The sequence below is a fragment of the Enterovibrio gelatinilyticus genome (assembly GCF_028683095.1).
Taxonomy (GTDB): domain Bacteria; phylum Pseudomonadota; class Gammaproteobacteria; order Enterobacterales; family Vibrionaceae; genus Enterovibrio; species Enterovibrio gelatinilyticus.
On record NZ_JAJUBC010000002.1, the window covers coordinates 115343 to 173013 of the forward strand.

Annotated in this window: 55 protein-coding genes and 6 tRNA genes (2 of these 61 running past the window's edge); 33 read left to right on the forward strand and 28 right to left on the reverse strand. The window is 48.0% G+C overall.

From position 1 onward, the window contains the following. Window positions 1-1502, reverse strand: partial view of a transketolase gene (gene tkt / locus LRP50_RS02050; protein ID WP_274162843.1) — the 5' portion only. 496 nt of this gene lie to the left of the window's left edge; the window shows 1502 of its 1998 coding nt (coding positions 1-1502); its start codon is at window positions 1500-1502; the stop codon falls past the left edge of the window. A 349-nt stretch (window positions 1503-1851) separates the two neighbouring features. On the opposite strand from tkt, the gene metK reads away from it, so the two are divergent. The 7 genes from metK (at window position 1852) to ruvX (ending at window position 7477) form a co-directional block, all read left to right on the forward strand. Then, complete coding sequence (gene metK, locus LRP50_RS02055; RefSeq protein WP_274162844.1) at window positions 1852-3006, forward strand: methionine adenosyltransferase; 1155 nt, start codon at window positions 1852-1854, stop codon at window positions 3004-3006. Between the two features lie 105 nt (window positions 3007-3111). Next, window positions 3112-3603, forward strand: a complete 492-nt coding sequence (locus tag LRP50_RS02060; protein WP_274163008.1) for a SprT family zinc-dependent metalloprotease — start codon at window positions 3112-3114, stop codon at window positions 3601-3603. 128 nt (window positions 3604-3731) lie between these two features. After that, the gene (locus LRP50_RS02065; protein ID WP_274163009.1) at window positions 3732-4442 is read left to right on the forward strand and encodes an endonuclease; all 711 of its coding nucleotides are present in this window, start codon (window positions 3732-3734) and stop codon (window positions 4440-4442) included. Between the two features lie 107 nt (window positions 4443-4549). After that, entirely contained in the window at window positions 4550-5281 is a 732-nt protein-coding gene (gene rsmE, locus LRP50_RS02070) for a 16S rRNA (uracil(1498)-N(3))-methyltransferase (RefSeq protein WP_274162845.1), read from the forward strand. Between the two features lie 47 nt (window positions 5282-5328). After that, on the forward strand, window positions 5329-6276 hold the full coding sequence (gene gshB / locus LRP50_RS02075; protein ID WP_274162846.1) for a glutathione synthase: 948 nt from the start codon (window positions 5329-5331) through the stop codon (window positions 6274-6276). A gap of 198 nt (window positions 6277-6474) precedes the next feature. Continuing rightward, window positions 6475-7038, forward strand: a complete 564-nt coding sequence (locus LRP50_RS02080; RefSeq protein WP_274162847.1) for a YqgE/AlgH family protein — start codon at window positions 6475-6477, stop codon at window positions 7036-7038. Window positions 7039-7048: 10 nt separating this feature from the next. Next, the gene (gene ruvX, locus LRP50_RS02085; protein WP_274162848.1) at window positions 7049-7477 is read left to right on the forward strand and encodes a Holliday junction resolvase RuvX; all 429 of its coding nucleotides are present in this window, start codon (window positions 7049-7051) and stop codon (window positions 7475-7477) included. Between the two features lie 32 nt (window positions 7478-7509). Here ruvX and LRP50_RS02090 read toward each other — a convergent pair whose 3' ends face one another. Next, a complete protein-coding gene (locus LRP50_RS02090; RefSeq protein ID WP_274162849.1) occupies window positions 7510-8625 on the reverse strand; it encodes a PilT/PilU family type 4a pilus ATPase in 1116 nt (371 codons plus the stop codon). A gap of 2 nt (window positions 8626-8627) precedes the next feature. Beyond that, window positions 8628-9665, reverse strand: coding sequence for a type IV pilus twitching motility protein PilT (locus tag LRP50_RS02095; RefSeq protein WP_274162850.1), 1038 nt, complete (start codon window positions 9663-9665; stop codon window positions 8628-8630). A 26-nt stretch (window positions 9666-9691) separates the two neighbouring features. On the opposite strand from LRP50_RS02095, the gene LRP50_RS02100 reads away from it, so the two are divergent. From LRP50_RS02100 to LRP50_RS02135, 8 genes are all read left to right on the forward strand, one after another. After that, window positions 9692-10402, forward strand: a complete 711-nt coding sequence (locus LRP50_RS02100) for a YggS family pyridoxal phosphate-dependent enzyme (RefSeq protein ID WP_274162851.1) — start codon at window positions 9692-9694, stop codon at window positions 10400-10402. A gap of 62 nt (window positions 10403-10464) precedes the next feature. Further along, window positions 10465-11283, forward strand: a complete 819-nt coding sequence (gene proC, locus LRP50_RS02105) for a pyrroline-5-carboxylate reductase (protein WP_274162852.1) — start codon at window positions 10465-10467, stop codon at window positions 11281-11283. 9 nt (window positions 11284-11292) lie between these two features. Beyond that, window positions 11293-11862, forward strand: a complete 570-nt coding sequence (locus tag LRP50_RS02110; RefSeq protein WP_274162853.1) for a YggT family protein — start codon at window positions 11293-11295, stop codon at window positions 11860-11862. Between the two features lie 3 nt (window positions 11863-11865). After that, a complete protein-coding gene (gene yggU, locus LRP50_RS02115; RefSeq protein ID WP_274162854.1) occupies window positions 11866-12180 on the forward strand; it encodes a DUF167 family protein YggU in 315 nt (104 codons plus the stop codon). 53 nt (window positions 12181-12233) lie between these two features. Then, on the forward strand, window positions 12234-12671 hold the full coding sequence (locus tag LRP50_RS02120; protein WP_274162855.1) for a DUF4426 domain-containing protein: 438 nt from the start codon (window positions 12234-12236) through the stop codon (window positions 12669-12671). Window positions 12672-12819: 148 nt separating this feature from the next. Beyond that, entirely contained in the window at window positions 12820-13419 is a 600-nt protein-coding gene (rdgB, locus tag LRP50_RS02125; protein ID WP_274162856.1) for an RdgB/HAM1 family non-canonical purine NTP pyrophosphatase, read from the forward strand. 5 nt (window positions 13420-13424) lie between these two features. After that, window positions 13425-14576, forward strand: coding sequence for a radical SAM family heme chaperone HemW (hemW, locus tag LRP50_RS02130; protein ID WP_274162857.1), 1152 nt, complete (start codon window positions 13425-13427; stop codon window positions 14574-14576). A gap of 68 nt (window positions 14577-14644) precedes the next feature. Beyond that, window positions 14645-16618 (forward strand): DUF3857 domain-containing transglutaminase family protein, encoded by a 1974-nt coding sequence (locus LRP50_RS02135; RefSeq protein WP_274162858.1) that lies wholly within the window; start codon window positions 14645-14647, stop codon window positions 16616-16618. 118 nt (window positions 16619-16736) lie between these two features. On the opposite strand, the gene LRP50_RS02140 is transcribed toward LRP50_RS02135, so the two are convergent. From LRP50_RS02140 to trmB, 3 genes are all read right to left on the reverse strand, one after another. After that, window positions 16737-17498: a DUF2884 family protein gene (locus tag LRP50_RS02140; RefSeq protein ID WP_274162859.1), complete on the reverse strand. Its 762-nt coding sequence runs from the start codon at window positions 17496-17498 to the stop codon at window positions 16737-16739. Window positions 17499-17554: 56 nt separating this feature from the next. Then, entirely contained in the window at window positions 17555-18475 is a 921-nt protein-coding gene (glsB, locus tag LRP50_RS02145; RefSeq protein WP_274162860.1) for a glutaminase B, read from the reverse strand. 104 nt (window positions 18476-18579) lie between these two features. Beyond that, window positions 18580-19296, reverse strand: coding sequence for a tRNA (guanosine(46)-N7)-methyltransferase TrmB (gene trmB / locus LRP50_RS02150; RefSeq protein WP_017012210.1), 717 nt, complete (start codon window positions 19294-19296; stop codon window positions 18580-18582). Window positions 19297-19617: 321 nt separating this feature from the next. On the opposite strand from trmB, the gene mutY reads away from it, so the two are divergent. The 7 genes from mutY to LRP50_RS02185 all read left to right on the forward strand — a co-directional run bounded on the left by mutY (window position 19618) and on the right by LRP50_RS02185 (window position 22808). After that, entirely contained in the window at window positions 19618-20709 is a 1092-nt protein-coding gene (gene mutY, locus LRP50_RS02155; protein ID WP_274162861.1) for an A/G-specific adenine glycosylase, read from the forward strand. Between the two features lie 16 nt (window positions 20710-20725). After that, window positions 20726-20998 (forward strand): oxidative damage protection protein, encoded by a 273-nt coding sequence (locus LRP50_RS02160; RefSeq protein WP_028023027.1) that lies wholly within the window; start codon window positions 20726-20728, stop codon window positions 20996-20998. Window positions 20999-21089: 91 nt separating this feature from the next. Then, window positions 21090-22232 (forward strand): membrane-bound lytic murein transglycosylase MltC, encoded by a 1143-nt coding sequence (gene mltC / locus LRP50_RS02165; protein WP_274163010.1) that lies wholly within the window; start codon window positions 21090-21092, stop codon window positions 22230-22232. A 136-nt stretch (window positions 22233-22368) separates the two neighbouring features. Further along, window positions 22369-22444, forward strand: a tRNA-Phe gene (locus LRP50_RS02170). A gap of 47 nt (window positions 22445-22491) precedes the next feature. Next, a tRNA-Thr gene (locus tag LRP50_RS02175) sits at window positions 22492-22567 on the forward strand. Between the two features lie 36 nt (window positions 22568-22603). Then, window positions 22604-22679 (forward strand) — tRNA-Phe (locus LRP50_RS02180). A 53-nt stretch (window positions 22680-22732) separates the two neighbouring features. Continuing rightward, window positions 22733-22808, forward strand: a tRNA-Asn gene (locus LRP50_RS02185). Window positions 22809-23078: 270 nt separating this feature from the next. Here LRP50_RS02185 and LRP50_RS02190 read toward each other — a convergent pair. From LRP50_RS02190 to LRP50_RS02245, 12 genes are read right to left on the reverse strand one after another with little or no spacing between them, the layout of a single operon-like run. Then, window positions 23079-24776 carry a SpoIIE family protein phosphatase gene (locus LRP50_RS02190; protein WP_274162862.1) on the reverse strand — a complete coding sequence of 566 codons (1698 nt, stop codon included), beginning with the start codon at window positions 24774-24776 and terminating at the stop codon, window positions 23079-23081. Between the two features lie 44 nt (window positions 24777-24820). Next, a complete protein-coding gene (locus LRP50_RS02195; protein WP_274162863.1) occupies window positions 24821-25120 on the reverse strand; it encodes an STAS domain-containing protein in 300 nt (99 codons plus the stop codon). Between the two features lie 8 nt (window positions 25121-25128). Continuing rightward, a complete protein-coding gene (locus LRP50_RS02200; protein WP_274162864.1) occupies window positions 25129-26295 on the reverse strand; it encodes a methyl-accepting chemotaxis protein in 1167 nt (388 codons plus the stop codon). Beyond that, window positions 26288-27331 (reverse strand): protein-glutamate methylesterase/protein-glutamine glutaminase, encoded by a 1044-nt coding sequence (locus LRP50_RS02205; protein WP_274162865.1) that lies wholly within the window; start codon window positions 27329-27331, stop codon window positions 26288-26290. The genes LRP50_RS02200 and LRP50_RS02205 overlap by 8 nt, the downstream gene beginning before the upstream one ends. Further along, complete coding sequence (locus tag LRP50_RS02210) at window positions 27331-27972, reverse strand: chemotaxis protein CheD (protein WP_274162866.1); 642 nt, start codon at window positions 27970-27972, stop codon at window positions 27331-27333. The genes LRP50_RS02205 and LRP50_RS02210 overlap by 1 nt, the downstream gene beginning before the upstream one ends. Window positions 27973-28016: 44 nt before the next feature. Further along, window positions 28017-28868, reverse strand: coding sequence for a CheR family methyltransferase (locus LRP50_RS02215; protein WP_274162867.1), 852 nt, complete (start codon window positions 28866-28868; stop codon window positions 28017-28019). Between the two features lie 2 nt (window positions 28869-28870). After that, the gene (gene aer2 / locus LRP50_RS02220; RefSeq protein ID WP_274162868.1) at window positions 28871-31261 is read right to left on the reverse strand and encodes an aerotaxis transducer Aer2; all 2391 of its coding nucleotides are present in this window, start codon (window positions 31259-31261) and stop codon (window positions 28871-28873) included. A 5-nt stretch (window positions 31262-31266) separates the two neighbouring features. Continuing rightward, window positions 31267-31740, reverse strand: a complete 474-nt coding sequence (locus tag LRP50_RS02225) for a chemotaxis protein CheW (RefSeq protein ID WP_274162869.1) — start codon at window positions 31738-31740, stop codon at window positions 31267-31269. A 9-nt stretch (window positions 31741-31749) separates the two neighbouring features. Then, window positions 31750-32250, reverse strand: a complete 501-nt coding sequence (locus tag LRP50_RS02230) for a chemotaxis protein CheW (RefSeq protein ID WP_274162870.1) — start codon at window positions 32248-32250, stop codon at window positions 31750-31752. A gap of 9 nt (window positions 32251-32259) precedes the next feature. Then, on the reverse strand, window positions 32260-34332 hold the full coding sequence (locus LRP50_RS02235) for a chemotaxis protein CheA (RefSeq protein WP_274162871.1): 2073 nt from the start codon (window positions 34330-34332) through the stop codon (window positions 32260-32262). Between the two features lie 20 nt (window positions 34333-34352). Then, complete coding sequence (locus LRP50_RS02240; protein ID WP_016959640.1) at window positions 34353-34712, reverse strand: response regulator; 360 nt, start codon at window positions 34710-34712, stop codon at window positions 34353-34355. A 29-nt stretch (window positions 34713-34741) separates the two neighbouring features. Then, entirely contained in the window at window positions 34742-35020 is a 279-nt protein-coding gene (locus tag LRP50_RS02245; protein WP_274162872.1) for an STAS domain-containing protein, read from the reverse strand. 369 nt (window positions 35021-35389) lie between these two features. Here LRP50_RS02245 and LRP50_RS02250 point away from each other — a divergent pair. After that, window positions 35390-35465 (forward strand) — tRNA-Phe (locus LRP50_RS02250). Between the two features lie 73 nt (window positions 35466-35538). Beyond that, window positions 35539-35614, forward strand: a tRNA-Thr gene (locus LRP50_RS02255). Window positions 35615-35747: 133 nt separating this feature from the next. Here LRP50_RS02255 and mrcB read toward each other — a convergent pair. Then, window positions 35748-38090, reverse strand: a complete 2343-nt coding sequence (gene mrcB / locus LRP50_RS02260) for a penicillin-binding protein 1B (RefSeq protein ID WP_274162873.1) — start codon at window positions 38088-38090, stop codon at window positions 35748-35750. A gap of 10 nt (window positions 38091-38100) precedes the next feature. Then, entirely contained in the window at window positions 38101-40560 is a 2460-nt protein-coding gene (hrpB, locus tag LRP50_RS02265; RefSeq protein ID WP_274162874.1) for an ATP-dependent helicase HrpB, read from the reverse strand. A 180-nt stretch (window positions 40561-40740) separates the two neighbouring features. Here hrpB and sfsA point away from each other — a divergent pair, with 180 nt between their 5' ends. From sfsA to panC, 7 genes are all read left to right on the forward strand, one after another. Beyond that, window positions 40741-41451: a DNA/RNA nuclease SfsA gene (gene sfsA, locus LRP50_RS02270; protein WP_274162875.1), complete on the forward strand. Its 711-nt coding sequence runs from the start codon at window positions 40741-40743 to the stop codon at window positions 41449-41451. A gap of 131 nt (window positions 41452-41582) precedes the next feature. Continuing rightward, on the forward strand, window positions 41583-42032 hold the full coding sequence (gene dksA / locus LRP50_RS02275; RefSeq protein ID WP_028023044.1) for an RNA polymerase-binding protein DksA: 450 nt from the start codon (window positions 41583-41585) through the stop codon (window positions 42030-42032). A gap of 79 nt (window positions 42033-42111) precedes the next feature. Beyond that, window positions 42112-42984: a tRNA glutamyl-Q(34) synthetase GluQRS gene (gluQRS, locus tag LRP50_RS02280; RefSeq protein WP_274162876.1), complete on the forward strand. Its 873-nt coding sequence runs from the start codon at window positions 42112-42114 to the stop codon at window positions 42982-42984. 68 nt (window positions 42985-43052) lie between these two features. Then, window positions 43053-44447 carry a polynucleotide adenylyltransferase PcnB gene (gene pcnB / locus LRP50_RS02285; protein ID WP_274163011.1) on the forward strand — a complete coding sequence of 465 codons (1395 nt, stop codon included), beginning with the start codon at window positions 43053-43055 and terminating at the stop codon, window positions 44445-44447. After that, window positions 44444-44926: a 2-amino-4-hydroxy-6-hydroxymethyldihydropteridine diphosphokinase gene (folK, locus tag LRP50_RS02290; protein ID WP_274162877.1), complete on the forward strand. Its 483-nt coding sequence runs from the start codon at window positions 44444-44446 to the stop codon at window positions 44924-44926. Before pcnB ends, folK begins: the two co-directional genes overlap by 4 nt. A gap of 53 nt (window positions 44927-44979) precedes the next feature. Continuing rightward, window positions 44980-45774, forward strand: a complete 795-nt coding sequence (gene panB, locus LRP50_RS02295; RefSeq protein WP_274162878.1) for a 3-methyl-2-oxobutanoate hydroxymethyltransferase — start codon at window positions 44980-44982, stop codon at window positions 45772-45774. 14 nt (window positions 45775-45788) lie between these two features. Further along, window positions 45789-46670 carry a pantoate--beta-alanine ligase gene (gene panC, locus LRP50_RS02300; protein WP_274162879.1) on the forward strand — a complete coding sequence of 294 codons (882 nt, stop codon included), beginning with the start codon at window positions 45789-45791 and terminating at the stop codon, window positions 46668-46670. A 121-nt stretch (window positions 46671-46791) separates the two neighbouring features. Here panC and LRP50_RS02305 read toward each other — a convergent pair whose 3' ends face one another. Genes LRP50_RS02305 through LRP50_RS02315 form a run of 3 tightly spaced genes read right to left on the reverse strand, consistent with a single transcriptional unit; the run spans window position 46792 to window position 50152 of the window. Continuing rightward, complete coding sequence (locus tag LRP50_RS02305; protein WP_274162880.1) at window positions 46792-47562, reverse strand: ABC transporter permease; 771 nt, start codon at window positions 47560-47562, stop codon at window positions 46792-46794. Then, the gene (locus tag LRP50_RS02310) at window positions 47559-48482 is read right to left on the reverse strand and encodes an ABC transporter ATP-binding protein (RefSeq protein WP_274162881.1); all 924 of its coding nucleotides are present in this window, start codon (window positions 48480-48482) and stop codon (window positions 47559-47561) included. Before LRP50_RS02310 ends, LRP50_RS02305 begins: the two co-directional genes overlap by 4 nt. A 17-nt stretch (window positions 48483-48499) precedes the next feature. After that, complete coding sequence (locus tag LRP50_RS02315) at window positions 48500-50152, reverse strand: SulP family inorganic anion transporter (protein WP_274162882.1); 1653 nt, start codon at window positions 50150-50152, stop codon at window positions 48500-48502. Window positions 50153-50359: 207 nt separating this feature from the next. Here LRP50_RS02315 and can point away from each other — a divergent pair, with 207 nt between their 5' ends. Next, the gene (can, locus tag LRP50_RS02320) at window positions 50360-51001 is read left to right on the forward strand and encodes a carbonate dehydratase (protein ID WP_274162883.1); all 642 of its coding nucleotides are present in this window, start codon (window positions 50360-50362) and stop codon (window positions 50999-51001) included. A 185-nt stretch (window positions 51002-51186) separates the two neighbouring features. Here can and hpt read toward each other — a convergent pair whose 3' ends face one another. Continuing rightward, entirely contained in the window at window positions 51187-51720 is a 534-nt protein-coding gene (hpt, locus tag LRP50_RS02325) for a hypoxanthine phosphoribosyltransferase (RefSeq protein WP_028023054.1), read from the reverse strand. 246 nt (window positions 51721-51966) lie between these two features. Here hpt and LRP50_RS02330 point away from each other — a divergent pair, with 246 nt between their 5' ends. Further along, a complete protein-coding gene (locus LRP50_RS02330; protein WP_274162884.1) occupies window positions 51967-52563 on the forward strand; it encodes a TetR/AcrR family transcriptional regulator in 597 nt (198 codons plus the stop codon). Window positions 52564-52641: 78 nt separating this feature from the next. On the opposite strand, the gene LRP50_RS02335 is transcribed toward LRP50_RS02330, so the two are convergent. The 4 genes from LRP50_RS02335 to LRP50_RS02350 form a co-directional block, all read right to left on the reverse strand. Beyond that, the gene (locus LRP50_RS02335) at window positions 52642-53670 is read right to left on the reverse strand and encodes an ABC transporter ATP-binding protein (RefSeq protein ID WP_274162885.1); all 1029 of its coding nucleotides are present in this window, start codon (window positions 53668-53670) and stop codon (window positions 52642-52644) included. Then, window positions 53667-55298 carry an ABC transporter permease gene (locus tag LRP50_RS02340; RefSeq protein ID WP_274162886.1) on the reverse strand — a complete coding sequence of 544 codons (1632 nt, stop codon included), beginning with the start codon at window positions 55296-55298 and terminating at the stop codon, window positions 53667-53669. The genes LRP50_RS02335 and LRP50_RS02340 overlap by 4 nt, the downstream gene beginning before the upstream one ends. Window positions 55299-55371: 73 nt before the next feature. Beyond that, window positions 55372-56391, reverse strand: coding sequence for a Fe(3+) ABC transporter substrate-binding protein (locus LRP50_RS02345; RefSeq protein ID WP_274162887.1), 1020 nt, complete (start codon window positions 56389-56391; stop codon window positions 55372-55374). Window positions 56392-56575: 184 nt separating this feature from the next. Then, a protein-coding gene (locus LRP50_RS02350; RefSeq protein WP_274162888.1) for an ammonium transporter crosses the window boundary here: on the reverse strand, window positions 56576-57671 show its 3' portion. The gene runs 134 nt beyond the window's last position; 1096 of the gene's 1230 nt are visible here — the last part of the coding sequence; its start codon lies off the right edge, out of view; its stop codon occupies window positions 56576-56578.

Below are 57671 nucleotides of genomic sequence, written 5' to 3' on the forward strand. Positions count from 1 at the left end.
GCAGATTCCACTTGGTCACACGGACGCCATGTGCTCATGTTCGGCGTTAGGCGTAGAGATGCGATTTGCTCAACCGGTTGGTGTGTTGGGCCATCTTCACCCAAACCGATAGAATCATGGGTGTACACTTGGATGTTCTGAATTTTCATCAGTGCAGCCATGCGCATTGCGTTACGTGCGTATTCCATAAACATCAGGAATGTTGCACCGTAAGGCACGAAACCGCCGTGCAGTGCGATACCGTTGATGATCGCCGTCATACCGAACTCACGCACACCGTAGTGGATGTAGTTGCCTGATGCGTCGTCAGCCGTCACGGCTTTCGAACCCGACCACATGGTCAGGTTTGAAGGCGCAAGATCAGCAGAGCCGCCCATGAATTCAGGGAGCATCGCACCAAACGCTTCTAGCGCGTTTTGAGATGCTTTACGTGATGCAATGTTCGCAGGGTTCGCTTGCAGATCAGCAATGATTGCGTTTGCCTTTGCTTCCCATTCTGCTGGCAAGTCACCGTTTACGCGGCGCTTGAATTCAGCAGCTAGTTCAGGATAAGCCGCTTCATACGCAGCAAACTTTTCATTCCAAGACGCTTCTTTTGCCGCACCCGCTTCTTTAGCATCCCATGCGCCATAAACGTCAGAAGGGATGTCAAACGGGCCGTGTTCCCAGCCAAGTTGTTGACGGGTCGCTGCGATTTCATCCGCGCCTAATGGTGCGCCGTGACAATCGTGGGTGCCCGCTTTGTTTGGTGAACCGAAACCGATCACGGTTTTGGTACAAATCAGGGTAGGACGACCTGTTTCTGCTTTTGCCGCTTCAATAGCGGCATTGATTGCGTCAGCATCGTGACCATCAACAGCAGGAATAACATGCCAGCCGTAAGCTTCAAAACGCTGAGGTGTATTGTCAGTGAACCAGCCTTCAACATGACCATCGATAGAAATACCGTTGTCATCCCAGAATGCAACCAGCTTGCCTAAACCTAGCGTACCCGCCAGTGAACAGGCTTCATGAGAAATACCTTCCATTAGACAACCGTCGCCTAAGAACACGAAAGTGTTGTGGTCAACGACGTCGTGGCCTTCACGGTTAAATTGCGCCGCCAGAGATTTCTCTGCCATTGCCATACCAACAGCGTTGGTAATGCCTTGGCCTAGCGGGCCAGTGGTGGTTTCAATGCCTGGTGCATAACCGTATTCAGGGTGACCTGGCGTCTTAGAATGCAGTTGGCGGAAGTTTTTCAGATCGTCAATCGACAGATCGTAACCAGTGAGGTGAAGCAGAGAGTAAATCAGCATTGAACCGTGGCCGTTAGACAAGATGAAACGGTCGCGGTCAGCCCATTCAGGGTTTTGCGGGTTGTGGTTCATGTGGTCTCGCCACAGTACTTCGGCGATATCAGCCATGCCCATAGGGGCGCCCGGGTGACCAGAGTTGGCTTGTTGTACACCGTCCATGCTTAGTGCACGAATCGCATTTGCTAAAACCTTGCGGGAAGACATGTCTGCTCCTGAGATCAATAGACGTTTTGTTTTATATGCAAACAGGCGCAATACTCAATATTGAGAGAGGCCTGATCGCAGAACTTGGCGGGGTCGTATTGTCGCAAGACTGCCGTTCGTCTGCAAACGATTTACATGGCTGATATATCGGCTTTCTTAGGATTTGAACGCGAAAGAAACGTTTAGATTCGACATCTTGCGACACGGAACGCAATCGTTTTCTATTTACACAGACAAATTGCATGGTTGATTTCTTATCACTCCAGCGTAGAATAGACGTCCAGATGGTAAAACATCTAACCATTTAAACGTATATAAACATATCTTCATATTTTTTAAGGAACGCGACATGGCCAAACACCTGTTTACTTCAGAATCGGTTTCGGAAGGTCACCCAGACAAAATTGCTGACCAGATTTCAGATGCCGTACTTGATGCGATTTTGGAGCAGGACCCGAAAGCCCGCGTTGCTTGTGAAACATACGTAAAAACCGGCATGGTGATGGTAGGCGGTGAAATCACCACCTCTGCATGGGTTGATATCGAAGAACTGACGCGTCAAACCGTGCGTGAAATCGGCTATGTGCATTCAGACATGGGTTTCGATGCCGATTCTTGTGCCGTACTGAACACCATCGGTAAGCAATCCCCAGACATCAACCAAGGTGTTGACCGTGCAGACCCGAAAGAACAGGGTGCAGGCGACCAAGGCATCATGTTTGGCTACGCATGTAATGAAACAGACGTATTGATGCCAGCACCGATCACTTACTCTCACCTTCTTGTTAAGAAACAAGCAGAAGTGCGTAAGAGCGGCAAGCTAGATTTCCTTCGTCCAGACGCGAAATCACAGGTCACTTTCCAATACGACCAAGGCAAAATTGTTGGTATCGATGCGGTTGTTCTTTCTACCCAACACTGTGATTCAGTGACCACTGAACACCTACGTGAAGCGGTAATGGAAGAAATCATCAAGCCAGTACTGCCTTCAGAGTGGCTGAACAAAGAAACCAAATTCTTCATCAACCCGACAGGCCGTTTCGTTATCGGTGGCCCAATGGGTGACTGTGGTTTGACAGGTCGTAAGATCATCGTTGATACCTACGGCGGCGCGGCGCGTCACGGCGGTGGTGCGTTCTCTGGTAAAGATCCATCAAAAGTTGACCGTTCAGCAGCATATGCAGCACGCTATGTAGCAAAGAACATCGTTGCAGCAGGACTTGCAGATCGCTGTGAAATCCAATTGTCTTACGCGATTGGAGTTGCCGATCCAACGTCTATCATGGTTGAAACGTTCGGTACTCAGAAAGTATCAGAAGACATCATCATCGAAGCGGTTCGTCAGCACTTTGACCTTCGCCCATACGGCCTACAAGAAATGCTGGATCTACTGCAACCTATCTACAAGAAGACAGCGGCGTACGGTCACTTCGGTCGTGAAGAATTCCCTTGGGAAAAAACTGACAAAGTGGCAGCCCTGCGCGATTTCGCTAACATCAAGTAATCGCAACAACGCAGCACAACAGAATAAGAAAAGGGAAGCGTCGGCTTCCCTTTTTTCATGCCTCTCATTACCCTAGCCACTGTGACCATCCACTCAGCCAAGGCGATGAACGAACTCCACTACCGTATTACTCGACGCGTAAGCGAATGCATCTCTCATGCGAATTTGACCCTCAATACAGATTTTGCAGTACCTGCGATCCGCTTTGATATTCGGGGTAAAACCGCGGGAATGGCGCTGCTTCAACGCTGGCAACTGCGTTTTAACCCCGTATTGCTCGCAGAGAACCCAGACGCTTTTCTAGAAGAAGTCGTCCCTCATGAAGTCAGCCACCTGATTGTCTTTGCTCGTTTCGGACGCGCTCGTCCACACGGCAAAGAATGGCAAGCCGTTATGTCTCAGGTCTTTGATGTTCAACCTAAAACCACACACAGCTTTGACGTTAAATCGGTAGAAGGCAAAACCTTTTCCTACCATTGCCAATGCGACGTTATCCCGTTGTCCGTGCGCCGCCACAACAAGGTGCAACGCCAGCAAGTGCAGTACATGTGCCGCCGCTGTAAACAGCCTCTGGTGTGGAAACCTTCTACACCCTAACGCGAATGCGTTACATGCAACGCCGCTCTTAATAACAAGTTGTTCAATTAACACTATTTTAGTGAGATTTAACTCGCATACATCTGCAATAATCAAAGTACTTAATTCCAAAAAGACTTTGTTTCATGATGAAAAAGTATCTCTTGCTGCTTTCTTCCTTGTTGATATCGCCACTGGCGATGTCTGCTCCTGAGCATCCACAATCCTTTTCGAAAGCCAAACGCATCGCGCAAAAAATCTATCAGGACTACCCCACCTCTTTTTACTGTGGCTGTGACATTGAGTGGAAAGGGAAGAAGGGCGTACCGCAGTTAGATGAATGTGGTTACCAAGTGCGTAAGCAATTAAAACGCGCTAGCCGCATTGAATGGGAACATGTCGTTCCCGCTTGGCAGTTCGGCCACCAGCGCCAATGCTGGCAAGACGGCGGACGCAAGAATTGCGGCAGAACCGACCCGGCCTTCCGCTTAATGGAAGCGGATTTGCACAATCTAGTCCCAGCTATTGGCGAAGTGAACGGCGACCGCTCTAACTATCGTTTTTCACAATGGAACGGAGACAAAGGCGCATTTTATGGACAATGCGACATGAAGGTCGATTTCAAACAGCGTGCAGTCGATCCACCCGCGCAAAGCCGTGGCGCAATTGCACGTATCTACCAGTACATGAATCAACAGTATGATTTTCGTTTAGCGTCAGCGCAGAAAAAACTCATGAACGCGTGGGACAAAACCTACCCAGTGACGGATTGGGAATGCGAGCGTGACCGTCGTATTGCCCTCAACCAAGGGAATCACAACCCTTTCGTGAAAGCAGCATGCGAAAAAGCAGGTCTATAAAGGCAACCTAGCTGAACGGAAAGACAAACCAAAACCTCACCAATACTACAGCCAATGAGCAGTAGCATGCTAAACTGCTGCTCATTATTTCCAAGACCAAAACCACCATGCGTATCCCAAGAATTTTCCATCCTGAATTGCTGCCTAACAGCGGCCGTGTCGCACTCGATGATGATGCGGCGAATCATGTTGGCCGTGTATTGCGTATGCAAGTTGGACAAGACGTTCTGCTCTTTGATGGCAGTGGCGCTGAATTTCCGGCCGTGATTTGTGACGTATCGAAAAAGAACGTCAATGTCGAAATCACTGAACGTGTCGAGCGCAGCATTGAATCGCCATTAGACCTGCACCTTGGTCAAGTTATCAGTCGCGGCGACAAAATGGAGTTCACCATTCAAAAGTCCGTCGAGCTTGGTGTGAATGTGATTACACCACTGATTTCCGAACGATGTGGTGTCAAACTCAACGCCGAGCGCTTCGACAAAAAATTACAGCAATGGCAGAAGATTGCGATTGCTGCTTGCGAGCAATCTGGCCGAAACATCGTCCCAGAAATCCGCCCTGTGATGGCGCTGGATGCCTGGAGTCAGGAAGCGTTTGATGGGTTAAAGCTAAACCTTCACCCTCGCGCCAAATATTCCATCAATACCCTGCCACAGCCCGTCAATCGCGTGCGCTTGTTGATTGGCCCTGAAGGCGGTTTATCGGCTGAAGAAATTGAAAAGACCCGCGAGCACGGGTTTGAAGAAACACTTTTGGGACCGCGAGTACTGCGCACTGAAACCGCAGCATTAACCGCAATTACGGCATTGCAGGTTCGCTTTGGTGACCTTGGTTAAACACACCTTGGATAACGGCGACGAACTTGCCAGATAAGGAAGACAGAATGATCAAACTGGGTATCGTGATGGACCCAATTGAGTCCATCAACATCAAGAAAGATTCTTCTTTTGCCATGATGCTAGAAGCACAAGCGCGTGGCTGGGAAATTCACTACATGCAGATGAATGACTTGTCGCTGGAGCAAGGCAAAGCCCTTGCTCGCACTAAGATCATCAGCGTAGAACAAAACCCTGAGAAGTGGTTTGACGTAAAAAGCGAACAAGAGATCGCATTGGCTGAGCTTGATGCCGTGTTGATGCGTAAAGATCCACCGTTCGACACAGAATACATCTACGCGACCTACATTCTGGAGCGCGCAGAAGTGGAAGGCTGTTTGATCGTTAACAAACCGCAAAGTCTGCGCGATTGTAACGAAAAACTGTTCACCGCTTGGTTCCCAGAGCACACGCCAATCACCTTAGTGACACGTCGCGACGACCAAATTAAAGCGTTCCATGAAAAACACGGTGATGTGATTTTGAAGCCACTTGATGGCATGGGCGGTTCATCCATCTTCCGGGTGAAGAAGGGCGACCCTAACCTGTCAGTGATCATCGAAACCCTAACCAGCCTTGGCACGAACTACTGCATGGCGCAGACGTTCGTTCCAGACATCAGCAATGGCGACAAACGCATTTTGGTGGTCGATGGCGAGCCAATGCCATACTGCTTGGCGCGTATTCCCGCCAAAGGCGAAACACGCGGTAACCTTGCCGCTGGTGGTCGCGGTGAAGCGCGCCCATTGAGTGAGACTGACTGGGCCATCGCCCGTGCGGTTGCACCAACGCTGAAAGAGAAAGGCCTGATCTTCGTAGGGCTGGATATCATAGGCGACAAACTGACAGAAATTAATGTCACGAGTCCAACCTGTATCCGTGAAATTGAAGCCGCTTTCGACATCAACATCAGTGGTAAATTGATGGATGCGATTGAAGCGCGTCTGCAAAAGTAACCGTACACCGCCTTGTGCAGTTTCCTCTGCACGAGGCTGACTTTCTTTCGCTTACCGCTCATACTGAACGTAGGCACTCTGCAAAGTTAGCACCTGCCGTTCATTACGCACTTTAAAACAAGCAGCTTTTTTGAAGCAAGCACCTTTTTTTGAAACAAGCACCTTTGCGCCAACGCAACTTAGTAGTGGAAGGGCATCATGAATTTTAAAAACCATTTTCTTGTCGCGATGCCTAGCATGGCAGACGACCGTTTTAAGCACAGTGTCATCTATATGTGCGAGCACAATGAAGACGGCGCGATGGGGCTTGTGATAAACCAGCCTATTAATATTTCTGTTGCAAACATGCTGGAGCAAATAGAAGTCGCTCGTGATCATCATGTCACTCAACCATTGAGCCTCGATCAACCCGTGTTGTTTGGTGGCCCCGTGTCGGAAGACCGTGGTTTTGTGCTTCACAAAAACAGGCAGACGTTTGGATCCAGCATCCAGCTATCAGACGCACTGACCGTGACGACATCAAAAGATATTCTGAGCATCTTAGGCACGAATGACGAACCAGAGCAGTTCATTGTTGCTCTCGGTTATTCCGGCTGGGATGCGGGTCAATTAGAAAAAGAATTGGCCGAAAACAGTTGGCTCACCATTGAAGCCGACCCTTCCGTGATTTTTGATACACCAATCAATGAACGTTGGGAAACCGCGTTGAAGCATTTGGGCATCAGTGCGCTCAATCTATCGTCCGATATTGGACACGCATAAGAGACATCCCATGAGTAACATTCAAACCGTGCTGGGTTTTGACTACGGCACAAAAAGTATTGGCACCGCTATCGGGCAAGCCATCACAGGTACGGCAACGCCGCTTAAAGCGCTCAAAGCCAAAGACGGTATCCCGAGCTGGGATGCTATCGAAGCTATTTTGAAAGAATGGAAACCAGACGTGGTGGTGGTTGGGTTACCCCTAGACTTACAAGGCGGCGAACTGGAAACCATCACCCCGCGCGCGCGTAAGTTTGCGAATCGTCTTAAAGGGCGATTTGGTGTTAACGTCGAACTGCACGATGAGCGACTCACCACCACAGAGGCGCGTTCATCACTGTTTGAACAAGGCGGTTATCGTGCACTAGGAAAAGGCAATATTGACTGCCAATCCGCCGTCATCATTGTCGAAAGTTGGTTTGAACATCAATACAGCTAAAAAAAGCGCCAATGGCGCTTTTTTTTATTTCGTTATCGTCCTTCGATACTGACATCTGCCAGCGATAAAGAACCGTCAGATTGCTCTGCCATTTTCATCATCAGCTTCAATTCATTGCGTGAATCAGCATGATGCAGCGCTTCTTCTTGAGACACCTTACCGGCCTGATACAGCGCAAACAGTGATTGGTCAAAGGTACACATACCCGCGTTTTCACCTCGGCTAATGCTGGCCTTCAATTCATGCAACTCTCCGCGACGAATAAGATCCGATACATGCGATGTGTTCAGCAGCAATTCATAAGCGCCATGACGCCCGACTCCACTAATATCTGGCACCAATTGTTGGGCAAGTACACCACGAAGGTTCAGCGACAAATCAAACAAGAACTGCTCACGGCGCTCTTTCGGCACCAAATGCAACACACGCTCTAGCGCTTGGTTCGCGTTGTTAGCGTGAAGGGTTGCGATACACAGATGCCCTGTTTCAGCAAACTGCATCGCGTACTCCATGGTTTCTCGGGTACGAATTTCACCAATCATGATCATGTCTGGTGCCTGACGCAGCGAGTTTTTCAGCGCCACGTCATAGCTTTCGGTATCAATACCGATCTCACGTTGGGTCACAATGCACTTATTGTGTGGGTGAATAAACTCAATAGGGTCCTCAACCGTCAGAATGTGCCCACTGCGGTGGGTATTTCGAAAACCCACCATCGCTGCCATCGACGTCGATTTCCCCGACCCCGTTGCCCCAACAATCAACACCAAACCACGTTTGGCGATCGACAAATCCTGAATAACATCCGGTAAACCCAATGAGTGGATATCAGGAATATTTGTTTCGATACGACGCATGACCATGCCCGGTAAATCTCGTTGCCAGAAAGCACTGACACGAAAACGGCCCGTCTCTGTCACCAACGCAAAATTGGCTTCCCGCTCTGTGATGAACTTCTGGTAAGTGTCTGCGTCCATGGCTTGTTTAATCAGCCCATTAACGCCAGCCTCATCCAATTTATCGCCCACTGGCTTCAAACTGCCATCAACACGAAGCATGCAAGATGCCCCAACCGTGATGTAACAATCCGACGCACGTCGCGTGAGCATTTCATCGAGCAATTCAAAGAGCGGTGCTTTTGCTGTCATCCTTAAAATCCTGTCCCTGCACTATCCAGTGCCTTGTTAGCTTCTTGACTGTCTATCACGCCTTGCATCATTAGATTGCGCAGTGCTTGCTCCATGGTTTGCATGCCCATGCCCGAGCCTGTTTGAATCATCGAATACATCTGTGCCACTTTATCTTCACGGATCAAGTTGCGAATCGCAGGCGTGGCGATCATCACCTCGTGTGCTGCCACACGGCCGCCCGTCACCTGCTTCAACAGTTTCTGTGATACCACCGCCCTTAAAGATTCTGACAACATCGAACGCACCATAGGTTTGTCTGCACCTGGGAACACATCAATGATCCGGTCTACTGTCTTCGCTGCACTGGAGGTGTGTAGCGTGCCAAACACCAGATGTCCTGTTTCAGCCGCGGTCAACGCCAAGCTAATGGTTTCTTGATCTCGCAGCTCACCCACCAAAATGACATCAGGGTCTTCACGGAGTGCGGAACGAAGTGCATTCTTAAATGAATGTGTATCGCGATGAACCTCTCGTTGGTTGATCAACGAGCTTTTTTGCTCATGAACAAACTCAATAGGATCTTCAATCGTGAGCACATGTCGATGCTGTTCACGATTAATTTTGTCTATCATTGCAGCTAGCGTCGTGGACTTCCCTGAACCTGTTGGCCCCGTCACTAACACCAAGCCTTTTTGGTAGTTCACAAATTGCTCGAAAACTGACGGCGCATTAATCGCGTCTAACGTCGGGATTTTAGATGGGATATTTCGAAAAACTGCCGCACAGCCACGGGATTGATGGAAGGCATTCACGCGAAAGCGGCCCACTGACGCAAGCTCAAACGAGAAATCAACTTCGAGGTTTTGTTCAAACTCTCGCTGCTGTGCGTCATTCATCACATCAAAGATAAGGCGATTCACATCATTGTGCTCAAGTGCAGGTAAGCTCAGCTTACGGACATCACCATCAACGCGGACCATTGGCGGCACACCCGCAGAAAGATGTAGATCTGAGGCATTATGCTTTACACTAAAGTCCAATAATTCAGTAATATCCATTAATACGTTTCCTCGCAGAATTAGCCATGTGTAGTATCAGACAAAACCTAGAGCAGGTCACCAGCCAAATAGACAATGCCGCACAAAAATGCGGGAGAGACGCCTCTGGCGTGCAATTGTTGGCGGTAAGTAAAACCAAGCCTATCGAGGCGATCGCCGAAGCTATCGAAGCAGGCCATCGTCAGTTTGGCGAAAACTATGTGCAAGAAGGGGTGGATAAGATTATTCATTTCCGCCCTCTTCAGCCCGATCTGGAGTGGCATTTCATCGGCCCAATCCAGTCTAATAAAACGCGTCCTATCGCTGAACACTTCGATTGGGTGCACTCGATTGATCGCAGTAAAGTGGCGCGTAGACTTAGCGAACAGCGCCCAAGTAACATGTTACCGCTGCAAGTGCTTATCCAAATCAATACCAGCGGCGAAGCGTCTAAATCTGGCACTGGTTTTGATGACGTTAGAGCATTGGCTGAAGAAATCGAAAGTATGCCGCATCTAACGCTTAGGGGATTAATGTGCATTCCCCAGCCAGAAGACAATTACGACGCGCAAATAGCCGCGTTTGCGCCACTGTCAGCCCTATTTGAAGAAATGAAAGCCAGTTATTCTCAGTTCGATACGCTATCGATGGGTATGAGTGGTGATATGGATGCCGCCATTGCGTCACAAAGTACCATGGTTCGAATTGGTACTGCGCTGTTTGGGGCAAGAGATTACAGCCAACGCGGTGAGAAATAACCGAGACGATACATTTCAGGTAAAGCCTTTCATGGCTTACCCGACAACGAGGAATTTATTTGATGGAACAACGTACCATTGCCTTTATTGGCGCAGGCAACATGGCTCGCTCAATCATTGCTGGCCTCATTCAGTCTGGATACCCCGCGTCTTTACTCACGGCAGTTAACCGTACCCCCGAAAAAAGCGCCGCCTTTCGTGATAGCTTTGGCATCAATGCCAATGAAGATGTGATTGAAAGCGCCAAGCAAGCTGATGTCGTCGTGTTAGGCGTTAAACCGCAAGGCATGGAAGAATTGCTCGCCAGTCTGAGCGACGTTGACTGGAGCAAAAAGCTCGCCATTTCAATCGCCGCAGGGATTTCCGTTGCACGCCTGTCTGACATGGCTGGCGCACCACTTAACCTTGTTCGTGTGATGCCTAACACACCTTCACTGGTTGGTGAGGGTATGTGCGGGCTTTATGCTCCAGAATCAGTATCAGAAGACGATCGCCTGTTTGCTGGTGATCTAATGCAAGCCGTCGGTAAAACTTGTTGGGTCAGCGACGAATCAGGTATCAATGGTATTATTGCTGCTGCAGGCAGTGCGCCAGCCTACTTCTTCCGATTTATGGAGGCCATGCAAGCGGAAGCAGAGCGACAAGGCTTTGATAAAAACACCGCACGTATTCTTGTGCAGCAGTCTGCACTTGGCGCAGCTAAAATGGTAGTTGCCAACCCAGACATTGAACTGGCAACCTTAAGAGAACAAGTGACCTCCAAAGGCGGGACAACGGCTGAGGCACTGAACGTATTTAATAACAACCAACTGTCAGAGACGGTAGCAGAAGCCATGCAGGCCGCTGTACGCCGCGCTGAAGAAATGGAATCGCTATTTTAGGGCTAATTTATGAACTCAATGAACTTCCTCGTTTCAACACTGTTCGACCTTTACATTATGGTAGTGTTGCTTCGAGTTTGGCTGCAGTGGGCACGTGCAGATTTTTATAACCCATTCAGTCAGTTTGTCGTTAAAGCGACCCAACCGGTCGTTGCGCCGCTGCGCCGCGTTATACCCTCAATAGGTACCTTTGACTTAGCGACGGTTCTGTTTGCTTATGTACTGTGTGTTGCCAAGTTCTTTGTCCTGCAGATGGTCGGTTCTGGCGGTATGCCGCCGTTTGATGCAACATACTTACTGATCGGCCTTATTGCTATGGTGAAAGCCGCAGGTGGCTTATTGTTCTGGGTATTGATTCTGCGCGCTATCTTGAGCTGGGTAAGCCAAGGTCGTAGCCCAATTGAATTTGTGATGGTCCAATTGACTGAGCCTTTGGTCGCACCAATCCGTCGTGTTCTGCCATCAATGGGCGGCCTAGATTTAAGCGTGCTTGTCCTGTTCATCGTCTTGCAGTTCTTGAACTTCTTTATCGGTGACCTATTGAGCCCTTACTTCGGCAACTTGTGGTTCGTACTGTAATTGATGAGCACACCACGCACTGCATGGCTGGATAACGAGGATTTAATCCTTAGATTGTATATCCAGCCTAAAGCAAGCCGTGACCAGTGGATGGGCATACATGGCGAGGAAATCAAACTCGCCATTACCGCCCCGCCTGTTGATGGTAAAGCCAACGCCCACCTCACCAAGTACCTGTCGAAACAATTCAAAGTCGCAAAAGGACTTATCGCGATAGAAAAAGGCGAGCTAGGCAGGCACAAGCAAGTCAGGGTAAAAAGCCCCGCCGTCTACCCTGATGCCATCAGTGATCTGATCCCCACACTATCCAGTAAGTAAATATTGAACGCACACCTGGTGGTGCGTTTATTCCATCAGACAAGGAACCTGTCATGAAGTCGCGCATTTTATTCCTTATCAGCACCGTGTTGATGCTGATGTCGCCGCTCTCCCACGCGGAACAGTTAAAAAATATTGGCTCGTTAGAGGTGCACTACTCAGCACTCAATGCCACCTTCATTCCGCCTGCCGTTGCTAAGAGCTATGGCATAAAACGCAGCAGTGCCAATGCACTGATCAACATTGCCATCCTCGATAAAAACCAAGCAGGCAAACCGGCTCTCACTGCGAACATCACAGGTAAGGCACGCAATCTACTTGGCACAACCAAACCCCTCACTTTTCGCGAAGTCCGTGAAGGCAAAGCTATCTACTATTTGGCAGAATTTCGCTTCGCTAACGAAGAAAAGCTTATCTTCGACATCGAGGTTCAAGCGCAAGGCAATCGCTCCGGCAAACTCTCCTTCCAACAGCAGTTCTATAGCGAATAGCGTGGTAGATGACACCACATCACATTCAGGTATGATGGCGCTCACATGAAGCGCCATTTTTATGGGTGGCGACCAGACGACAAATTGCGTTTGCTTCAGTGTCCCTTATAAAGGAATCAGCACGGGCAACGGCTTCAGGAGTACAATGATGAGCAAAGTGGTTCTCGCGACAGGCAATGCAGGAAAGGTCAAAGAAATGGCTGACCTTCTGCAAGATTTCGGCTTCAATGTGCTTGCACAGAGTGAATTCGGCATCAGTGACGCTGATGAAACTGGAACCACCTTCATTGAAAATGCCATCATCAAAGCACGTCACGCAGCCAAAGAAACTGGCTTACCTGCGATTGCTGATGATTCAGGCCTAGAAGTCGACTTCCTTAACGGCGCACCCGGCGTTTACAGTGCGCGCTATGCAGGCGAAGGCAAAGGCGACCAAGCCAATATCGACAAACTTCTGGAGTGCATGGCTAACGCGCCCGATGGCCAACGCGGTGCGCGTTTTCATTGCGTATTAGTTTACATGCGCCACGCTAATGATCCGACGCCACTGGTGTGCCATGGCGTGTTTGAAGGTGAAATCACGCGTGAAGCGTCAGGCTCACATGGTTTTGGCTACGATCCAGTTTTCTACACCAAAGAACATGGCTGCACCTTGGCAAACCTTGAACCTGTAATCAAAAAACAAATATCACACCGTGGCCAAGCACTGACGAAACTGTTTGCAGCCATGCGTGACGAGAAGAAATAATCATCATGGCCGCTCAAATCCCATTAAGTCTTTATGTTCACATCCCTTGGTGCGTGCAAAAGTGCCCCTATTGCGATTTCAATTCGCACACACTGAAAGGGGAAATCCCAGAGCAAGATTACATTTCGGCATTGCTGGATGACTTGAAGCAAGATCTCGCCCGTTTTGAGGGACTGAGCGGACGTCACCTGCATTCCATCTTCATTGGTGGCGGTACGCCAAGCCTAATGTCGCCAGCAGAGATATCTCGCCTATTGGTCGGCATTGATGCACAAATTCCGTTTAAAAACGGCATTGAAATCACTATGGAGGCGAACCCCGGCACAGTGGAAGCTGACAAATTCATCGCTTATCGCAGTGTGGGTGTGAACCGTATCTCTATTGGAGTGCAAAGCTTTGACGACGCAAAACTCAAGCGTCTGGGACGAATTCATGGCTCAGGAGAAGCCAAGCGCGCGGCAACCTTGGCACATGAAGCGGGGTTAAACAGCTTTAACCTTGATTTGATGCACGGTCTGCCCGACCAAACCTTACAAAGTGCGTTGAGCGATCTCAAACAAGCCATTGAGCTCAATCCACCGCACCTCTCGTGGTATCAACTCACTATTGAGCCCAACACGCAATATTACTCAAAACCGCCTACGCTGCCTGATGACGACGATCTCTGGGATATTTTCGAGCAAGGCCACCAACTCCTGACTGACGCAGGTTATGTACAGTACGAGACGTCCGGTTACAGCAAGCCCAGCTATCAATGCCAACACAACCTGAACTACTGGCGTTTTGGGGATTATTTGGGCATTGGTTGTGGGGCGCATGGCAAGATCACAACACCCTCGGGAACCGTACAGCGCACAGTAAAAGTGAAACACCCGCGCGGTTATCTCGATCCTGAGAAAGAATACCTCAGCGAATTGCATATAGTGGAAGCAGATGAAATGCCGTTTGAGTTTTTCATGAACAGATTCCGCTTAGTGGAAGCTTGCCCGAAAGCAGATTTTTCTGCACGAACAGGCTTAACGCTGGATGTGATTGCCGAGCCGATTGCGAACGCTGTTGCCCAAGGGCTACTAAGCGAAACCGATACCCACTGGCAAGTTACCGCCAAAGGCCGTCTGTTCTTGAACGATCTTCTTTCCGCCTTCATCAACGAATGAAGGCAGCACGGTCGCTGTCTGATCCCTGATTGATTCGCCGTCAGGCAAAGCAAAGGACAGCGCTGTAGATGAAGACGTATCTGTTTGCCCTTACTATCGCTCTATGGTTACCACACACCGCTTTCGGATCACCGCACACTGCTCAAACACAACATGAGCAGTTTGCGCCTCTCCCTGATTGGGTGACTCCCATCGTGACACTCCCAACGTCCGATCCATCCGGTTATCATTACGATCAAGAGTTCTTATTGGTCGATAGACAACTGAACTTAGTCCCGAACACACCCGTTGAATACAAACGTTACACGACCAAAATCGTGTCTATAGAAGGGCTTGAGTCAGGCTCTCAAATCTCTATCGACTTTGATCCCAGCTATCAGAGAGTGGCGATTCATCGCTTAGAGATCGTGCGTAATGGTCAGATTATTGATCATAAAAATCATGCCAAAATATCGCAGTTCAAACGCGAAACTGACTTAGATTCCTTACTTTATAACGGTGATGAAACCTTGCACCTAGTACTTAGTGATGTGCAAGTGGGTGATATTCTCGATTACAGCTATACCATCACAGGTTTCAACCCCGTGTTTGGAAGTAATCGCGAGTGGTACATCAAGACAGGATGGGCAACCAGCGTAGCATTGGTTACTGCGAGAATTATGGTGCCAGAATCGAGCCCCATTTCTGTGACCAATTTGAATAATAAAGGGAAAGGCACGCTCAAAGAAACCACCCGCGGTAAAATGCGCGAATACAGTTACGAGGAAAACAATAGCTTGTATGACTTTGACGAGTCAGAGCAACCACCTTGGTTTAACCCCTACCCTTATTTGCATGTCTCAAGCTACAACTCATGGAAAGATGTGGTGGACTGGGCACTACCGCTGTATCAAGCATCACCAAGCGACAGCGATGTACAAGCACTGGCGCAAAAGATCGTGCAAACCTACCCAGATGATCTCGAACAACAAATGGTTGCCGCCATCCATTACGTGCAAAACAACATTCGTTATTTGGGCATAGAGAATGGCATTGGCTCTCATAAGCCTCGTCCACCGCAACAAACCCTGTCCCAAGGCTATGGGGATTGTAAAGACAAAGCCCTGCTGCTGGTCTCTGTGCTTGGCGCATTAGGTGTGACCGCCTATCCCGCATTAGTCGATACGTTCTGGCGCGATCAATTACCGCAACAGCCTACAGCGCCATACAGTTTTAACCATGTGATTGTACAGATAGAACACCAAGACAAACCGCTCTGGATTGATGCGACACGTACTCATCAAGGCAATCGTCTTGATACGTTGGCACAAGCCAATCTAGGTTATGCATTAGTGCTCGCCCCTCAGACTCAAGAACTTGAAGCCATGCCATCATCAAATGTGCCCGTGACGCAGGATGTTGAACAGCGCTATGTGGTTAATCATGCCAATCAACAGAGCTACCTCACGGTAACGACGACCTATCGTGGCCTTGAAGCAGAGCAATGGCGTCGTTATCTCGAATCCAAGCCATTGAAAGAACTGGGGGAAGAGTACGCCAATTACTATGCCGGAGACTTTGGTGGACTAGACTTTCTCCGCCCTTTGAGCGTGAAAGACGATCGCGATGCGAATGAAGTGATCATCAACGAAGCCTACGTCATCAATGAACTCTGGTCGAAATACGAAGATACCTATTCCTTCGTGATCTCTGGTGACATTGTTGATGACTACCTGATCAAGCCCGATCTTGTTCGACGAAAAACCCCATTCAGATATGGCTCGGAAGGCGCTATTCATCAGAAAATCACGCTCAGCCTGCCGGAATCATGGGATATCGATCAATCTGATCATGCTGTTAGCAGTCCCTATTTTGAGTTCAAAAGCTCGCTAAAAACCGTGTCCGGCCCGGGTGAGGCCTTACTGGATAAAACCTACGTGGAAGCAGATTATTACTACCGCGCTAAAAAGCGCCATGTCGACGCAAAAAATCTACGCCAATACATACGCCACGTAGACGATGCGTGGGACAACGTTGATTACGAGTTCAGCTACCGGCAGTAATCACCACGCTGTGTAACCACCGCGTTTGATGCATTCACGATCGCAACACATAAAAAACGCGAAGGACATGCCTTCGCGTTTCTTTATGTGTGAATTCCGCCGAAGTGCAGACGTCAAACTAGCGAATCGTCACCGTTTTCCAGTCAGACAATGCAGGGATCAATGAGGCAATTTCCGCCTCTTGCATTTGCCATTGCTCAAAACGGTCGCAGACTGCTTGCCGCGCGATTAACGTGCGATTGCGTTGCAGCTTCACTTCATCCGCGAGCTTATCTTGTAAGGTCGCCATTTTTTGAGAAATAAACTGCATCTTGTTGCTTTTTCCCTCGCTCAACAAGGCAATGTCCATCAAGCCTTGGCTGGCTACAGTCGCAATCAACTGTGGGATACTGGCTTCCACTTCGCGCACGACTAACGTCAATGCTTGGTGGTTGAGAACCGGCAAACTTTCAGGAGAATACAGCGATGTATTGACGCGGTCTTGTAGATACTGATGAAATTTTCCAATCTCCCCGCGCAACACGCTCTTTTCACCTAACTCAGCACTGATCACTCCATCCAACGCTAGCCAAGACGTGTGCAGCTCTTCCGTCAACGTGCGCCCAATGAACGGCAAATCGTTACGGATAATCTGGTTGTACTCAGTCAGAGAAGCTCTTTGGACATCACTCAATGAGATACGATGAATATCGTAGAAAAGGTTACCGGTGGCATCAATGCGGAACATGTCGTTATTTTTTTCAAACACGACGTTATCTGCATCGATAGCAAGGTTGCCATGAAGTTCTGGTTGGCAGGTTTCCGCTGAAGCAAAAAATGGCAACGTGGCCAAAATAAAACAAAAAACGCGTGATGCGTAAGTGTGGTTGTGACTACCCATATCCGCTCTCCATCTCGCCGGATGAATGAGTAACAAGGCAGCCACTCATTCAAGCGTTAGAAAATTGAACGTCCGATGCGCTCAGCCAGCATTTCTAATGCTGCTGTGCCTGCCAGCGAGTTGCCAGAGGGATCAAGCTCAGGTGACCATACCGCAATCGACATTTCACCCGGTACTATCGCCACAATCCCGCCACCGACACCCGACTTCCCGGGCATACCAACTCGGTAAGCAAACTCGCCTGCACCATCGTACAAACCACAGGTCGCCAATAGCGCATTAACCTGCTTACTCTGAGTCTGGCTGACAATTGTTTTTTCTGCGCCTAAAGGAAGTCCTTTGTTTGCCAGATAGTTAAATGTCTTTGCCAGATCGACACAGCTCATTCGAAGTGCGCAGTAATGAAAATAATTGGCCAGAACTGGCATTACATCGTTATCGAAATTACCAAATGCACGCATCAAATAGGCTATCGACGCGTTGCGATCACTGTGATCCATTTCCGAGTTCGCCACGATCTTGTCGTAACAAATATGAGGGTTGCCAGAGAGACGACGAACAAACTCCAGCATACGCTGACGCGGCGCAGATAAACGGCTATAGAGCATATCGCACACCACCAAAGCGCCCGCATTGATAAATGGGTTACGGGGAATTCCCTTCTCCATCTCTAACTGGATCATCGAATTAAACGCCTGACCAGACGGCTCTTTTCCCACGCGTTGCCACAGCTCTTCTTGGCTATAGTTTTGAAGCGCTAACGTGAGGCTTAACACCTTAGAGATAGATTGAATAGAGAACGCTTCTTGCGCATCCCCCGCAGTGATGATTTCGCCGTCGTTATAACAAACGGCAATGCCTAATTTATCCGCTGAGACACTCTCAAGTGCAGGGATATAATTGGCAACACGACCTTGTCCAATTAATGGGCGAACTTCTTCTAGGATCTCGCTCAACAGCTCTGGGCTTGGTTTCATCACTATCTCCAGTGGTCAAAAAAGCCAACGCGAGGTTGGCTTCAAGTCATTCTTCGACGGACACTTTACAGTGTCACGACGCGAATAAAGGTATGAGTTTTTTATTATTCTGTGCGGGCGTATTTCATGTCCCAAACACCGTGACCTAAACGGTGACCACGCGCTTCGAATTTCGTCAAAGGGCGATCATCTGGGCGAGGAATATACGAACCGTCAGTCGCCGTGTTTTTGTAACCTGGCGCCACGTCCATCACTTCTACCATATGCTCTGCATAGTTTTCCCAGTCAGTCGCCATATGGAAAATACCGCCAATTTTTAGCTTATCACGCAGCATTTGAACGAATTCAGGCTGAACGATACGGCGTTTATGGTGACGCGCTTTATGCCAAGGGTCAGGGAAGAACAGTTGGACGGTTTCTAGGCTTGCCACAGGGAGCATGTGCTCGAACACTTCTACCGCATCGTGACACATCACGCGCAAGTTAGTGACGCCAGCATCACGTGCAGCCATCAAGCATGCACCCACACCTGGGCTGTGTACTTCAATGCCCACAAAGTTTTTTTCTGGCGCATTCTTTGCCATTTCAACCAGCGAGGCACCCATACCAAAACCGATTTCGAGGACTACTGGATTGTTGTTGCCGAAAACCTCAGCCCAATCTAGTTGTTTCTCTTCGAAATCAATACCCATGGTTGGCCAGCAATCATTCATTGCTTGCTCTTGGCCTTTGGTCAAACGACCTTCGCGGCGTACAAAGCTTCTGATTCTGCGAAGAATTTTTCCGTCTTCGGTCAATTCGGTTTTGGTAACTTCAGTCATTCTCTATGCCTGTAACTCAGTAACGAAGAAAAGTTAAGCGGATCGCGCATTATCCAAAGATCGAGCAAGTGTGCAAGCCTGATCATTGGGCGGCACGTATCTTACCTGAGATGCCCACAAGTTTGCGGCCTTTTTCTGCACAGACTTATTATACCCAAACAACCTCAAGGTGCTTGTTCAGCGAGAATTTGTTGGCTGGCAGGCGCGGCGCTGAAATGAGAAGCTCTGAATCCTGCATCTTGAGGTTATTTGGGTATAGACTGTTGTACGAGCAATCTCGTGGGCAACGCCCCCAATAAAGATAACAAAAGAGCGAGCAAAGTGAGTCAGTCCTTTTCCGATGCAATCTTGGCCTGGTATGACAAATATGGCCGTAAAACCTTACCGTGGCAGCAAGAAAAAACACCGTATAAGGTGTGGCTGTCCGAAATCATGTTGCAGCAAACCCAAGTTGCGACGGTGATTCCTTATTTCGAGCGCTTCATGGCGCGCTTCCCAACCGTTGTCGATCTGGCAAACGCAGAACTCGATGAGGTACTCCACTTATGGACAGGGCTTGGCTACTACGCCCGCGCCCGCAATCTCCATAAAGCGGCACAGGAAATTGCCAATACTTACCAAGGTGAATTCCCAACCAACATTGAAGATGTCCTTGCCCTACCCGGTATTGGCCGCTCAACAGCAGGCGCTGTACTTTCGCTTTCACTCGGGCAGCACCATCCGATCTTGGACGGTAACGTGAAGCGCACATTATCACGCCATTTCGCCGTTGAAGGCTGGCCGGGGAAAAAGCCTGTTGAGAACCAACTCTGGGCACTCGCCGAGCAGCATACTCCGGAGGAAGGCGTGCAACGCTTTAATCAAGCAATGATGGACATGGGCGCCATGGTCTGTACGCGCAGCAAACCCAAGTGCGAGATTTGCCCTGTGAATTATAGCTGTGACGCCAATGCCTTAGGCCGCCAATCTGACTTCCCGGGAAAGAAACCCAAAAAGACCATTCCAGAAAAAGAAACCTGCTTTGTGTTGTTTCAATATGAAGATCAGATTTGGCTAGAACAACGCCCACCAGCAGGATTGTGGGGAGGCTTATGGTGCCTACCGGAGACAAAAGAAAGCGATGCAAACACCTTCATTGACGGTAAATTGCAACGCGGTGAATTTGACACGCCAGAGCAACTTACCGCATTTCGCCACACGTTTAGCCATTTTCACTTAGATATAGTGCCTATTCGCGTTAAATTACAAAGTAAGCCCAGTAATATTGGGGAGAACGGGATCATGGAAGGACAAGGCGGCCTTTGGTATAACTTATCCCAACCAGCAAAAGTTGGGCTTGCTGCCCCAGTGCAGAAGTTACTAGAAAGCCTAACACGAGAATTTCAGACTTCGGCAAGTGCCGAGAAATCATAATATTTGGAGCTTAATGATGAGCCGTACCGTTTTTTGTGAGCGTTTAAAGAAAGACGCGGAAGGGTTAGATTTTCAATTGTACCCAGGTGACCTAGGCAAACGTATTTTTGACAACATTTCGAAAGAAGCGTGGGCCCAATGGCAAAGCAAGCAAACCATGCTGATCAACGAAAAGAAGCTCAACATGATGGAACCCGATCACCGCAAATTGCTTGAAGAAGAAATGGTGAAATACCTCTTCGAGGGTCACGATACTGTGATCGAGGGCTACACCCCGCCTTCTGAGTAAGACTCTTACCTCACAATTTCACATCAACACTTTGTAAATTAAAGCATCCTGATTACGCTGATCATGGATGCTTTTTCACTGTATGGTACCCATGAAACCTCTTCGCCTACTCAGTTGTCTACTGATCGTTTTTTCACTCTCGGGTTGTAGCCGAGAAATGGTGGAAGCCATTTACTCTGTTGATTATGAAACCACGAATCGATTTGCCAAAAACCTTGCGCCACTTCCAGGTCAGTTTGAAAAAGATCTTGCTGCCCTCGACACGCTGATCAGCGGCTTTACCGGTGATATTCAAGTACGCTGGGGGGAAAACGAAGTTTACGTAGCGGGCAAAAGTGACTACGTAAAATACACAGATAACTACCTCAGTCGCGCCCGTGTTGATTTTGCGAATGGACTTGTGACCATTGAAACGGTCGCGACCACAGAACCCAAACAGCACCTCAAGCAAGCCATCATCACCACCTTGCTGACACCGAATGACCCTGCTTCCGTGGATTTGTACTCTGCTGCCGACGTTCCGCAAGAAGGACGCCCCTTCTTGCAGGGACAAATCCTTGATCAGGACGGCAAAGAAATTGCGTGGGAGTGGCGGGCTAGCCGATATGCAGAGCATTTGATTAATACTGACATCAAAACCAAATCATTGCGTTTTCAAAAAGTCTTCTATGTGCAGATCCCTATGGTATCTGACCACTCCAGCAAAAGACGTTATCAGTATGCGGATTTGATTCGTAAGTCCTCACGTCAATATGGCATCTCGGAGGAGTTGATTTATTCCATCATCAAAACCGAAAGCAGTTTTAACCCTTATGCCGTGAGTTGGGCGAATGCCTACGGCTTGATGCAAGTCGTTCCTAAAACGGCGGGACGTGATGTGTTTAAGCTTGTGAAAAAACGTTCTGGTGAGCCGAGCCCTGAATACTTATTCGACCCAGCTCGAAATATTGATGCGGGCACCGCATATTTCTATATTTTGAAAACACGATACTTAAAAGATGTCCGCGATCCGCTGTCAAAACACTACAGCATGATCTCTGCGTACAATGGCGGAGCTGGGAATGTACTTAAAACATTTCATCGTTCAGACCGAAAACGTGCCATGAATGATTTAAATAGCTTAAAACCCAATCAAGTTTACTGGGCTTTAACCAATAAACACCCGTCTTCAGAGTCACGGCGCTATCTTCAGAAGGTCACTAACTTCCAAAAAGAATTTCGTTCCATGCAATAAAACCGAGGGGAAAACCATAAAGTCAGTGCGTTTTTAATTCAAAATGGCGAAAAAGACATCAAACAGTCTTATTTGACGTTTTTTTTATAAAAAGGTGTTGACGGAAACCCTGAAAATCCGTTTAATGCACCCCGTTGCCTCGATAGCTCAGTCGGTAGAGCAGGGGATTGAAAATCCCCGTGTCGGTGGTTCGATTCCGCCTCGAGGCACCATATTTAGTGAGATGGTGTTAAGTACGCAACGTTTCCAAGGTTTGTGTGCCGGCTTAGCTCAGTTGGTAGAGCAACTGACTTGTAATCAGTAGGTCACCAGTTCGACTCCGGTAGCCGGCACCATTATTTTGATATTGAGTTAATGACTCTCTAATCAAAGCCTCGATAGCTCAGTCGGTAGAGCAGGGGATTGAAAATCCCCGTGTCGGTGGTTCGATTCCGCCTCGAGGCACCATTATTGCAAGAATGGTAATTGATTCAGCTTCGGCTAAATTGGTTCCTAGCAATTCCCCCTTAGTTCAGTTGGTAGAACGGCGGACTGTTAATCCGTATGTCGCAAGTTCAAGTCTTGCAGGGGGAGCCACTTTAAGAAAACCTAGTCTTCGGACTGGGTTTTTTTTCGTCTGTTGTTCAGTGCTCCGCACTGATTGTCGCAACCCTAGGCGGGCCCGTTAAGTCTTGCAGGGGGAGCCACTTTAAGAAACCTAGTCTTCGGACTGGTTTTTTTTTCGTCTGTTGTTCGGTGAGCAGCAGCGTTCGTTCGAGCAAGATCGAATGACACCGCCATCCCAATCAAAAAAGCCCAACCTTTCGATTGGGCTTATTGCTAGTCAAAGAACGCAAAAAATTTTCACTAGCACGAGAAGCTATTCTCCATTCCCGCAGCTAATTTGTATGTGCCTCTCGCAGTGCGGCCTTCGTCTTCATAGCAAAAGAACTCACAAAGCTCGGTGACTAGAGCAATCCCTCGACCGCTGGTCGCCAGCAACTCATCTAACGTACTGTCCGTATCCTCGATTAAAAAACCTTCCCCGTTATGGGTGATATAAAAACTCACCTCACGTTTAGCGGGATTAAACGAGATGCCAGCTTCTAAGTAAGCAAACTGATCGAGCGATTCAAGTCGAGATTGACGTTCCATGTAATAATCCAAAAATCCATCATCATCAGATTTCAGACTCGACTCGAGCCTCAGTAATCCGTGTTCGAGAGCGTTATTCGTCAATTCAGATAAAATGGTACACATCAAGTCCACATCAATGTTGCTTCCGAGCGTGCCTTTCAGCATGCGTCGGATTTCCCCAACCAAGTTCACTTTGCGTAACTCGGATGCGCCAAAGTAAACATTAAGCTGGGCAGGAGAGCGGCGATCATAGTAATCAATGTCTCCAGGTTGCTGTTCGACGCAGCTTTGTATAGGTGCAGTCAACTCCAACATCGACATGTCGTCGCCTACCCCGCCACCGCTGGTAAATTGCGTAATATGCTCTCGTGTTGCCTTAATGACGCTTTCATGTGGGGAGGATATCAACGCCTCGAGGCCCTCTTCTCCCAATTCTTGCCCTTTCGCATTGCGTGCTTCAATGACACCATCGGTAAAGAAAAATAATTTATCGCCATCCTCCAATTTCAACACAACAAGGTTGGCTTCAAACTCTTCAGAATCCATAGCACCCAGCGCCATGTGCGCGGAGGGTAAGCGTTGTTTTATTTCGCCCTGACGATCGACAATATAGCCATCAGGCATCCCACCTCCCCACCACTTTATCTCCAATCCATTGGCGGAAACTTCAAGTAAGTTAGCGGCGACTAGCATGCCTGGGGGCAGAAACGTCTTTAATGTCGAGTTCATTTCTTTAACGATATCGCCCAACGCAAAGCCATTCTTTGTCATAGCAAAAAAGGCTTTTGTAGCGGGAATGGACGAAATAGCAGCAGGTAAGCCATGACCGGTGGCATCTGCAAGTAACGCATAGATGCCGCCTTGAGGCCTTGGTGTAACGAGTACGACATCACCGTTAAAATTAGTGTAGGAGCTGGTATAAAACTCCACCCCCTCAGCATCTTGATAGCAGCCCTGCATTAAGTTGCTAAATATGGTTTCCGCCATAGTGTGCTCATAGAGGGTGTGAGCTTGAAAGTGCTTAAGTGCATCTCGCTGTACGGCAACCTCGTTGTACAAGCGCACGTTTCGACAATGAGCACGGATTTTCGCAACAATCGTGGTTCGACTTATCGGCTTTGTTAAAAAATCATCCCCCAACGTCATGCAACGATTAAACGCGTCGTTATCCGTTATGCCCGTTAGAAAGACGATTGGAAGGTATGCATCTTTATATCGTCGTCGGATCTGCTTCGCCGCCTCAAAGCCATCCATAACTGGCATCAACACATCCATGATCACGATATTCGGCAACTCTTCCATTGATTCCAACATATCGAGCGCCATTTGACCGTTGTCGGCAATCAATAGCTCATCGAATTCATCTCTGAGCACATGCTCGAGGAAGCATTGCAATGAAACTTCATCTTCAACGATAAGGACTTTCAATCGCGACCTCCCTGATTGATTCCAATCAACGTGAATACGTCTATTTATTCAATGATGAATTTTTTCTCAAAGCGCGCAATAACCAGCACTCGTTTAATTTGAGGCATGGTGTTCGTCAATCGAATATCGCCTTCTTTTTTATTCAGGAAGGTCTGCATATTTAACAGCATCCCAAGACCCGCACTGTCGATGTATTCAGTCCCGCGGAAATCGACTTCAATGTCTTTTCCTTGGCAGTCCTTATACGCATCGCGAAATTCCTGCACCACACTAAAATCAAACTGTCCGTTTACATGGATAACAACAGATTTTCCGTCATTTCTTTCTTCACGACTGATAGCCATACCGTCTCCTAAAACAGTTCAATGTCGCCTTCATCAGCTGACATTTGTTTTGCTGGGGCTCTATCCGCAGAGCCTGCGAGTTCTTCAATTTTATCCACTGCAGCATGCAGTGCGACCCAATCAACCTCATCCGAAGTTAAGCTCTCAGTGATCAGAGCATTGAGGTCTTCCAAAATATAGAGGTTATTGAGTACATGTTGCCCTTGCTGTGACACGATATCTGCGAATTGCAGCCCTTGAATACTTTTGGCCACCTCTCCACGAACCATTTCACCTTTTTCTGTCACCTTACCGATCTCTAGTGTGACTTCCTGATTGACCCCCTGAACCCCTTTCAATAACTGCTCGATTCGGGTTTTAGATTCAATGGAAGAGGTCATATCTAACGTCGCAATTTCTCCAACGATACTGTTAGTTTGCTTCACTGTGTCTTGGGCAAGATTGATGTCTTTGTGAATTTGGCTGTTTAAGGTGGATGCTCGGTTAGCAAGCTCTCTAACTTCTGAAGCAACCACCCCAAATCCTCGACCTAATTCTCCGGCTCTCGCCGCTTCAATCGCCGCATTTAGGGCTAAGAGGTTGGTTTGATCCGACATCGCTTGAACCTGATCAAGCAAGTTAAATACAGCCCCTAGTTTTTCCGACATATCGTGAATACAGTGAATCGCTGTAATGCTTTTTTCTGAGACTTTCACCAAGAGATCAATATATTGGTCGATTGCCTGCTCGGTTTCCGGCAACACTTTAGAGAGGTTAAACTCACTGTCTTCGTTATTTAGCAAGCCCCCCACCATATGGTTGGCCAATGTGGCCTGCTCACTCACCGCCCGCTCCATACCAAAGAAGCTGGAATTAAGGTTGTTAACAGAGTTGTTTATCACTTCCTGTTGTCGGTCTAACTGCTCTCTGATTGGGATCAGCTCAATGCTCAAAATGTTGTGGATTTTTTGCAAGACCGCCGTGGACTCAACTGACACCACATCATCGTCCAAAAGGGTTTCATGCCTATCGTTTGAAAGACTTCCCTCAGGCTTAGATCGCCACAAATACAGCACGCAGAGTATGACAATAGCCCCCGCCACGCTGCTCGAGAGCGTTTGCTGCAGATAAATGAGCACCGCACCTGCGGTAAGGGCTAAGAGAGCAACTAAGTTTCTAATTTTTGTATTAACCATAAACTTTACCCACTAAGTATGTGGCAATTTTATCCAGAGGCAATACCTGTTGGGCGGCTTCAATTTCAACGGCGGCGCGAGGCATACCCCAAACCACTGAACTGTTCTCATCTTGCGCAACAGTCAAAGCTCCGGTTTGACGCATTTCCAACATTCCTTGTGCGCCATCTCGTCCCATTCCAGTTAAAAGTACCGACAGCGAACGACCACCAGCGGCTTGAGCAACGGATGAGAACATCACATCAACAGAAGGCTTATGACGTTGAACAGGGTCGCTATCGCAGCGTGTGCTGTAATAGCAACCAGAGCGTTTAACAACTTTCAAATGAAAATCACCCGGTGCGACATAGACTCGACCACTCACCAATGGAGCCATATCAGTGGACAATTCCTCTACTTGTAAAGAGGAGGCTCGATTGAGTCGCTCAGCAAAGGATTTACTGAACACGGCTTTAATATGTTGGGTGATTACAATAGGTGGCATTTTTGCAGGTAGAGCTTCAAGGACGTGACGAATGGCTTCTGTCCCCCCCGTAGAAGCGCCAATAGCAATAATGTCGTAAGACGAACTCATGTTGCGACCAGATACGCTGATTTCTGACGCCAAGTTATGCACTGCGCCAGCTATGTTTGCGTTGGCCGCCATTTTTACTTTCTCGACCACCAGTTGGCGATAGTTACTCAATTCTGAGGCGACATTTTCTGTCGGCTTAGGGAAGTAATCGACAGCACCAATCTCCAACGCGGCCAACGTAGCCTCAGCACCATGTTGAGTGAGCGTTGATATCATGACGACTGGCATTGGATGGAGACGCATCAGATTACGAAGAAATTGAACACCATCCATTTTCGGCATCTCAATATCTAGCGTGATGACATCAGGTTTGAGTTTCTTAATTTTTTCTCTGGCTTCGTAAGGGTCGACTGCTAATCCCACGACTTCGAGGTGAGGATCTGAATTGATAACATCAGTGAGCAATGCTCTAAAAACTGCAGAGTCGTCAACAATCAGTACTCTATGTACCCGTTTTCCCATTAGAATAGCTCCGCACTATCGCCGTCATCACGTTTCGCTTCATTTGCCAGACGGCGTTTATAATTAGTTTCTTCCGCTTCAACTTCACCGCGGTATCCTCTGAGCTTCTTGACCCATGCTTTTCCTGTCATGGGATCAAATACGACTTTGCGTGGGAATTCAGAGCCTAGATCTTCTCCCACGATGTTTAAACCTTCGCTTTGAACATAGTTACGAATGAAAGCAATGTTCTTTTCACCAATATTGGCTTGCTTCCCCATGACAGTGCCACCACCAAACAACTTCACTCGTAGTCGGCTTTTTACCGCGCCTTGCTGGATCATGGTGTTGATAAGTAATTCCATGGCATAGTTGCCATAACGAGCCGCATTCGAACGCCACTGTGTTGGGTCCCACCCTTCAATGTTGTCTGAGTCGCCAAACGGCAACATAAAATGGTTCATGCCGCCTAACTCTATAAACGGATCCCATACACAAGCAGAAATACAGGAACCCAGACCTGTCGCAATCAGCTCGCGTTCTGAGGTGACGTACACCTCTCCCGGCTGAATTTTCACCATCATCATTTGCTTACCGGGGTGGAAAAAACGCCTTGCCCCTGCCCCAATGGGGCAGCCAGTAAGCTCGAGAATTTTATGCATACAAGGCTCTGTTCGCTGTTATTTCGAAGTTGCAGTGATCGCTTTTACGGTTTGCGAAACATGGTTTGACCAAGGTTCTCAAATCGACTGCCCATTTGTCCGATGCTTTCAGAGTGACCAATAAACAAAATGCCGCCACTGCCCAGCTTTTCCCAGAAACGATAGATAAGTTGTTGCTGCATATCTTTCTCAAAGTAAATCATTACATTGCGACAAAATATTGCGTCCAACGGGCCTTTGTGAGGCCACGCGGCAGTTAGGTTTAACTGCTTAAACGTAATGGCCTTACGCACAGAAGGCTTCACTTTCAGTAGTTCTTGCTTCTTCCCCTTACCGCGAATGAATCCGTGATGTAGCATCGCTGACGGAATAACTTTGCTTGCTTCAATACCATAGGTCCCATTTTGGGCCACTTCTAACACTTGGGTGTCTAAGTCTGTGGCCAAAATCTTGCAATCATGACTTGGGGTCAGTAAGCCGCTCGCTGCCAACGTCGATGCAATGGTATAAGGCTCTTCGCCCGTCGAGCACCCCGCAGACCAAATGCGAATCCGCTTTTGCTTTTGTCTCTGCCATTCCGGAACCATGGTGTTGGTCATAAAGTCAAAATGGTGCTTTTCTCTGAAGAACTGCGTTTTGTTTGTCGTTAAGGAATTAACAAAAGCCACTCTCTCATCTAAATCACTATTCACCAGAGCAAAATAGGCATGAAAGCTGTCTAATCCGGTACGACGCAATCGCCTTGCAAGCCGTCCGTACACCATTGAGGTTTTACGCTCAGAGAGAGAAATACCCGTTTCTCTGAGCATAAACTCCTGAATATATTTGAAGTCATTGTCCGTGAATTCGAACTCACGTTGCTCTTCAATTTTACCCAGCGCCTCAATTGCACTCACGGTTAGAATTCCTCCCAATCATCGTCAGAATCCGTGGCGGACATGGGCGATCCATTGGCCACTTTTTTCACTGCAGGGGCGGAAGAGGGTGTTGACCGACTCGGTGAAGACGGCGTTTGCTGGAAGCTTTTCACAGGCACCGAGTTCGGGTTGTTTAGTCCTGTACGCGAACCGTCAACTCGGAAGAAACCAATCAAGTTAAGTAATTCGCTGCCTTCGTCGCGAAGAGATTGACTTGCCGCAGAGGCTTCTTCAACTAAGGCTGCATTCTGCTGGGTCATCTCATCCATTTTGACGATGGCTTTCGATATTTCATCAATACCTGTTGCCTGCTCCTGACTGGCCGAGTTGATATTGCCAATCAAAGTAGACACCTCTCCGACAGCATCAACGATTTCGTTCAGCATCTCGCCAGACTCATCAACTAAGCGTGAACCTTCAGACACTTTCTCGACACTATCTTTAATAAGGTCTTTGATTTCTTTCGCCGCTCCTGCGCTTCGCTGGGCGAGATTTCGCACCTCCCCTGCAACCACGGCAAATCCACGCCCTTGCTCACCAGCACGAGCAGCTTCAACGGCAGCATTAAGTGCGAGAAGGTTAGTTTGGAACGCGATTTCATCGATCACACTAATGATGTCTGAAATGCGCTTACTCGCTTTGTTGATTTCACCCATGGCTGATACGGTTTGTTTGACCACATCCCCGCCTTTCTGTGCCTTGGTGCTAGCGTCTTGAGACAGACGATTGGCAGAATTTGCGCTTTCAGCATTTTGCTTCACGGTCGAGGTCATCTCTTCCATGCTCGCTGCGGTTTCTTCAAGGCTCGCTGCTTGCTCTTCCGTGCGCTCGCTAAGGTCGCTATTTCCTTCAGCAATTTCACCGGACGCTGTCGCGACTCGAGCTGATGACGCAGTGATCTTCTCAACCATGTCACGCAAATTGGTGATTGAGGTATTCACCGCATTGCTTAGCTCGGCAAAATCGCCTTTATAGTTATCAGGCATGTTGACTTTAAGATCACCCTCAGACACCTTGCTCATGACATCACGACAGTTGTTTAATGGTTCGACCATACTGTCTAGCAGGCCATTAATACCTTCACTAAGATTCGCCATGAAACCGCTATATTTGTTAGTGTCCATGCGCGAACCTAAACGCCCTTCTGAAGCATCTCGAATCAATCCTTCAACATCGCGCTGCCCTGCCATTTGTTGAGTAATGTCTTCCCACTGCAAGGCTGGGCCAATGAAGTTTCCTGAAGAGTCGTACATAGCAATGCAGGTAAGCGTAAATTCCAACCCACCCACTTTGATATTTGCGGTGTAAGGCAGCCGATCAGGGTTACTGATAATCGAACGCTGATGCGCTGGATTCTTGTGGAAAATATCCACATTTTTCCCTGTCAGGTTGTCAGCTTGAAAACCTGGGAAATGCTTGCGCAAATCGTCTTCGCGTTTACCCAGCAATTTTTTAAGTGCTGGATTATAATAGGTAATATTTCCATCTTTATCAGCCATCATGATATTGGTAGTCATACCCTCGACTGCCGATACAAGACGTCCAACTTCGATTTCACGATTACGCAACTCGGTAACATCACGCCACTCTAAGCTATTGCCAATGTACTGACCTTGGTCATTCACAATGGCCGCAACGTTGAGCTCAATGGTGAGGTCCGCGACGCTAATGTCGGTTTTATACGGAAGATTGGCAGGGTTATTCAGCAACTGACGTTGATGAGCGGGGTTCTTGTGAAACTCATCAATACAGCGACCCATTAACCAATCGCTGCTTGATGTGAACCCAGGCCACATTTGCTTGAATGAGCCTTCATGTTTCTGGAACAGTCTTAGTGTCTGTTCATTGATATAAGTGATGGTTAAGTCACGGTCAATCAGCACCATGGCGGTCAATGACTGATCAATAGCGGCACGAAGACGAGCACGTTCATTATCCGCCTGCAGTTTCTCGGTGACATCGTCCCATTCCAATGTATTACCGACATACTCGCCACTTGCATCAATCACCGCCCCCACGACCAAACGTAGAGAAACATCCTCCACTTTAATAACCGTTTCGTGTGGCAAATTAGCTGGGTTAGACAACATCTGTCGTTGGTGAGCAGGATTTTTGTGGAACAAATCGATACATGTTCCTTCGATCCAATCCTTTTCCGCACGGAAACTGGGCCACTTGGAGCGGAACAATTCTTCGTGCGTTTTAAGCAACTCCACTGATTTCTTGTTGACATAAAAGACCTTGAAGTCTCTATCAACCATCATCAATGCGGTCTGAGCAGTATCTAGCGCAGAGACAATGTGCGCCTTCAAGCCCAGATCTTCTTGTGTGCTTTCTGTGTCTGTTACCTTCTCTTTTTTCCACCAAGACATAATTGTTAATCCTCGCTAACCAGATCTGGCTGCGTTACTTCATGCAACACGTCGAAATCAAATAGTCGTTCTAATTGTATTAACACCACATGATTGCCACTGACTGAAGCGATCCCTTCGATGAATCGTTCGTCAATTTTCACAAAACTAGGTGCTGTTTTAATTTGACTCGCCGATAACTGATATACCTCAGCGACTGCATCGACAATTATTCCCAGTGATTGTCCCTGTTCATTTCTCACAATCACCACCACCGTCGTTTTACTCAATATCGACGGTGACATATTGAACCTTTGCCTGAGATCGATAATGGGAATGTACTCCCCTCTAAGTTCAAGCACGCCCAACAGATAACTTTCACTGTTGGGCAATTTTCTTATTTCTGACCAACCACGGACCTCTTTCACATCAAGGATATTCAGGCCATATTCTTCGTCATCGATCAAAAAGCTCAGATATTCCATCACCTCATCTGACATAGTGCCTCCTTAATGAACCAGTCCATCGATGCTGAGCAGTGCATCTACATCCAGTAAGCTCATCACCTGAGCATCCACGTTCAGCAATCCACTGACAAATGGCATGACCTGCGAGTCGCCGATTGGTGGGATTAAACTTTTATCACCCAGATCAATCACATCTGAAACGGCATCAACCACGACACCCATCATTCGGCTTCCTGCGGATTCACCTGCTTTTAAAATCAACACCACGGTTGTTGGTAGATACTCAACGACGCCGATATTGAACCGCACCCTCAAATCCATGATAGGAACGATCATGCCGCGCAGATTAATAACACCAAGAACAAACTCAGGTGAACGCGGTATCACTGTTGGCGGCTCCCAAACGCGGATCTCTTCCACCGCTTGGATGTCTACGCCGTAAAGTTCATGAGCCAAATCGAAACTTAGAAAGTCCGACCCTTGTAGGCGGTCTTGACCTTCATTGGGTTCGTCATTTGAGGCTGCTAGCGCTTGGTTCGTCATGCTCTTCTCCTAAGCCGCCACATGGCTGTTTGAATCAGCGACTCGGCTTAAAAATCCCGTCATCAAACCCTGTATATCCAGTATGAGAGACACAGAACCGTCACCTAGAATCGTGGCGCCAGACACACCATTGACACGGGTATAATTGGACTCGAGGCTTTTTATGACCACTTGCTGCTGGCCTAGCATTTCATCCAAAAGCAAGCCCACACGATTTCCACTGGCCTCCACCAAACAAAGCAGTTGTTTATCCAGCGTTCCAGACTCACCCAAACCAAACTCTTCTTTTAGCCGCAATATGGGAATGTTTTCATCACGGAGACGATAAAGTTCAACACCACCTGTCGCCACTTTCACACGCTCAGATTCAATCTGAATGGATTCAATAATTGAAATCAGTGGCACCACAAACACTTGGTCAGCGAGCTTGACCAGTTGCCCATCGAGAATCGCCAAAGTAAGCGGTAAGCTAATTCGAAAAACGCTGCCTACATTAGGTTCTGAATCCACTTCAATATGGCCGCCCAAGTCTTCTATATTGCGCTTCACCACATCCATGCCCACACCACGTCCAGAAACATCAGACACGATTTCTGCAGTCGAAAATCCTGGAGCAAAGATCAGGTTGTACACCTGATGGTTAGACAGGTCATCCAGTGAGGTATCTTGGTGCAACAAGCCTTTTTCGATGGCTTTTTTCCACACTCTTTCTTTATTCAACCCCGCACCATCATCTTTCACCTCGATGACAATAGAGCCACCTTGGTGATAGGCATACAGTGAGACTTTACCTGTTTCACTTTTTCCATTTGCGACGCGTGTTTCTGGCTGCTCCAAGCCATGATCCACAGCATTACGTACTAAGTGAACGAGCGGGTCGGTGATTCTTTCCAAAACAGTTTTATCAAGTTCGGTTTGTTCCCCCTCAATGACCAGCTCGACGTTTTTACCCAGCTGAGAAGACAAATCTCGTATCAGGCGAGGGAATCGATTGAACGCAAAACTGATTGGTAGCATGCGAATATTCAGCACGCTTTCTTGAAGTTCTTTGGTGTTTTGCAACAGTTGGTCAAGCCCAGCTTGAAGACGCTCAATTTTACTCTCAGAAAAGTTTTGACTGAGTTCGGTCAACATGGATTGAGTGATCACTAACTCACCCACGAGATTGATCAAGTTGTCGACTTTGTCTATCTCTACTCGAATAGAAGAAACCGCATCTGCTTTAGTTGCAGCTTGCTTTGCTGCGGGCTTACTGGCAACAGGAGGCTTAGGAGTTGTTGGTGCCACTTCTTCCGATGGTGGAGCGTCATCGACAGTAGTGACGTTTTGGCTACCTTCTTTTTCTGCACGCGATATATCGAGATCACAATCGTCTTCAACCCACTCAAAGATCTCTTCAATCAACGCCTTTTCAATGTGCCCTTCGACGGTGATACACCAAGTTAGGTAACACATTTCAGGCTCTAACTCACTGAATGTAGGCAGCACATCAACCAAACATTCGATCTGGCAATGAGCACCTAAATCAAAAAGCTCTCGAAGAATGCGGACAGGATCATTACCCGTAAAGAACATGTCTTTGTGCGGTTTAAACTGCACAATCCAATCGCCATCGCCATCGCTATCCGATGACGTCACGGCGTCTTCATTTTCTTGCGCGGCAGGTTCACTTTCAGCAGAGGCGGACGGCCCGTTTTGGAGCAACTTGTTCAGCTCATCCGTCAATGCATCTCTTAGGACGTGATCAAAGTCAGAATTTGTTTCATAAGCAACCAGCATGCTGTTGATGCAATCGCCACCTTTCAGCAAAAGGTCGATAGTACTGGCATCTAAACGACGCTTACCTTCCCTTGCTTCATCAAGCAATGTCTCCATGACATGTGTGAACTGACTTATCTCATTGAGGTTGAAGGTCGCGCCGCCCCCCTTAATAGAGTGAGCAGCCCGAAAGATGGTGTTAATAATATCGAGATCGATATCACCATCAGGATCGAGTGAAAGCAATTCTCTCTCAAGGATTTCAAGGTTCTCACGACACTCCTCATAGAAAATCCGACGCAGTTGGTCCATGTCCAAAGCCATAGTGGTCTCCTCGCTTGAACTTAGATAACGCGTTGCAACGTTTTAAGAAGAGTATCTGGGTTAAAAGGCTTAACGATCCAGCCTGTTGCTCCTGCAGATTTGCCCATGCTCTTTTTCTCTGCCGACGTTTCTGTTGTCAGCATCAAAATGGGCGTGAATTTGTATTGTGGGACGGCACGAACTTGACGCACAAACTCGAGTCCGTCCATGTTAGGCATATTCACGTCAGAGATAATGACGTCATATTGACCCGATTTAGCTTTTGAAAGTGCTTCAGCGCCATCGTTTGCGGTTTCTACCTGATAACCCGCTTCTTTGAGCGTATGACTTACCATTTGACGAATTGAAACAGAATCATCTGCCGCTAATATCTTTCGCATACTGTCACCCTGATTGAACTACCCGAAAACTATTCAGTAAAATTGTCTAAGCCTAACGACTCAACCAACCCCAATGTCTTAGCTGCCCCCACTAACTCAGTGGATGCACCTTCCCATTTCCATGTAATGGATTGGTTTTGGCACAAAAACTTGGCTGTCAGTAAAAGCTGTAACCCTGGCGCATCAACGCGTGATACTTCGCTACCATCAATTAGCAAGCTATCAGACTGCTCTAACTCGACTTGCAAGCGATCTTTCAACCCCATCACCTGCGTAATGTCCAATTGTTCTCCCAATGAGAATCCCATCGCAGAATTCCTTCTAGTACCTAATGACTAATGTCGGAAATATTTATGTCTCTGTAAGTGTAGCAATAATGCGAAAAATGAAAGTTTTTTAGTCACTAAGATTTAATTTGAGACATTTTGTGTGGTTTTTTTGATACATTACGTACAAAAAGTAGGCTTATCGCAATGACAACTAAGAGAATGTTCGTCTCCGTTATGAAAATGAAGACGTGAAACCGTGTTGTGAGGATTTAAAGAGAAGATGCCTGCTCAAAGAAAAAGCACAATGGTCGGATTAGCGCCGAATTAGGTAAAAAAGCAACAGTCAGACTATTTTGATGCGAATTTATTTTGACAAGAACGCGCCTCTCCTATTTAATAGCGCTCGTTGCCTCGATAGCTCAGTCGGTAGAGCAGGGGATTGAAAATCCCCGTGTCGGTGGTTCGATTCCGCCTCGAGGCACCATATTTTTGTTAGCGCTGTTAGCGGTAACGAGGAAATGGTCTTCAACAAGAAGCAACGTTTCCAAAGTTTGTGTGCCGGCTTAGCTCAGTTGGTAGAGCAACTGACTTGTAATCAGTAGGTCACCAGTTCGACTCCGGTAGCCGGCACCATCTTTACGAGAGCCTCGTCCAAGGACGAGGCTTTTTCGTATCTAGCGTTTGGGAAAACGACAATAAACAATCAGTGTGAGTTCGACGCTGACTGAACCTCAGCCTTCAAACCCACACTTTCACTCTTCATAAATTAGTCAAACAAGCTATTAAGCCAACCGACAGGATCGGGTTTATCACAACGCTCACGCCAGTGACCTTTTGGATCCCACATAGGAAGTTTCTGTTGGCTAAAGCAATCAGTGACAAATTGTCCCTCTCTCACCTGGTATGGAACACTCGTCACCTCTGACGGCCAGTTAAGGATGAGCTTCTGCGGTTGTCTTTCTTTTATGTAGTCAGCATAAACGCGAAGTGCCCCTGAAGAACCCGTTAACTTGGTTGGCTTGTTGTCATCTCGCCCTAACCATACTGTTACGACTTCGCGCCCATCAATGCCGACATACCAACTGTCTCTGTTGTTATCCGTCGTACCCGTTTTACCTGCAAGCGACGCCCAAGCAAACGACGGATTGAGATAACGCGCGGTTCCTTCTTTAACGACATGCTTCATGGCATACATGGTTAGCCAGCTGGCTTGTTCCGGCACAGTTTGGCTTGCCTTAGGCCAATTGCGATACAACACCTGCCCTTCGCGCGTAACCACAGCACGCAGCGCTGTTAGTTCAGCCTTACGCCCGCCACTGCCTAACGTTTGGAACATTTGCGTAACCTCCATAGGCGTTAAGGTGAATGCACCTAACAGCAGCGAAGGGACGCGAGTGATCTGATCAGGATTGACGCCCAAATCATCGAACGTCGAGATAACATTATCGAGCCCGATCGCTAAGCCCAAATTCACCGTTGGAATGTTATAAGAGTGCGCAAGCGCTTTAAGCAACGGTACTTGTCCTCTGAATTTCCTGTCATAGTTTCTTGGTTTCCACTCACTGCCCTGATCCCCTTTCAGTACCAAGGGCTTGTCATCAAGTGGCGTGGCAAGGTTATATTTTTCCGGCTGTAACAAGGCCGCCAAATAGACAGCGGGTTTTGACAGAGAGCCAATTTGCCGACTGCCATTCAAGGCGCGGTTAAATCCGGCATAACCGGGACGACTTCCTCCCACCATCGCGCGGATCTCTCCGCTCTTACGGTCAGCTATCACCACCGCGGCTTCTAACTCATTTCCGGCAGTTTTCTTCAGCGCTTTCACTTTGTTGACGACGGTCTTTTCAATCAATGATTGAGACAACGGATCGAGGGTACTGAATACGCGCAAACCACTTTCAGGGTTGAATTGATTCCCAACACGCTCCCGAATCTCACGCGTTAGCTGTTCAAAATAAGCGGGTTGACGGCTATTGAGGCTAGGTGATTTTTGCACATCCAATGGACGCGCTGCCGCTTGTGCATACTGATTGGATGTCAGAACACCGCTTTCCATCATCATACGAAGAATGAGGTCTCGACGCGTTTGCGCACGTTCAGGATAACGCCAAGGGTTATAATAAGACGGACCTTTGACTATCCCCACCAGCATCGCCAGTTGATCAATGCGAAGCTCTTCAATGGGGCGACCAAAATAGAGCCTCGCACCCAAAGGAAAACCATGCACAGCCTGTCCACGTGCTTGCCCTAAATAGACTTCATTCAGGTAAGCCTCGAGAATACGGTCTTTGCTATAGCGGTAATCAAGAATAATCGCGATATACGCTTCCTGCACTTTGCGCCACAAGGTGCGGTCACGGGTGAGAAATAGGTTCTTCGCCAATTGCTGCGTGAGGGTTGAGCCCCCTTGAACAGTTCGACCGGCTTTAATGTTCACAATCATGGCGCGAACAATCGCTAACGGAGAGACACCATCATGATGGTAGAAATCACGATCTTCCGTCGTCAATAACGCATCAACCAGAAACTCCGGATAACGTTCGCGTGGCAAGAATATACGTTGCTCATCGGTGTTGGATTCCATCATGCCAAGCAATTTGGGTTCAATGCGTAAATACCCTCGCTGCTTACCACTATCGAGTTGCTTGATGGCAGTAACCCCCTCAGAACCAAACGTCAGCATCACATGTTGCGCGCCTTCGGGGCCATCTTCGAAATCAAACGGACGACGAATCAACTCAATGCGAGTTTTAGAGGCCGAATACTCACCAGCACGTTTTGGTGAGCGCACCTTGTTGTAGTTCAGCAAGTCGAGTTCACGCTTTACCGTGGTGATGTCCACGGCGTCACCAGGCGCGAGATGCAACACACGTCCATACACGACTGCGGGGAGTTGCCATATCTGACCATCAAAGCGATCGCGGATTTTCCCATCGAGATAAATCCCCAGAATCACAAGCGCCGCAATGCCGACAAGGGAAAGTTTTACGCCGAGCAATAGTAGCTTTTTCCCCCAGCCTTTTTTCTGTGGCGCTTTCTTCTTTTTAGCGGCCGACGTGGATGGTTTACGTGTGCGGCTTGCCGTTTTCTTCGGTGTTGGTTTAGTCATGAATGGTGGGTTACGCGTCCGGTTTAAAGTGTCGTTTAGTCAATGTCGTCGGCTGATGATTCGCTGGATCATCAGGCCACACATGCTTCGGGTATCGGCCTTTCATTTCTTTTTGCACTTCACGGTATGACCCCTGCCAAAAGCCAGCCAGATCTTGCGTGATCTGAAGAGGTCGCTGAGCGGGGCTAAGCAATTCCACCACCAAGGTAACCTGTCCGTCCGCGATCGTCGGTGAATGCGCTTGTCCATACATTTCCTGCATACGCACTGCGAGCGCAGGTTTTTGATCGGCTTGGTATCGAATAGGGTAACGAGATCCCGTTGGCACTTGATAAGTTTCAGGTAACAAACGATTCAACTCTTTGGTGGTTGCCCAGCCAAACCAAGCCTCTAGCGCACTATAGGTATCGACACTCTGTAAACCTTTCATCGATTTCACCCCGACCATAAACGGCGCTAACCATTCATCGAGTGCGGCAAGCATGCTTTGATCATCAAGCGCAGGCAGGCTGACTGGTAGTTGCCATGCTAAAGCGCAACGAGCGCGAACCAATAGGCTTTCCGCTTTTTTAGGTAACGCCAAACAGGCGATCCCCTTGCGCTTAATCGCTTGCAGCAACGCTTGCGTCATCATCTCTTCATTTCGCTGAGTTATCGGCTTACGCGATAGCACTATCTCGCCGCAGCGCAATTGCGACTCTGCAATCAACGCGCCTTTCTTGTCGTCCCAGTCTACCCATTCTCGTTCAGAAAACAGTGAGGGTAGTAGGGTTTGCAGCGAGGTAAAGTCTGCACGACAGGCTGTGAATATACGACTGTCACCTTGTGACACACTCATTAAGTCCACAGCGATTAAAGCGTCCTCACCCGACAACGGATGATCTGCATCTATCTGCGCGCCGTGGCCGTTACTCAATAAGAAGCGACCATCATTACCACGAGATTTCGCCACGCGATCTGGCCATGCCGATGCCGCCAATGCGGGAAGGAGATCGGCATTAATGTCACTCGTTAGCGCTACACCAAGACGTTGTGCGAGCTGACTCGCTCGCTGACGGTGCGACCCTTTCTGACTGGCAAGCATGGTCAACTGCAAACGTAAATCAGGTTCTCGACTGCTTCGAGGTGGCTCTTCAGCCCAAGCAGCCAACCAACACGCGGTAGACAAGGCTTGCACGCCCATGGCTTTCGCGGCATGAAGCATGGCGCCAATCCTTGCATCTGTACCAATCGCGACCACCTGCTGGCCTTTCGCCGTAAGTGACGCGTTGGTATCTAGCACACCTAATTGTTCTAGTAGCGTAACGGCTTGCTTCCAATGCTGCGTTGGTGGAAGGTCAAGCCATTGCAAATCTTCTGCACCACACCCCCATTGCACCACTTCAAGCACAAGTTGCATTAAATCACTGGTGACGATTTCAGGATCCGGCACTGCGCGCATTCGCTGGAACGTGTCTTCGCTATATAAACGTAAACAGATGCCTTCAGACAATCGCCCTGCTCGCCCCATGCGTTGAATGGCTGAAGATCGCGCGATTTGTACCGTATCCAATTTGGTAATACCTGACTTGCGGTTAAATCTCGCAACGCGCTCTATTCCTGAGTCCACCACCAAACGGATACCTTCAATGGTCAAACTGGTCTCAGCAATGTTGGTCGCAAGCACCACCTTGCGCTTTCCAATAGGCGCAGGAGCAATCGCCTCTTGTTGTTCTTTGGCTGAGAGTTGGCCAAACAAAGAACACACCATCACGTCGTTTGGCACTTTGCCCGCTAACGCTGCCGCGGTTCGATTAATCTCCCCCGCCCCCGGCAAAAAGACTAATGCTGAACCTTCTTCGTTTTCCATCAATTTTGCCACCGCGCTGGCTATCGCATTTTCATAGCCATATTGTTTGGCAATTGGCTGATAGCGAGCTTCGACAGGAAAGCTTCGTCCATCTGATATCACGAGTACGGCATCCGGTAGCAGTTCGGTCAATGCATCACTATCAAGCGTGGCAGACATCACCAACACCGTGAGGTCATCCCGCAAGCCTGCTTGCACGTCAAGTGACAGTGCCAACGCAAGATCTGCGTGCAAGCTACGCTCGTGAAATTCATCAAAGATCACCAAATCCACGCCTGCAAGTTCAGGATCGGATTGAATCATTTTGGTGAGCACGCCTTCGGTGACAATCTCAATGCGCGTTTTGTCACTCACCTGCGTTTCTCCGCGCACACGCAAGCCGACCGTTTCTCCAACACGCTCGCCCCTTTGCCCTGCAAGAAAACGAGCAATATTACGTGCAGCCAAGCGACGAGGCTCAAGCAAAATGATTTTCCCGTCGAAGACTTGTCGCTCAAGCAACACAGATGGAAGACGCGTTGACTTACCCGCACCTGGGGGCGCTTGAAGAATGACCTGAGAATGGGAATGCAAAGCGGATATCACGTCATCAAGGACGCTATCGATGGGGAGCTGTGACAAATTTAATGCCTTTATGTCAGAATTACCTGCAGAGTATACCCGAGTAACACCAAGATGCATGTTACGGACATCTGAACATGCACGCCAAATTGCGGATAGCAAACAGACACTGTTAATTGCCTGATTCGTTGGACATTATAACGCCACATTGCGTTATTCATTCTCATGCCAAGGACACTCATGAAGTTTGACCCTGCTTTACAGCCCGCAACATTGCTTCGTCGCTACAAACGTTTTCTTGCAGACATTCAACTTCCGGATGGCACCGAACGTACTATCCACTGCGCCAATACAGGTGCAATGACTGGCTGCGCTACCCCCGGCGATACGGTGTGGTACTCCACGTCAGATAATGCAAAGCGGAAATACCCCAACAGTTGGGAGCTGACCGAAACACATTCAGGCCATATGATTTGTGTGAATACTGCGCAAGCGAATCGCTTGGTGGTCGAGGCGATTGAAGCGGGTGTGATAGAGGAGCTTCAAGGTTATCCGACGCTTCGTACCGAAGTCCCTTATGGCGAGGAAAAAAGCCGCATCGATATTTTGCTGCAATCCCCGTCAAAAGAAGACTGCTATATAGAGGTAAAAAGTGCGACGCTACTTGGGGAGGGAAGTCAGGGGTACTTTCCTGACACGGTCACCACGCGAGGTCAGAAACACCTAAGGGAATTAGCCACTTTGGCGCAACAAGGCAAGCGAGCCGTACTCCTTTTTGCCGTGCTTCATTCTGGTATTGAGAAGGTTTCCCCAGCAAAACATATAGATGAAGTCTATAATCAGTTACTTATAGAAGCCGAGCTGCTTGGTGTCGAAGTTCTGTGTTACCAAGCCTCGCTCTCATCCGCGCAGATGAGCATAAAAAATAGGGTCCCGTTCTCCCAGTATTGAGAAAAAATGTAGACATCTTCACACTGGGGTGACAAGAGGCAAAAACAAAGATTGCCTCTAAATAGGGTTTCTGATATAGATACCGCCCTCTTTTGACCAAGCAGGTCAGGGTGTATTTAGGAGAACGCTTAATGCCAGAAAGCAAAGTTAAAAAATCGCTGGGCATCCTGGCTACGGCTGGGTTAGAACCTTACCAAGAGAAGGCCGGCGAGGAATACATGAATGATCAGCAAGTTGATCATTTCCGTAAAATCCTCCAAGCGTGGTGTAACCAGCTTAGAGAAGAAGTTGACCGTACTGTGCATCACATGCAAGACGAAGCAGCTAACTTCCCTGATCCTGTCGACCGTGCTGCCCAAGAAGAAGAGTTCAGCCTTGAACTTCGCAACCGTGATCGTGAGCGTAAGCTGATCAAAAAGATTTCGAAAACATTGCAACGTCTGGAAGACGACGATTTCGGCTTCTGCGATTCATGTGGTGTAGAGATTGGCGTTCGTCGCCTTGAAGCACGCCCAACCGCAGATATGTGTATCGATTGCAAAACCTTGGCAGAAATCAAAGAGAGGCAAATGGCAGGCTAAGCCTACCGCCTCATCGAGATTTATGGCAAAAAGGGAGCGGATGCTCCCTTTTTCCTTTTTCATCACAGGCAAATTTACCATGCATTACGTCGGGCGCTTTGCCCCCTCACCATCAGGCCCGCTTCACTTTGGTTCTCTCGTCGCTGCGTTGGGCAGCTACTTACAAGCTCATGCCAACCAAGGACATTGGCTTGTACGCATTGAAGACATTGACCCGCCAAGAGAAGTTAAAGGCTCCGCCGACGCAATTCTACGCACCTTAGACGCTTACGGGCTGCACTGGGATGGCGAAGTGTTATACCAACACACACGATATGAAGCCTATCAAGCACACATAGATACGTGGTTAGACAATGGCAATGCTTACTTCTGCCAGTGCACACGACGTCAAATCAAAGATGCAGGAGGCATTTATCCGGGCACGTGTCGTCACCGCGAGTTAGAACGTGAACAATCCGCCGTTCGTGTTTGCATTGATAACCCCGTTCATGAGTTTGTTGATATCAAGCATGGTATTGTTCCACTCGATGTCACCATGGCCGCGGAAGACTTCATTATCAAACGTCGCGACGGCCTGTTTGCTTACAACCTTGCCGTTGTGCTTGATGATATTTATCAAGGGGTGACAGAAGTCGTAAGAGGTGCAGATCTGATTGAGCCGACTGGCAGACAAGTTTCTCTTTATCAGAAACTCGGCGCATCCACTGTCAGTTATTTGCATTTGCCACTTGCACTCAACGCTGACGGTAATAAGCTTTCTAAACAAAACTACGCTCCAGCGATCGACAATGCCAATCCGGGTCCGGCACTAGAAGCTGCACTCGCCTTTTTAGGCCACCCAATTCCCAACGAATTAAAGGGTGCAGGCGTCGAAGAATTGCTACTTTGGGGCAAAGAAAATTGGCATGTGAATATGCTGCCAACCGACACAGAAGTGATTACAGCTTTCTAAAGTACGAGGGCGTGATATATCATATGCCGTCGTTTTTATGACCCGACCTGTCAAATACGAGGTGAGTTATCTTTAATCGAGTTACCAGCTTTTGCCGTAAGGTGTTGAATCGCGATAATAAAACGCGTGAAATAACAGACCTGAAGCTAGAAGTTATTCCTCGCCAAGAGCACGGTATATCAAGAAAAGATATCAGCGAAAATGCGCTGAAAGTGCTCTACCGCCTAAATAAGGCGGGGTTTGAGGCGTACCTTGTTGGCGGCGGCGTGCGTGATTTAATGCTAAACACGCAACCCAAAGACTTTGATATTGCCACGAATGCGACCCCAGATGAGGTGCGTAAGCTTTTCCGCAACTGTCGTTTGGTAGGCCGTCGATTCCGTCTGGCGCATATCTTATTCGGACGAGATGTTATTGAAGTGGCAACGTTCCGTGGACACCACGGTGCTGAAGCCAGTGAAAAGAACGCCAGCAGCCAATCCAATGATGGCATGCTATTGCGTGATAACGTCTATGGCACGATAGATGAAGATGCAGAGCGCCGCGATTTCACGGTGAATGCCCTTTATTACAATATCGACGATTTTTCAGTACGCGATTATGCGGGTGGTGTTGAAGACCTCAACAACCGTGTCATCCGTCTGATTGGCGATCCTGAAACACGCTACCGCGAAGATCCAGTGCGAATGCTGCGGGCAGTGCGTTTTGCCGCCAAGCTCGACATGACGGTGAATGATGCAACGGCAGCGCCGATCCCAGCATTGGCTCACTTGCTGCGTGATATACCCGCTGCGCGCTTGTTTGAAGAAAGCCTGAAGCTACTTCAATCTGGTCATGGTTTGCAAACCTACAAACTGCTACGTGATTTCGATTTGTTCACGCCACTGTTCCCAATCTTAGCGGAACACTTCACCGAAGATCGAAACAGCAAGAGCGAACAAATGCTTGAGCTTGTACTTCGTTCGACCGATGAACGAGTCGCCACAGAGCAACGCATCAACCCGGCCTTTATGTTTGCCGCGATGCTTTGGTACCCATTAGAAACCCGTGCGGAAGAAATCGCATTTGAAAGCGGTTTAAGTTATTACGATGCCTTTATGGTCGCGGCAAACGACATGCTGGATGAGCAAGTAAAAACCATTGCTATCCCTCGTCGATTTACCGCCATGATTCGTGACATCTGGCAACTGCAACTTCGCCTAAGCCGTCGCTCTGGAACACGTGCATACAAACTTTTGGAACAACAAAAGTTCCGCGCTGCATTTGATTTCCTAGAAATGCGTGGCGAAGTGGAAGACGGTCAGTTAAAAGAACTCGCGCAATGGTGGGATGACTTCCAAAAAGCTGACCGTGATGGCCGTAACGACATGGTACAAGTGTTGAACAAAGCCAGTTCAGCGAAAAAGCTTCGTCGTCGTCGCAAAACCAAACCTCGCCGTCGCAAGCCGAATCAAGAATCATGATCCGTGCTTACATTGCGATAGGCAGTAACCTTGGCAATCCGATAGAAAAAGCACAAAATGCTATCGAAGCATTAGCGCAGCTACCGGATAGCCAATGGGTGATTTGCTCATCGCTATACAGCAGTAAGCCGATGGGCCCCACCGACCAACCCGATTACGTGAACGCCGTTGCGGCCATTGACACCGCACTGCTTCCGTTAGATCTTCTTGCTCATACTCAGCGTATCGAGTTGGAGTTTGGTCGAGAGCGCAAAGAAGAGCGCTGGGGGCCACGAACACTAGATTTGGATATCCTCTTATATGGTGATCTCCAACTAGAAAGTGAACGGTTAACCGTTCCACACTACGGGATGAAAGAACGAGAATTCGTACTTTACCCTCTCGCCGAAATTGCCCCTGACTTGCACCTGCCTGATGGCAGTGCTGTCGCTGATTTGGTCGCCGTCACGGATAAGAACGGTTTGACCAGTATCGCGTAAGCACAAAAGCCTCAGCAATCAACATCAATAGCAAGCAGGGTTTGGGAGACGATATGAAAAAAATTACGATAAATACCTTAATGGCATGGAAGCAAGAAGGGCGTAAATTTGCCACTGCAACAGCTTACGATGCCAGCTTTGCCCAACTTTTTGAATCACAAGAAATGCCACTGCTGTTAGTCGGTGACTCTCTCGGCATGGTTTTACAGGGTAAGAGTGACACCCTGTCTGTCTCTGTCGACGAAATCGCCTACCACACACGTAGCGTTCGAGCTGGCAGCCCGAATTGTTTATTGATGGCCGATATGCCATTCATGTCATATTCGACGCCAGAGCAAGCCTGTGAAAACGCAGCTGTCCTAGTGAAAGCCGGCGCCAACATGGTGAAATTGGAAGGCGGCGCATGGCTCGCTGATACCATAACCAAGCTGACGCAACGCGCAGTACCAGTCTGTGCTCACCTTGGTTTAACACCTCAGTCAGTGAATATTTTTGGCGGTTTTAAAGTTCAAGGTCGTAGCGAAGAACAAGCCGAGCAGATGCTCCAAGATGCTCTGACTCTTGAAGCAGCCGGTGCGCAGATTATTTTGCTTGAGTGCGTACCCAAAGCCCTTGCAGCACGCATAACAGACGCGCTTCGTGTGCCAGTCATTGGTATTGGCGCAGGGAATGCCACCGACGGGCAAATCCTCGTCATGCATGACATGTTTGGTATTTCCGCTAACTACATTCCACGCTTTTCCAAAAACTACCTCGCGAGCACTGGCGATATGCGTCAGGCCGTTGCGCGATATATCGAAGAAGTTGCAACAGGCGAGTTTCCTGGCCCAGAGCAGACGTTTAATTAAGGAATGCTGAAAATATGCAAGTGATCGCTGATATTGCCCCGCTACGAGATCAGATCCTTCAATGGCGTCGCGAAGGGCAGCGAATTGCATTCGTCCCAACCATGGGCCACCTTCATGATGGTCACCTTACCTTGGTTCGACGAGCGCGTGAAAACGCCGATGTTGTCGTCGTAAGCATTTTCGTTAACCCAATGCAGTTCGAGAAAAGTGACGATCTGGTTGCGTACCCTCGAACATTGGAAGAAGACACCGCCAAGCTTCAAGCTGAAGCGATAGATGTACTCTTCACACCCAGTGCAGAAGTCATGTATCCGCAAGGCATGGACAATCACGTTTCCGTTGAGGTTCCTACCCTCTCAACCATTCTTGAAGGCGCTTCTCGTCCGGGTCACTTCAAAGGTGTCGCGACGGTTGTCAGCAAGCTGTTCAATATTGTTCAGCCTGATGTTGCTCTGTTTGGCGAGAAAGATTTCCAGCAACTTGCTGTGATCAACAAAATGGTGGCGGATTTAGCACTGCCTATTACCATTATTCCTGTTCCCACTGTCCGTGAAATGGACGGCCTTGCGATGAGCAGCCGAAACACTCGTCTAACGGTAGATGAACGCCAACGTGCGCCAGTACTAGCAAAAACACTGCGTTGGATCAGCAGCCAAATGCGTGGTGGTCGTAATGATTACAGCGAATTGGTGCTTGATGGCAATGATCAACTTCGTGCTGCAGGACTAGAACCTGATGAGATTTTCATTCGTGATGCTCTCTCGCTACAGCCTGTTACTGAAAACACCTCAAAGGCAGTTATCCTTGCTTCTGTGAAGCTAGGTCAGGTTCGTCTGATTGATAACTTGGTGGTTGAACTCACTGTTGCTACTGTCGAAGACAACAGCGAAGAGTAAGTGCATTGAATCACTAAGCGCCTACTTTTGCTTCAATAAAAAAACCGCCATTGGCGGTTTTTTTTTGTTTGAAAGGGTTTGTTCCTAACGAGGAGAGCCCTGTTGTTAAGTTGTTAAGTTGTTAAGTTCTCAACCCAATGCCACGGCTGATCAGATACCAAGCAATGGAATACAACGCCACGATAAACGCGATAAGCACAGAGAACGAAGTGACGATGCTGACGTCCGACACGCCAAGGAAGCCATAGCGGAAGGCGTTTACCATGTACACGATAGGGTTTAGCTTCGACACACCCTGCCAAAACTCAGGCAATAGAGACAGTGAATAAAACACGCCACCCAGATAGGTCAAGGGCGTCAGTATAAACGTTGGAATGATACTAATGTCATCAAAGGTTTTCGCATACACTGCATTAATCAACCCACCAAGAGAAAACACAATCGACGTCAGCAAGACGGTCGCGACAATCACGCCAAGGTGTGCGATGTGCAAATCGACGAAAAACATCGAGACAACCGACACGATCAGCCCCACGGCTAAACCACGACTCACGCCACCACCAACATAACCCGCAATGATGATGTAGTTAGGCACAGGCGCAACCATAAGCTCTTCAATGTTTCGCTGCATCTTAGTACTGAAGAACGACGACGCAACATTGGAATACGAGTTGGTGATCACCGACATCATGATCAAGCCAGGCACGATGTACGCCATATAACTAAAACCGCCCATTTCACCGATGCGACTGCCAATAAGATTACCGAAAATCACGAAATACAGAGTCATGGTAATGGCAGGCGGCACGAGGGTTTGCACCCAAATTCGGCTATATCGTGTAATTTCTTTGATCAACAGGCTCTTAAAGGCAACCCAGTAAGCTTTGTTCATGACTTTGACTCCTCGCTATTTCGTACCAAATTAACGAAGAGCTCTTCCAATCTATTCGCCTTATTTCGCATTGAAAGCACTTGGATGCTTTGTTCTGACAACTGTGCAAAAACCGTATTCAAACCCGTGCTTTTGTGCACTTCGACTTCCAACGTGTGATCATCAATCTGATGCCATTTCACATCATTCAATTGTGCCACTTTACTGTCCGGTGCGAGATCCAACACGAACGTTTCCACATCCAGCTTTTTCAGCAACGCCTTCATCGAAGTATCTTCCACCAGCTCTCCGCGGTTAATAATGCCGATGTTTCGACACAGCATTTCCGCTTCTTCAAGGTAGTGTGTGGTCAAAATGATGGTGATGCCCTGCTCATTAATATCTTTCAAAAACGTCCACATAGAACGGCGCAATTCGATATCAACACCCGCTGTTGGCTCGTCAAGAATGAGTAGCTTAGGTTCGTGCATTAGGGCGCGAGCAATCATCAAGCGACGCTTCATCCCACCAGAAAGCGTTCGAGAAGGCTCATTACGCTTTTCCCACAAATCCAGCAGAGAGAGGTATTTCTTCGCACGGATTTTCGCTTCCGCACGCTCAACACCATAGTAACCCGCTTGATTAAGTAGGATTTGCTCCACTTTTTCGTATTGGTTGAAGTTAAACTCTTGGGGTACTAAGCCGAGCTGCTTTTTGGCTTCAACAAGATCAGTGTCGATGTCATAACCAAAAATTTTCACCTTTCCCGAGGTCTTGTTCACCAGTGAACTGATAATGCCGATAGTGGTAGATTTCCCTGCGCCATTCGGGCCAAGCAAGGCATAAAAATCACCCTGCTGCACGGAAAGGGAAACTCCCTTCAGCGCTTTTACCTCTGTGCCATAAACTTTGACCAGATTATCAATTTCGATTGCTTTCATAATTCCCAAAATATGTTTTACGGCATTACTTCAGTAAGCCTTTTCGCTGCATGCAAAGCATCATAGCGCGACTCGAAGACATGAGGATCGCTGATCCAGTCTCCGACATGAAGTCTCTCTAATTGTTCTGTGGTTTGCTGATGAGGGCAGAGCAAGAAAACGGTACAGTTCGCTTCTCTCGCATCTTTTATCGCATTTTCAAGCGCCAACCCTACTGTCATGTCGATGAGTGGTACATCGCTCAAATCGAGAATCATGACGCGGTACTCACCAATCCTCGCATGTTGACGAGAGATAGCTTTCGATACGCTAAAGATCATCGGGCCTGATAAGTAGAAAAACAACACCTTTCCATCAGAACTATCTAATAAACCGCGCTCTTCTTCAGAAAGAGGCACATCATCATCGTCGGCATCGCTAATGGCTTTTACTTGTTTAGCTTGTTCGCGGCTCAAACGCTCAATCACAACAATGTTAGAAATGAACACGCCGAGCCCGACAGCGACAATCAAATCCACAAATACTGTCAATGCCATCACACCATACATAATGGCGGTTTGGTGCTTACTCACCTTATGTGCGCGCTGCAGGAAGCTCCAATCGAGAATATTAATGCCCACGTACAAGGCGATACCTGCCAGCACAGCCATCGGAATAGGGGCGGTCAAAAAGCCTGCGACCAACACGACAGCGGCAAGAATCAATGCCCGAACAATCCCTGCTAGCGGCGAACGCGCCCCTACTTGCACATTAACCACTGTCCCCATGGTTGCACCCGCACCAGGCAGAGCACCAAACAGGCCAGAAATCATGTTTGCGATGCCTTGGCCTCGCAGTTCTTTGTCAGAGTTGTGCTCTTCTCGGGTTAGGGAGTCGGCAATGACCGCCGTCAGCAAGGTATCTATACAACCTAGAGTGCCCAGTACCAACGCATCAATCACCATGGTGGTTAGCATTTCAGGTGTGAAGGTCGGCATAACCATTGACGGCAATCCCGTCGGGATTTCGCCAATCCGGCGGATGCTATCTAAGTCAAAGATCATCAATGACAGCAAAGTCACTGAGACCAGTGCCACTAATTGTGCAGGAATATATCGACGGTATTTTTTAGGAAAGTAGAACAGTATTGCTAGCGTTAACACGCCGAGAAAAAGTTCTTTGAAGCTCAGATTACTCAATGTATCAGGAAAAGCTTGAAGTGTTCCAATCACCCCACCAGCAGGTGCTGGATGGCCCATGAGCGGGCTGATTTGCAGTAAGATTAATATGACACCAATACCGGACATAAAGCCGGATATCACGCTGTAGGGCATTAACGTGACGTACTTGCCTAACTTAAGCGTCCCTAAAAGAACCTGAAATGCCCCTGCCATCATCACCACGGTAAAGCCCATGGCAATGCCGGTTTCAGGGTAACGAGCCACCATTGCCGTTAATATGGCCGTCATGATCACTGTCATTGGGCCCGTTGGCTCAGAGATAAGGGTCGAAGAACCGCCAAACAAGGCAGCAAATAAACCTACGAGAATCGCGCCCCACAAACCCGCTTCAGCGCCAGCGCCTGAAGCAACACCAAAGGCAAGAGCGAGTGGTAAAGAAATGATTGCGGTCGTCACGCCGCCAAAAACGTCGCCTTTCAGGCTCCATTGTTTGAATCGGTTAAAATTCACAACTTGCTCCCTTTTATTACTTCCTTTATCGGCAAGCCACCGAATTGCGGCGCTAGTATACCGATGAAAAGCATCCATAGGCATCAGTTATACCAATCCAAATGCTGGTAGGAGGAGCTAATATGTTGAGTAGAAAGTGTTAAATTGTATCTAAATATGAACTTTACTGGTGTATAGTGACTCGCGAAGTCAGTCTTGGGGGGCAATATGGCACAAATTAAGCAACTCTTTGCAAACAACCAGAAATGGTCAAAAAGCATTAAGGAAGACAACTCTGTCTACTTTGCAGACCTTGCAAAATCCCAGCATCCGGAATATCTCTGGATTGGTTGTTCTGACAGTCGTGTTCCCGCCGAACGTTTAACGGGGCTGGATTCAGGCGAGCTTTTTGTCCACAGAAACGTAGCAAACCAAGTGATCCATACGGATCTCAATTGCCTTTCTGTCGTTCAGTATGCAGTAGACGTACTTCAAGTTAAGCACATCATTATTTGTGGCCATTACCGTTGCGGTGGTGTTCACGCCTCTATCGAAAATCTTGATCTTGGCCTCATTAACAATTGGCTGCTTCACATTCGTGACTTGTACCGCAAGCACAGCAATTACCTCAGCCCATTGAGCATTGAAGAGCAAGGAAACCTACTCTGCGAAATTAATGTCGCTGAGCAAGTATACAACCTTGGCAGTTCGACCATCTTACGAAATGCTTGGGCTCGTGGTCAGGATATTAAGGTTCACGGCTGGTTCTACGACATCAGCGATGGCGTACTAAAAGACCTCGGTATGACGGCAAATAGTTTAGAGAGTTTGGAATCTGGCTATACCAGTGCCATGTCCAAATATGAGTAACACTGGGTAAGCCTTGTTGTCATTAATTCGGCAAATTCTTTTGGCGCTCTTGATTAGACCCTAGACCCCGCTCAGACATAAAAAAAGCGACCATCTTGGTCGCTTTTTTTTCACGGCAATACTGTCATTAAAATCCCTACTCAAACATTTAGTGCCTAAAGCTAGGGGCCAATGACACACCAGAACTAATCTTCTAGTGGTACCACTTTGCCAATGAATGGCAGATGACGATACTTCTGCGCGTAATCAATACCCACACCCACAACGAACTCGTCAGGGATTTTAAAACCATACCAATCCACAGGAACGTCAACTTCTCGACGCTCAGGTTTGTCTAGCAAGGTACAAATACGGATAGAGTTAGGCTCACGCAGCGACAAAATTTCACGCACTTTGTCTAACGTATTACCGGTATCGATGATGTCTTCAACCAGCAATATGTCTTTACCTTTGATGTCATCATCCAGATCTTTCAGGATACGCACATCGCGGCTGCTTTCCATCGTATTGCCGTAGCTTGATGCAGTCATGAAGTCGACAGCGTGTGGCAAGTCAATAGCGCGACAAAGGTCAGCCATAAACACAAATGAGCCACGCAATAGGCCAACCATGACCAGATCATTGGAGTCTTTGTAATGCTCTGTGATCTCAGCGCCCAACACTTTTACGCGTTGTTGTACTTCTTGCTCTGAAATCATCACTTCTACGGTATGTTTCATTATCAACCTCGACGGTATTTCCGTCTAACTACCTGTGTAAATGAGGTCGAACATTCTATCACTGTGCAAACTCCACGCCTACTCTCGATACACGTCAAAATTTCGACGCTTTGTTCCTGCTCTTCGTTGTTCTGCAACCAGTTGCTGTTGTACACTTTGCAAGCGGTTGTTAATTATCACATTAAACATACACAAACGCTGCAATATACAAACATTATTAGCAAATTAAAGTTGGCAGGAATCAGAATGGCTACATCAAGTGGACGCACACGAACCCGATTGTCGCCAGAGCAGAGGAAAGAACAACTGCTCGGCTATGCGCTCGAGGTGTTTTCTAAACGAGGAATAGGACGTGCAGGGCATGCAGATATCGCTGAAATGGCAAATGTCTCTGTTGCTACCGTGTTTAACTATTTCTCCACCCGAGAAGAGTTGGTTGATGTTGTACTAAACCAAGCAGAAAAAGAGTTTCATCAACTCATCTCCCGTAACCTAGCACTCGGAAACGGTGAAGCACATGCATCCTTGTCTCATGTCGCATCAGCATTAATCAATGCAGCATTAGAAGACAAAGAGTGGCTAAAAGTCTGGTTTGAATGGAGCACATCTATTCGCGAAGATATCTGGCCTAACTTTGTTAAAGGGAAGAATGTCGTTCTCGATCAATACGCAAGTTTATTCGAGCAAAGCGATGCACAAATCGCAAACCGAGATCCAATGGAACTCGCTCGCATGTTCGACGGCGTTTGTTACATTCTCTATCTACAAGCTCACCAGCAACCTGATAAAGACGCGCTGACAAGCCAAGCTCAAGGCTATATCGACATGCTTTGCAGCAAGTAGCTAAGAAAAAAGAAAAAAGCCGGCGTAATGCCGGTTTTTTTATATCCTAATCACAACCAATGTGCTGTTGCTATAACCTTAGTGGCTCGCAAACAGTACGGGGGCATGTGGCCTTATCTCAAGGTTCACAGCATCTCCGACATTGAGTAGTTGGTTAGAGTACACCATCAAGGTTTGCTCATTAATTTCAACCAAGTAGCGACTGCTATCCCCCATGAATTGCGCATCCGTCACCGTGCCTTGACCTGTCGAATCTGGCTCTAACGTCAAGTTTTGAGGACGGATCAACCACTCCAATGCCGTATCACTGTTTATGTGTTCAACGGGCCATTTTCCTAGCGGCGTGCTCATGGTGTTGTCATTATTCAATGACGCTGGCACATAGGAACCATGCCCAAGAAAGTCTGCGACAAATCGGCTGCTTGGCTGATAGTACAAGGTCGTTGCTTGACCATATTGCTCGATCACGCCATGGTTCATCACCGCTAACTTGTCAGCAAACGCGAAAGCTTCTTCACGACTATGCGTCACAAAAATGGCTGTTACGCCCTGCTCTTTGAATATCTTTCGAATTTCTTTAATCAAGCTATGACGAACTTGCGTATCAATATTGGAGAAAGGCTCATCCAACAACAAAAGGTCAGGCTTACATGCCAACGCGCGAGCAATGGCTACTCGTTGTTGCTGTCCTCCCGACAACTGATGCGGGTAACGTCCTTCCAAACCATCAAGTTTCACCAGAGCGAGCATTTCTTTCACCCGCGCAGCCACACTTGCCTTGTCCCAACCGGTCAAACCAAATGAAACATTCTCGCCAACTGTGAGATGCGGAAACAGTGCGTAATCTTGAAAAATCATACCCACATTACGCTGTTCAGGTGGCATGTTAACTGCCTCACCGACAATCTCGCGACCATTGATACTCATCTTGCCACTATCCAGCGGCAACAGGCCAGCAATCGCTTTTAACAACGTAGTTTTACCGCAACCACTCGCGCCGAGAAGACAGACTATTTCGCCTTTCTCAACATGTAACGACAGGTCACTCAGCACTGCCTGGCCGTTGTAACGACAAATCAAATCACTAACGGTAAGCGCTTCACTCATGAGTGGCTTTGCTCCAAAGAACGGTTAATCATAATAAGTGGGATTAGCCCTACAACGACCAACAATATAGCAGGCAATGCGGCGTATTCCAGATGCTCATCAGACGCATAGTTAAAAACATACGTCGCCAGCGTCTCGAAGTTAAATGGGCGCAACAACAAAGCGGCATTGAGCTCTTTCATCGATTCAATAAACACAAGCAGCATCGCTATCAAGCAACCACGTCGAATTAGCGGTAATTGAACGCGCTTAATGATGCTCTTGGCATTACATCCCATGGTGCGTGCCGCCATATCCAATGACGGAGAAACCTTCGCGAGACTCGACTCGACACTGCCAATCGCAACCGCACTGAAACGCACAACAAATGCAGTCAGCAGGGCAAACATTGTGCCGGAAAACAATAATCCAGGCCTTCCCCAGTCCATGGCTTTGGCAAGGTCATTGATGGCATGATCGACACTCGTCAAAGAGATCAGCACGCCAATCGCAAGTACGGTGCCCGGTACGGCATAGCCTAATGAGGACATTCGCATCGGCACATTACTCGCTGGCGTGGCAGAAAAACGGCGATAGAAGTTCACCAACAGCGCAATGATTAACGCAACAACCGCGGCAATGGATGATACATAAAGGCTATTAAAACTGTACTGGATAAAGTCTTCAATCGAACTCGACGAATGATAGTCCCAAGCGTAAATCAGCAACTGGCCTAACGGCGCAAGAAAAGCAATCGCAACAATCCCCCAACACCAAATCGAGGCTAATACTTTGTATTTCCCAAGCAATGGTGCTTTGGCAATTTTGTCGGCGCTGACATTTTGGCTAAATAGTTTTTGTTTACGGCGACTGTATCGTTCACTGCTAATTAGCAGGAATATCACCACCAGCATGATGGCGGAGATTTTGGCTGCAGCGTTTAAATTCGAGTAGCCAAGCCAAGTGTCATAGACCGCCGTCGTGAGCGTACTGACCGCGAAATAATTCACAGTACCAAAATCACCCAAGGTTTCCATGGCAACCAATGAAGCACCGACAGCGATTGCAGGGCGCGCTAACGGAAGTGAAACGCGCAAGAAGCTTTGCAGTGGCGAACACCCCATCAAACGAGCCGATTGCGTGAGGGTCAGACTTTGCTCCATAAATGCAGCACGTGCTAGCAAGTAAATGTATGGGTGTAGTACCAAGGCCAGCACAAAGCATGCACCGGGCAAGGTTCTCAGATCAGGAAACCAATACTGAGCGGCACTTGTCCACCCAGTGACATCTCGGAGAAATAGCTGAATAGGACCCGCATAGTCAAACCAGTCGGTATAGATATATCCAACGATATACCCCGGCATAGCGAGAGGCAAAACCAGCGCCCACTGTAACCAGCGATCACCGGGGATTGAGTAATTGGCCATGAGCCACGCAGAAGGGATCCCCATTAGCAGGGATAAAAAGACGGTTCCCACTACCAGCAGGATGGTATTTAGCGTGTACGTTCCCATCACCGTAGACATCAGGTGACCAAACACATCATCACTTTCACCGACTGCGGTATAGAAGATCGCTAAAATCGGCAAAACCAGCAGCAAGGATAGAGCCCAACTACTGGTTTTCAAAAATCGGTTCTGTTCTAACATTGCCTACTACATCATGGCGTCAGATAGCATAAGGGGGAATCAAATTCCCCCTTACTATTACAGAATGAAGTGATTACAGATCAAACTTCACTTCATCAAGCAGTTTCATCGCTTTCGTGTGATTTTCTGCAATAGTTTCTAGCGGCAAATCGTCGGCAGTGTATTCACCCCAAGAAGCCACAAGCTCAGAGCGAGCAACACCAGGCTTCACTGGTTCTTCGAAGTTCACTTCCGCGTACATTTGCTGTGCTACGTCTGACGTCAAAAACTCCATCAGTTTTTGCGCGTTATCTTTATTCGGCGCGTATTTCGCCATTGCCATACCGCTAATGTTTACGTGAGTACCATTGGCGTTTTTGCCAGGGTAATTCAGGTATACGCTGTCAGCCCATGTTTTTTGCTCTTCATCTGCCAGCATTTTACCAAGGTAGTAGCTGTTGCCCAGCGATACATCGCACAGACCTTCAGAGATAGCTTTCACTTGGCCACGATCATTGCCTTGTGGCTTACGTGCTAGGTTTGCTTTTACGCCTTCCAACCAAGTTTTAGCCTCTGCCTCGCCATGATTAGCGATAACAGCAGAAACTAGCGATACATTGTACGGATGCTTACCAGAGCGTGTACAGATTTTTCCTTTCCATTCAGGCTTCGCAAGGTCCATGTAATCAAAGTCATCGCCCAATTGACCAACACGATCACGTGAAGAGTAAACAGAACGAGAGCGTGTAGTCAGCGCAACCCAACGGTCTTCGCTGTCGCGATATTGTGAAGGAACGTTCTCATCAATGATTTTGCTATCAACTGGCTGAACCAAGTCTTTGTTAACCAGTTCCATCAAGCGAGAGATATCAACCGTGAGCAGAACGTCTGCTGGGCTGTATTCGCCTTCCTGTTCAACCTTTTCCGCCATGCCTTTTTTCGCAAACTTCACGTTTACTTTAATGCCGGTTTCCTTGGTGAACTCGTTTAGCATCGGTTCAATCAAAAATGGCTGACGGTAAGAGTAAACATTCACTTCTTCCGCAGCATTCGCAGCACCACTGGTACCCACAATCCCTAGCACCAAAGCAGATGCTGACAACAACTTTTTCATGTTTTTCCTTCCTAAACCGAAACTGTAATGAGAACGTTTATCAGTATCGTTAGTATACATATTACTAATCCGGAATCAACACCATGCTTTAGCTATCAAAGAAAAAAGCCCCACAACGTAAAGATGTGAGGCTCTTGTTAGCGTGTAATTTGTAACGGCTTATGTCACAAAGCGTCTGCGTTTGTTATTTCACGCTAACAAACTCTGGGTAAGCATCTACACCACAATCGTGGAAATCCATGCCTTCTAGCTCTTCTTCTTCGGTTACGCGAATGCCAATTGAGGCCTTCAGGAAACCCCAAACAACGAAGCTCGCACCGAATACCCACGCAAAGATAACGGCTGCACCGAAGATTTGCGCACCAAAGGTCGCATCTGCGTTGCTGAAAGGTACCGCTAGCAGACCAAACAGGCCACAGGTACCGTGTACTGAAATCGCGCCCACAGGATCATCAATCTTCAGTTTGTCGAGGCCAACGATACTGATAACAACCAATGCACCCGCCAAGCCACCAATCACAAGTGCAGCAACAGGAGAAGGGGATAGTGGATCAGCCGTGATAGCAACCAAACCCGCCAATGCGCCGTTCAATACCATAGTGAGGTCTGCTTTACCCCATGCTGCTTTACAGACACCGAGTGCAACCAATGCACCTGCTGCCGCTGCCGCATTGGTGTTCAAGAAGATTTCACCGACAGCCGTTGCGTTCTCAAAATCAGAAATCATCAACTGAGAGCCGCCGTTAAAGCCAAACCAACCAAACCACAGGATAAACGTACCCAAAGTTGCTAGCGGCATGTTTGAGCCTGGAATTGGGTAGATTTGACCGTTTTTACCGTATTTGCCTTTACGTGCACCCAGCAGTAATACGCCAGCAAGTGCAGCAGCTGCGCCCGCCATGTGAACGATACCTGAGCCCGCAAAGTCGCTAAAGCCTGCTTCTGATAGGAAGCCACCGCCCCATGTCCAGTAACCTTCAACAGGGTAGATAAACGCGGTCAGTACCACAGAAAATGCGAGAAAAGCCCAAAGCTTCATACGCTCGGCAACCGCACCAGACACAACAGACATGGCTGTTGCAACGAAGACAACTTGGAAGAAGAAGTCAGAAGCTAGAGAGTGATCCGCGCCTTCGCTTTGTGTGCCAATCAAGAACCCTAGAGATGGCAACCAGCCAGCCTCGGCGTTATCGACGTACATGATGTTGTAGCCCACTAGCAAGTAAGTTGTACAAGCAATGGCATACAAACAAATGTTTTTAGTCAGGATTTCGGTGGTG

Coding starts and splice junctions, on each gene's coding strand:
- metK (WP_274162844.1), top strand. CDS start 1,852: ATGGCCAAACACCTGTTTACTTCAGAATCGGTTTCGGAAGGTCACCCA.
- LRP50_RS02060 (WP_274163008.1), top strand. CDS start 3,112: ATGAACGAACTCCACTACCGTATTACTCGACGCGTAAGCGAATGCATC.
- LRP50_RS02065 (WP_274163009.1), top strand. CDS start 3,732: ATGAAAAAGTATCTCTTGCTGCTTTCTTCCTTGTTGATATCGCCACTG.
- rsmE (WP_274162845.1), top strand. CDS start 4,550: ATGCGTATCCCAAGAATTTTCCATCCTGAATTGCTGCCTAACAGCGGC.
- gshB (WP_274162846.1), top strand. CDS start 5,329: ATGATCAAACTGGGTATCGTGATGGACCCAATTGAGTCCATCAACATC.
- LRP50_RS02080 (WP_274162847.1), top strand. CDS start 6,475: ATGAATTTTAAAAACCATTTTCTTGTCGCGATGCCTAGCATGGCAGAC.
- ruvX (WP_274162848.1), top strand. CDS start 7,049: ATGAGTAACATTCAAACCGTGCTGGGTTTTGACTACGGCACAAAAAGT.
- LRP50_RS02090 (WP_274162849.1), bottom strand. CDS start 8,625: ATGACAGCAAAAGCACCGCTCTTTGAATTGCTCGATGAAATGCTCACG.
- LRP50_RS02095 (WP_274162850.1), bottom strand. CDS start 9,665: ATGGATATTACTGAATTATTGGACTTTAGTGTAAAGCATAATGCCTCA.
- LRP50_RS02100 (WP_274162851.1), top strand. CDS start 9,692: ATGTGTAGTATCAGACAAAACCTAGAGCAGGTCACCAGCCAAATAGAC.
- proC (WP_274162852.1), top strand. CDS start 10,465: ATGGAACAACGTACCATTGCCTTTATTGGCGCAGGCAACATGGCTCGC.
- LRP50_RS02110 (WP_274162853.1), top strand. CDS start 11,293: ATGAACTCAATGAACTTCCTCGTTTCAACACTGTTCGACCTTTACATT.
- yggU (WP_274162854.1), top strand. CDS start 11,866: ATGAGCACACCACGCACTGCATGGCTGGATAACGAGGATTTAATCCTT.
- LRP50_RS02120 (WP_274162855.1), top strand. CDS start 12,234: ATGAAGTCGCGCATTTTATTCCTTATCAGCACCGTGTTGATGCTGATG.
- rdgB (WP_274162856.1), top strand. CDS start 12,820: ATGAGCAAAGTGGTTCTCGCGACAGGCAATGCAGGAAAGGTCAAAGAA.
- hemW (WP_274162857.1), top strand. CDS start 13,425: ATGGCCGCTCAAATCCCATTAAGTCTTTATGTTCACATCCCTTGGTGC.
- LRP50_RS02135 (WP_274162858.1), top strand. CDS start 14,645: ATGAAGACGTATCTGTTTGCCCTTACTATCGCTCTATGGTTACCACAC.
- LRP50_RS02140 (WP_274162859.1), bottom strand. CDS start 17,498: ATGGGTAGTCACAACCACACTTACGCATCACGCGTTTTTTGTTTTATT.
- glsB (WP_274162860.1), bottom strand. CDS start 18,475: ATGAAACCAAGCCCAGAGCTGTTGAGCGAGATCCTAGAAGAAGTTCGC.
- trmB (WP_017012210.1), bottom strand. CDS start 19,296: ATGACTGAAGTTACCAAAACCGAATTGACCGAAGACGGAAAAATTCTT.
- LRP50_RS02160 (WP_028023027.1), top strand. CDS start 20,726: ATGAGCCGTACCGTTTTTTGTGAGCGTTTAAAGAAAGACGCGGAAGGG.
- mltC (WP_274163010.1), top strand. CDS start 21,090: ATGAAACCTCTTCGCCTACTCAGTTGTCTACTGATCGTTTTTTCACTC.
- LRP50_RS02195 (WP_274162863.1), bottom strand. CDS start 25,120: ATGGCTATCAGTCGTGAAGAAAGAAATGACGGAAAATCTGTTGTTATC.
- LRP50_RS02200 (WP_274162864.1), bottom strand. CDS start 26,295: ATGGTTAATACAAAAATTAGAAACTTAGTTGCTCTCTTAGCCCTTACC.
- LRP50_RS02205 (WP_274162865.1), bottom strand. CDS start 27,331: ATGGGAAAACGGGTACATAGAGTACTGATTGTTGACGACTCTGCAGTT.
- LRP50_RS02210 (WP_274162866.1), bottom strand. CDS start 27,972: ATGCATAAAATTCTCGAGCTTACTGGCTGCCCCATTGGGGCAGGGGCA.
- aer2 (WP_274162868.1), bottom strand. CDS start 31,261: ATGTCTTGGTGGAAAAAAGAGAAGGTAACAGACACAGAAAGCACACAA.
- LRP50_RS02225 (WP_274162869.1), bottom strand. CDS start 31,740: ATGTCAGATGAGGTGATGGAATATCTGAGCTTTTTGATCGATGACGAA.
- LRP50_RS02230 (WP_274162870.1), bottom strand. CDS start 32,250: ATGACGAACCAAGCGCTAGCAGCCTCAAATGACGAACCCAATGAAGGT.
- LRP50_RS02235 (WP_274162871.1), bottom strand. CDS start 34,332: ATGGCTTTGGACATGGACCAACTGCGTCGGATTTTCTATGAGGAGTGT.
- LRP50_RS02240 (WP_016959640.1), bottom strand. CDS start 34,712: ATGCGAAAGATATTAGCGGCAGATGATTCTGTTTCAATTCGTCAAATG.
- LRP50_RS02245 (WP_274162872.1), bottom strand. CDS start 35,020: ATGGGATTCTCATTGGGAGAACAATTGGACATTACGCAGGTGATGGGG.
- mrcB (WP_274162873.1), bottom strand. CDS start 38,090: ATGACTAAACCAACACCGAAGAAAACGGCAAGCCGCACACGTAAACCA.
- sfsA (WP_274162875.1), top strand. CDS start 40,741: ATGAAGTTTGACCCTGCTTTACAGCCCGCAACATTGCTTCGTCGCTAC.
- dksA (WP_028023044.1), top strand. CDS start 41,583: ATGCCAGAAAGCAAAGTTAAAAAATCGCTGGGCATCCTGGCTACGGCT.
- gluQRS (WP_274162876.1), top strand. CDS start 42,112: ATGCATTACGTCGGGCGCTTTGCCCCCTCACCATCAGGCCCGCTTCAC.
- folK (WP_274162877.1), top strand. CDS start 44,444: ATGATCCGTGCTTACATTGCGATAGGCAGTAACCTTGGCAATCCGATA.
- panB (WP_274162878.1), top strand. CDS start 44,980: ATGAAAAAAATTACGATAAATACCTTAATGGCATGGAAGCAAGAAGGG.
- panC (WP_274162879.1), top strand. CDS start 45,789: ATGCAAGTGATCGCTGATATTGCCCCGCTACGAGATCAGATCCTTCAA.
- LRP50_RS02305 (WP_274162880.1), bottom strand. CDS start 47,562: ATGAACAAAGCTTACTGGGTTGCCTTTAAGAGCCTGTTGATCAAAGAA.
- LRP50_RS02310 (WP_274162881.1), bottom strand. CDS start 48,482: ATGAAAGCAATCGAAATTGATAATCTGGTCAAAGTTTATGGCACAGAG.
- can (WP_274162883.1), top strand. CDS start 50,360: ATGGCACAAATTAAGCAACTCTTTGCAAACAACCAGAAATGGTCAAAA.
- hpt (WP_028023054.1), bottom strand. CDS start 51,720: ATGAAACATACCGTAGAAGTGATGATTTCAGAGCAAGAAGTACAACAA.
- LRP50_RS02330 (WP_274162884.1), top strand. CDS start 51,967: ATGGCTACATCAAGTGGACGCACACGAACCCGATTGTCGCCAGAGCAG.
- LRP50_RS02335 (WP_274162885.1), bottom strand. CDS start 53,670: ATGAGTGAAGCGCTTACCGTTAGTGATTTGATTTGTCGTTACAACGGC.
- LRP50_RS02340 (WP_274162886.1), bottom strand. CDS start 55,298: ATGTTAGAACAGAACCGATTTTTGAAAACCAGTAGTTGGGCTCTATCC.
- LRP50_RS02345 (WP_274162887.1), bottom strand. CDS start 56,391: ATGAAAAAGTTGTTGTCAGCATCTGCTTTGGTGCTAGGGATTGTGGGT.